Origin of the sequence: Stenotrophomonas sp. WHRI 8082 (assembly GCF_040223995.2) — a bacterium.
Taxonomy (GTDB): domain Bacteria; phylum Pseudomonadota; class Gammaproteobacteria; order Xanthomonadales; family Xanthomonadaceae; genus Stenotrophomonas.
Genome location: NZ_CP167826.1, coordinates 3,886,859 through 3,944,529, shown reverse-complemented (window position 1 = coordinate 3,944,529; position 57,671 = coordinate 3,886,859). Strand labels below are relative to the sequence as shown.

Here is a 57,671-nt window from a genome sequence, read left to right as displayed (position 1 = left end):
TCCAGGCCTTCTCCGCCGTCGGCGTCAGCAGCTTTTCGCGCGGGAAGCCCTGCTCGATCGCGAACTGCCGGGCGCCCTGCCCGACCAGCATCACATGCGGCGTATGCTCCATCACCCGCCGGGCCACCGACACCGGATGCAGGATGTCCACCAGCGCGGCCACCGAACCGCAGCGGCCATCGCCGTCCATGATGCTCGCATCCAGGCTGAGGTTGCCATCGCGATCCGGATTGCCGCAGCGTCCCACGGTGGGGTTGCACAGCTCGCTTTCCGCCCAGCGTGCCCCCTGCTCCACCGCGTCGAGTGCGCTGCCGCCGGCGGCGAGCGTCTTCCACGCCACCTGGTTGGCACCGACGCCAAAGTCCCAGGTGGACACCACCCTGGCGCCGGCAGCGGGTGCGGATCCGCGTGCGCCACGGGGCAACCCCAGTGCACCGATGGCCAGCGCGCCGGCCTGCAGGAAAGTTCTACGGTCGCTCATGCGGTGTCGCTCCAGATCGCCCATGCCATGCCCGGCCACCGGCCGGGCAGCATCACATCGTATCGCCCTTCCAGGCTGCGGCACCGAGTACGCCCAGCTCGCCGTGCTCGACGCGCCATACCGGCACCTGCTGCAGGACGCTGCCCAGCACGCCCTTGTTGAGGAAGCGCGCCACGAACGGGCTGTCAGCGATGAACGGGGCGATATGCGCGGACACGCCGCCGGCCAGGTAGACCGAGCGCGCGCCGAAGGCAATCGCCAGATCACCGACGAAGCTGCCCAGCCAGCCGCAGAACACCTGCACGGTCTCGCTCGCAAGCGGATCATCGCCGGCCTTCGCCGCCGCGAGCAGCGAGGCGGTGTCCCGCCAGCGCGGCGACACCGTGCGCAGCACGCACAGGCACTCATAGAGATTGATCATGCCGGTGCCCGACAGCACGCGCTCGTTGTCGACATGCGGCCAGCGCTGCAGCAGCAGGCGCAGTACGTCCAGCTCCAGCGGCGTACCGGCGGCCAGCGCCGAATGCCCGACCTCGCTGGCAAGCACCGGTCGCTCACCGTCGGCGAACCGCAGTGCCGCACCCAGCCCAGTGCCCGGGCCAAGGACCAGCGCAGGCCATGCAGATGCAGCGCCGTCACCGTCATGCAGCGGCACAAGCGCGTCGGCATGCACGTGCGGGATGGCCAGCGCCACCGCTTCGAAGTCGTTGATCAACTGCAGGTGATGCAACCCTGCGTCACGCCGCGTGGCCTCGCGCGCCACCGGCCACGGCAGGTTGGCGTTGACCAGCGTGTCACCCTGCAGCAGGCCGGCGATGGCGACCACCGCACGCAGGCCGGCAGGCGGCGCGCTTCCGGCAAACTCGGACAGGATCGCGGCCAGGCTGGGATAGTGCGCGCACTGGTAACGGCGGAACCCGTCTATGTGCGGCGCGGTGCCGTCATCGTTAGCCCACGCCAGGCGGGCATACGTACCGCCGACATCGGCCACGATCAGGGGCGCGGAAGATCCGGCAACGGGAGGCGTCACGGGGGATGGGCCCGACTGTGGGGCCCGGGAAGATGCCGCAACGTTCACTCGCACGCCTTTGCTGGTTCAACTCAATCCTGAGGATTCTCAGCCATTGCCCGCGCTTTGCATAGCGCAGGCAGCGGTCGGGTTCAGGCGGTGCCGGCTGCGGCGTGCGGCGCCACCATGCGCGTCGGGCGGCTGGGGAATGCGTGGCGCAGGATGCGCCACACCACCTGTCCGAACTGGCTCGGCAGTGACCCGGTGTTGTAGTGCTGGCCGTAGCGACGGCAGATGTCCTTCACTTCCACGGCGATGCGCGAATAGCGGTTCGCGGGCAGGTCCGGGTAGAAGTGGTGCTCGATCTGGTGGCTGAGGTTGCCCGACAGGACGTTGATCACCCACCCGCCTTTCAGGTTGGACGAACCACGCAGCTGGCGCAGGTACCAGTGGCCACGGGATTCGTTGCGCAGGCAGTCCTTCGAGAACGTTTCCGCATCGGCGGTGAAGTGGCCGCAGAAGATGATCACGTAGGTCCAGATGTTGCGCATGCCGTTGGCGACCAGGTTGCCCAGCATCACCGGCAGGAAGAACGGGCCGGCCATCAGCGGGAACAGGACGTAATCCTTGCCCAGCTGGCGCCCCATCTTCGCGGCGACCGGACGCGTCTCTTTCCACAGCTGGTGGGCGGTCATGCGGCCCTTCAGCCAGCGACCGATGCGCAGGTCCTGGATGGCCACACCCCACTGGAACATCAGCGCGAAGATCGGCGCGATGATCGGCTGCAGCAGATAGAACGGACGCCAGCGCTGCTCGGGGAAGATGCGCAGCAGGCCGTAGCCGATGTCATCGTCCATGCCGCGTACGTTGGTATACGTGTGGTGCTTGAAATTATGGGTCTTCCGCCAGTTGTCACTGGTGGCGACGATGTCCCATTCGTAGCTGTTGCCATCCAGCTTCGGATCGCCGGTCCAGTCGTACTGGCCGTGCATCACGTTGTGCCCGAGCTCCATGTTTTCCAGGATCTTCGACAACGCCAGCAACAACGTGCCGGCAATGCAGGCCGGCCACAGCAGACCGGCCATGAACAGCGGCGAGAACGCGCCCACGAACAACAGGGCGCGGCCCAGCAGGCCGGACCAGCGCACCGCCGCGGCAACGCGGCGGATGTAGCGGGTATCACGGGCACCCAGCTCGCCGATCACGCGGTCGCGGATCGCATCGAGTTCGGCACCGAAGGCATTCAGTTCGGCAGGGGTAAGGGCACGATCAGGGCGGCTCATTGCATGTGTTCCTCAGAGATCCAGGACCAGGTCGGTGGTCGGCGCGCTGACGCAGATACGCACCGGCATCGCCGGTTCGTCCTGTGCCTCGCCGGTGCGCAGATGTCGCGTGGCGCCGCTGGCGCGGACGCAGGTGCAGCTGTTGCAGATGCCCATGCGGCAACCGTGCTTGGGCTTGAGGCCGTGCGCTTCCAGGCTGTCCAGCAGCGCCTTGCCGCGCGGCACCGTCAGCGTGCGGCCACTGCGCGCCAGGGTCAGCTGCACCTCGCCGACGGCGGTGGTATCGGTCGCGGGCGGCGTGAACGCTTCGGACTGGAAGCCCGCAACGTGGTGCAGCAGCCGCGCCCGTGCCGCACTGACGAAGCCGTCCGGGCCACACGCCAGCACCTGGCGCTGCGCCAGCGGCACATCACCCAGCGCATCGAACGCGATGGTGTCGATGCGTGCGGCGGGCGTGGTGCCCTCGCGGGTCGCCAGCAGGTGCACGTGCAGTTGCGGATCTGCTGCGGCCAGCGCCTGCAGCTCTTCGCGGAAATTGATGGCGGCGTGGCTGCGCTCCCAGTAATACAGGTCCACCGGAGCAGCCAGCGGGCGCGCCGACAACCCGCGCAGCAGGCTGCGCATCGGCGTGATGCCACTGCCTGCGGCGAGAAGCAGCAGCGGAGCGGCGGTTGGCGCGACGAACTCACCGAACGCAGTGCCGATCGGGAACACCGTGCCGGGCGTGGCCTGGTGCACCAGATACTGGCTCACCCGCCCGCCGTCGACGGCCTTCACGGTGATCGACAGCTCGCGCGGGCCCAGCCGGGTCGGGCTGTAGCTGCGCTGCAGCAGCCGACCGTCCATCTCTACGCTTAACGCGACGTGCTGGCCCGGCTGCATGCCGCGCCAGTGGCGGTTGGTCTGCAGCACCAGCGTGCACGCGCCCTCGCCCGCCGGCTCGCGCCGGACCAGGCGGGCCAGCGGTTGGCGCAGGGTCCACAAGGGGTTGAGCTTGCCTGCCCAGAAATCGAACAAGGCAGGCGGCATCCAGCGTTGCGGGGACATCCGCGACGGGCGGGTAACCGGGACAGGACGGATGGCAGCGTTCATGGAGTGAACTATACGTCCGCGCACACAGCTGTGTATACAGGTGTATACCAACCCGGATCAGGTATGATTCACGCTACGTCCACCCGGTTGCCCCATGCCCCCCATCGTCACGCCTCCGCCTGAAGACACCACGCCGGTCCGCCGTACGGTGACACGCGAGGATCTGATCATCGCGGCGCTGGCGTTGATCGGACCGCACCGCAGCCTGTCCACCCTAAGCCTGCGTGAGGTCGCGCGCGAGGCCGGCATCGCCCCGAACAGCTTCTACCGGCAGTTTCGCGACATGGACGAGTTGTCCATTGCGTTGATCGACCTGGCGGGCCGCTCGCTGCGCACCATCATCGGCCAAGCCCGCCGCCGCGCCACGACCTCGGCGAGCAGCGTGGTCGGGGTGTCGGTGGAAACCTTCATGGAGCAGCTCCGCGCGGACGACAAGCTGCTGCACGTGCTGTTGCGCGAAGGCGCGGTCGGCTCCGATGACTTCAAGCACGCCGTCGAACGCGAGCTGCAGTATTTCGAAGACGAACTGCAGGTAGACCTGGTCCGGCTGGCGGCCATGGACGGAGTGCGCCTGCACGCACCGCAGCTGGCGTCCAAGGCAATCACCCGGCTGGTATTCGCCATGGGCGCAAGCGCGATGGACATGCCACCGGAGAAAGACGCCGAGCTGATCGAAGATATCTCCACGATGGTCCGCATGATCATCGTCGGCGCACGCACACCGGCCGCCTTCCGCCGCAAGCGCTGAACCGCGGTAGTGACGGCCGCTGGCCGTCCGCCTGCATTGACGGCCAGCGGCCGTCACTACCCGAGAAGTCGGGCGATCGCCGCCTCGATCTGGGCCGGGGTCTGGTAGCCCGCCAACCGCGCCACTTCGCCACCGTCACGGAAGAGCATCAGGGTAGGTGTCTGCCGCAGCGCCAGCGCCTTGAAGAACGGCTCGCCCAGCACCTCCAGCTGTGCGCGCAGCAGCACCACCCCCTGCCCGACGGCCGTGCCTGCCACCCGTTGCAGGGAAAGCGCCAACATGCGGCAACCGGGGCACTGGCCTTTATGGAAGTCCACCAGCAGCCGGGGGTGCGTGGCCACCACCTGATGGAAGTGGTCTGTCGTGCCGGCCTCAATGATCTGCATGGCGCGCGCTCTCCAGGCCGCCCAGGACGGTGTCCATCCACTGCGCCACCCGCGTGGCATCGTGCGTGCGCTGTGGCATCTGTTCCATGGTCAGCGCCGGGTGCGGGCTGTCGAAGTAACGGATGAGCCGATGGACCGCCCCGCAGTAGTAGTCCACCCCCCACTGCGTCTCGCCGGTGCCGAACACAGCGACCTGGCGAGGTCGCTTTCCGCTCTCCACCATGCGCGCGATCCATGCCTTCATCTCGGCCGGCGTCCTGCCCGCGTTGTCCGTCCAGCAGCCCAGCACCAGCAGATCCGCTTCGTCGACCTGCAGCGGCGGCAAGGCGGCCCCCTGCTCCGCCTCCTGCCAGTACACCGCATGGCCTGCCTGCCGGCCGCGGCAGGCGATCATGCGGGCCAACTCGCGGGTGTTGCCGCTGAGCGAGGCGACCACCAGCAGCAGCCGCAACGGGCGCGTCCGCTCACAGGTCGTCGAATCCATTGTCGAGGTTGGTCTTCTTGTAACTGGCATTGCGCATCTCGAAGAAGTCGGTCTTGGTCTCGGTGAAGTTGTCCGCATACGCCTTGATCCACGGCATCACGTTGTCGCTGGCATCGCTGTACAAGCGCTCGATGCCGAGCATCCCGGCCATCTTGTTGGCGCGGTACTTCACGTAGCGCACCATCTCATCCACGTCGATGCCGTCGATGCCGTCCAGGACTTCGCCGCTCCACTGCGTTTCCAGCTCGATGGCGTGGGCGAAGGCGTCGTGTACGTAGGCAGTCAGCGCATCCCCCTGCAGACTCGGGTTCTCGCCGACGATCGCGCGGATCAGTTCGCTGATGAACTTGGTATGCGCCAGCTCATCGCGGTTGATGAAGCTGATGATCTTGCCGGTACCGTTCATGCGGTTCTGGCGGACCATGTTGTAGAAGAACGCGAACCCCGAATAGAAGTTGATGCCTTCCAGGATCGAGGACTGGATCAGCGCCTTCAACAGCGTCTCTGCGGACTTCTCGCGCAGGAAGTCGTCATACGATTCCATGATCGGCGCGTTGCGCTTGATGATGGTGGGATGCGTACGCGCGATCTCGAACACCCGGTTCTGGTTGGACAGGTCGGTGATCGATGCCAGCACGTAGCTGTAGCTCTCGTTATGGATCACTTCCTGCTGGCCGATGATCGCGGCGTTGGCATGCGCGGCAGGATCAGTGATGTACTCGGCCACGTTGTAGATGAAGCGCGTCTGCGGTGAGTCCAGCGTGGCCAGCAGGCCGATGATGCTGTCATACGCATTCTTTTCGCGACCGGACAGCTCAGCGTACTGGCGCGCGTCCTGCTTCATGTCCACTTCGTCGGGAATCCAGAAGTTGGTCGAAAGCTCCTTGTAGGCCCGGTAGAACGAGGGGTACGGGATATCGTTCCAGTTGAGGATGCCGCTCGTGCGACCGTTGATGATGCCGGTGCTGCGGTTGGGGTGGCGCGGTTCGAGGATGCGGATGCGGTCCAGCGGGGTTGCCATGGGGATTCCTGTTGTTCCGGTAGCGCCGGGCCCTGCCCGGCGGCGGTTGATCGGTTGCATCGGCCGTTCGCCGGGCGGCCAGCGCCTGTCACGATGATCAGCTGGAACACCACTCACATTCGCTGATGTCGATGTCATTGGAGCGCACGTAGTACGTGGTTTTGAGGCCCTGCCGCCACGCATCCAGGTGCAGCTCCAGCAACGTGCTGGCGCGGATGCTGCTGGGCACGTACAGGTTGAAGCTGATGCCCTGGTCCACGTGGCGCTGGCGCCGCGCGTTCTGCCGCACGCTGGCGAACTGGTCCACCTTGTAGGCGCCCTTTTCGTAGTAAGGCCAGGTGTCGAGGGACAGGCCGGGTGCCGCGACGGGTCGCCGGAAGTCCTTCTTTTCTTCGTAATAGAACGCGCTGTAGATCGGGTCGATGGACGCGGTCGACCCGGCGATCTGAGCGGTGCTCATGTTCGGCGCCACCGCCAGCAACCAGCCGTTGCGCAGCCCCTGCCGGGACACGTCGGCGGCGAGCGTCTGCCACGCATTACTGTCATAGCCGCGGTCACGGAAGTAGGCGCCGGTGTCCCAGTCGCTGCCACGGAACATCGGGTAGCTGCCCTTCTCTGCCGCCAGTTGTGTGCTGGCCTGGATGGTGAGGAAATTGATGCGTTCGTAGAGGGTGTCTGCCAACGTCTCGGCATCCGGGCTGTCCCACTGGATGGCCTGCTGCGCCAGCAGATGATGCCAACCGAACGTGCCCAGGCCGATCGCGCGATAGCGCCGGTTGGTGATGGTGGCCTGCGGCACCGGCAGCACGTTCAGATCGATCACGTTGTCCAGCATGCGGACCTGGATGGGGATCAGCCGCTCCAGCACGTCGCTTGCCAGCAGGTCGTCCGCCGCCCTGATGGCGCGGCCGAGGTTGATCGAGGAAAGATTGCAGACAACGAAGTCACCGGCACGCCGGGTGGTCACGATCTGGTCGCCGCTGACGATCTCCTGGATCATCCGCGTCGGGCTCATGTTCTGCAGGATCTCGGTGCACAGATTGCTGGAATACACCATGCCGCAGTGCTTGTTGGGGTTCCGCCGATTGACCTCGTCGCGGTAGAACAGGAACGGGTTGCCGGTTTCCAGCTGGCTGAGCATGATCCGCTTGAACAGATCGATCGCACGCACGGTGCGGCGACTGATGCGCTCGTCGGCGACCAGTTCCGCGTAGCGGTCACGGAAACTGCCTTGCCCGCGCGTTTCGTCGAAGAAATCCTGCAGGTACCAGCCTTTGGCCTGCTTTACTTCATGCGGATCGAACAGATACCAGTCCGCACGGCGCTCCACTGCCTCCATGAACAGGTCCGGGACGCACACCGCAGTGAACACATCGTGCGCGCGCAGGCGCTGGTCGCCGTTGTTCAGTCGCAGGTCGAGGAACGCCTCGATATCGCGGTGCCAGATATCCAGGTACACCGCCACGGCGCCCTTGCGTTGCCCCAGCTGATCGACCGACACCGCCGTGTTGTTGAGCTGCTTGATCCAGGGCACCACGCCACCGGAGGAGTTCGCCACCCCGCGGATCGGTGCGCCGCTGCTGCGCACATAGCCCATGTAAGCGCCTACGCCGCCGCCATGCTTGGAGACGCGCGCGATGTCGGTGTTGGAGTCATAGATGCCCTGCAGGCTGTCGTCGACGGTATCGATGAAGCAGCTCGAGAGCTGGCCGCCGGTCTTGCCGGCGTTGGCCAATGTAGGCGTGGCGACGGTCATGTACAGATGGGACAGGGCCCAGTACGCCTCGCCCACCAGTTGCATGCGGCGGCTGCGTCCGCCCTGCCCCGTTCCGCCCTCGTTCTGCATCAGGTACAGCGCGATGGTCAGCCAGCGCTCCTGCGGCAGTTCATACACCTCGCGCGAGGTGTCGGTGGCGAGGTAGCGCGTCGCCAGCAGGTACAGCCCGTTGTAGGCGAACAAGGCGTCGCGTTGCGGGTCGATCATCGCGCCCGCCTGCTGCAGCTCCTCCTTCGAATAGCAGCGCAGGATATCGTTGCTGTACACCCCGCGATCGGCCAGGCTTTCCTGCAACCCGACGTACGAGCCGTACTTGAGGCCGGCATCGTAGAAGCGGTTGCGTGCGGCGCGTTTGTACAACCGCGCCAGATAGAGGCGCGCGGCGAACTGCTCCCACTCAGGGGCCACCACGTCGACCCGCGATTCCGCTTCCCGGATCATCAGGTCGACCAGGTCATCCGCACTGATGCGGGGCTTGCGCTCGACGATGGAATGCACGCTGCGGCGGAAGCCGGCAACGTCCAGCATCGGCAGATCATGCTGGATCCGGTCGATGCTGCGGTCCAGGCGCAGCGGATCGAAGGGCAGCTTGCGATTTCCTGCTTCCTTGGTGATCCACGTGGTGATGGACTCGCCAGTGGCGTGCACGGCGTCGCTGGCGCTGGCCGGGGCGGCCGCGCGGTAGGGGTGTCTGTCATGGTCCAGCTCTCCTGGCACACCGCGGGACCCGGGTGTGGCCATGGAACCCCGCACGCGATACCGGCGCACGAGGAAGTCGGGTGTGATGCCATCGCGCGGGAACGGAGATCGTCGGCTGTTGCCTGCGCCTGCGGCCGGTATCCGGACCGTGGGGGCGACCTGCGTCCGCATGGTGGCGGCCGCGTCGACACGGAAAGCTTCAGGGGAGGCTGGCCGCGGGACGTAGAGGTTGCGTCCGGCGGCGGCGGCTGACCGGGAGTGACAGCCACAACATAGTGGGCTTGGCCAATGCCGTCAACACAAGATGAGCGATTTTCCGGCGTTGCGACGATAGGTCGCAGCCTGCGTTGACCTGCTGTTGCAGGGACGGGTGGCACGCTGTCCCTCTGTTTCTACGTACCAAGGACTCACCATGCGCGCTGCCCTCCACGCCAGTTTCGGCGACCCGACATCCGTCCTGTCCGCCGCCGATCATGACCTGCCCGAGCCCGGCCCGGGCGAAGTCCGCATCCGCACCGTGCTCGCGCCCATCCACAACCACGATCTGTGGACGGTCCGCGGCAAGTACGGCTACAAGCCCACCCTGCCGGCCATTGGCGGCAGCGAGGGCCTGGGCACCATCGATGCGCTGGGCCAGGGCGTCGAAGGTTTGAAGATCGGCCAGCGCGTCGCCGCTGCATCGGTGCACGGCACCTGGGCCGAGGCGTTCATCGCGCCGGAACGGATGGTCATCCCGATGCCGGACAGCATCAGCGACGAAGTCGCCGCACAGCTGATCGCGATGCCGCTGAGCGCGCTGATGCTGCTGGAGTTCCTCAAGGTGGAGCGCGGCCAGTGGATCGTGCAGAACACCGCCAACGGTGCAGTGGGCAAGAGCCTGGCCATGCTGGCCAAGGCGCGCGGCGTGAACGTCGTCAACCTGGTCCGCCGCGACGACGGCGTCGCGGAGCTGGAGGCCATGGGCATCCCGCATGTCGTGTCCACGGCGTCGGACGGTTGGCAGGACGCGGTGCGTGGCCTGCTCGGCGAGGCATTGGCCGCGGCGGCCGTGGATTCGATTGGTGGCACGGCCAGCGGCGAGCTGCTGGGCCTGCTCGGCGAGGGCGGCACGTTGGTGTCGTTTGGTTCGATGACCGGCGAACCGATGCAGATCCCGTCGGGCGATGTGATCTTCAAGCAGGCCACCGTCAAAGGCTTCTGGGGCAGCAAGGTCAGCCAGGCGATGGCCGTGGACGACAAGAAGCGGCTGGTGGGCGAACTGCTGAAGCGCGCGGCGGCGGGCGAGCTGCAGTTGCCTGTGCAGGCGGTGTTCTCGTTGGATGACATTGCCGACGCGGCGGCGGCCAGTCTGGCGTCCGGGCGCACCGGCAAGGTGCTGCTGCGCCCCTAATCGCGTCTGTCTCGCCGAGCATGGCGCGGCGCTACCACAGGTACCTGAGACGGTAGCGCCGAGCCATGCTCGGCGAGCGCACCGCGCGGCGCATCCTGCGCTACGCCCGCTGGCCGTCAGCCCGGAAACCTCACGCCGGTTCGGCGACTACACGCCTGGGCACGTTCGCCGTGCCAGCGGTACCGCGCAGGCGGAAGATCGCCACCGCCTGTTGCAGTTCGTGCGACTGCTCTTCCAGCGAACGCGCGGCCGCGTTCGCCTCTTCCACCAGGGCCGCATTCTGCTGGGTAGCTTCGTCCATCTGCACCACGGTCTGGCTGACCTGTTCGATGCCCGCGCTCTGTTCCTGCGAGGCGGCGGAGATCTCGGCCATGATGTCGGTCACCCGGTGCACCGAGCTTACGATTTCCTGCATCGTGCTGCCTGCTTGGCGTACCAGCGTGGCGCCCTGCTCCACCTGCTCCACGGAGTCATCGATCAGGCCTTTGATCTCGCGCGCGGCCGTGGCCGAACGCTGCGCCAATGCACGCACCTCGGTTGCGACGACGGCAAACCCCCGCCCCTGCTCGCCCGCCCGTGCCGCTTCCACGGCCGCGTTGAGCGCCAGGATGTTGGTCTGGAAGGCGATGCCATCGATCACCGAAATGATCTCGGCGATGCGCCGCGACGACACTTCGATGCCGCTCATCGTCTGCACCACCTGCGCCACCACCTCGCCGCCCTGTGACGCTACCCCGGCCGTGCCCTGCACCAGCTGGTTGGCCTGGCGCGCATGGTCGGCGTTCTGGCGCACGGTGGAGGTCAGTTCTTCCATCGACGCCGCCGTTTCTTCCAGACTGGCGGCTTGCTGTTCGGTGCGCTGCGACAGGTCATCATTGCCCGCCGCGATCTCGCCGGCCGCCGTGTTGATCATCGCGCTGGCCTGCTGGATGCCGCCGACGATGCGCGTCAGCTGTTCCACCGTGGTATCTGCATCACGGCGCATCTGCGCGAAGACGCCGTGGAAATCACCCTCCATCCGCGCCGTCAGGTCACCGCGGGCGATCGCCTGCAGCAGCCGCGAGAGCTCCGCCAGGTTGGCGTCAGTGGTCTGCATGAGGGTGTTGAGCCCTTCCACCATGCCGCGGAAGTCATGCGAGAAGCGCGACGCATCGCCACGCTGGGTGAAGTCACCCGCCGCCGCGGCGTGCGCCAACTGCAGGATCTGTGTGTTGATGGCCTGCAGGTTGGCCTTGGTATCGCGCATGGCAGCGCTGATCAGTGCTTTCTCGCCCGGCAGGTCTTCCATGTCCGCACTCATGTCGCCCACGGCGTAGCAGGCCATCACCTGCACCAGGCGCTGCTGCACCGCCACGTGGCCGGCCACCAACGCGTTCGTACCGGCGATCATGCGACCGTACTCACCGGGGAATGCCGCCGCGTCCAGCCGGTAGCTGATCTGTCCCTCATCATGCCGCTCGGCCAGTTCCGACTGGGCAGTGATGACGGCGCGCAGCTGGTCCTGCATGCTGCCCATCGCGCCCAGCAGGCGCCCCACTTCATCATCGCGCACCACGCTGATGCGGCTGTCCAGCTTGCCTTCGGCAACGGCCGCCGAGACATGCTCCGCCTCCGCCAGCGGCTTCAGGACCAGCCGCTGCAGCAGCAGATACAGCGCGGCGCTCAGCAGCAACGCCGACAACAGGCCCACGGCCACGATCACCCACAGCAGTTCCCGGGCCTGCGCCATCACGTGCGAGGCAGGCACCGAAATACCAAGTGCGAAGACCTGCGGCGCAGAGCCCACGCGCAGCGGCACGAACACCTGCAGCTCTTTTTCACCATTGAAGTCGACCTCACCGCTCACCGTTTCCCCCTTGGCCACGGCGGCCAGCATCGCGCGGGTGGCGGCATCGTCGCGGACCTTGCCGACATCCGCTGGGTTGCGGCTGGCCATCACCGAACCGGCCGGCGACAGCAGCGTGGCATGCCCCACGTCCATCGGGCGCATCGCGGCGATGCGCGCCTGCAGCGCGGCCAGGGTGAAGTCCACGGTCACCACGCCCAGGTAGCGGTCGCCCTCGAGGATCGGCGTCGCCACCGTGGTCATCAGCGTGTCCTTGCCGGCCACGGGGTAGTAATACGGCTCCACCACGGCCTGCGCGCGGGTCTCGCGCGGCTTGAGGTTCCAGTCGCCATCACCGGGCTTCTCGTAGTCCCTCAACGGTTCGCGCACCAGGGCGCCGCTCTGCCAGGCCCACCACGTCATGAAACGGCCGCTGTCATCGTGGCCCTCGCTGCCGACGAAGTCCGCATCCTTGCCATCGAACGCGTCCGGCTCCCACAGCGTGCCCATGCCGAGCCATTGCGGATGCGCCTCGAGCTGGGCCCGGATCACCGCGTCGGCGGCCGTCCGGTCCAGGCTGCCCAGGGTGCGCTGCACGCGGAAGCTGTTGGCCAGTGACGTGCCGGTGTCGGCAGCCACCGCGATCTCGGCCGCGATGCGCTGCGCTTCCTGGCCGGACAGGTCCTTCAACCGTGCCTGGGCGCTTTCCAGCAGCGCATCACTGCTGCGCCAGTAGCTGATGACGGCGGTGAAGCCGAAGCAGGCCAGGGCCAGCAGGCCGGTGCCCAGCATCAGGCGGCGGGCCACGCTGGGTCGGCGGGGGGAGCGGGGTGAGGGGGAGACGGCGCGCATCGTGAGGCTCGGAAGGGGGCGGACAGCCTCTCTATCGACCTGCGTGACACTTTCTTGACCATCTTCAGCGTCGCCGGCATCCCGCCGAGCGTGGCTCGGCGCTACAACGGCATCCCGCTTCGGCGCTGCCGGCATCCCGCCGAGCGTGGCTCGGCGCTACAACGGCCATGCCGCAGAATCGTGGCGCGAACCGCGCGCCGGGGACGGTAGCGCCGAGCCATGCTCGGCGAGCGCGCCGCGCGGCGCTCCCGGCGGCACGCTGCCCTGCCCTGCCCGCACCCCGTGGCGCGTCAGCGGCTCAGGTGCAGGAACTGCACGTGCCGCTCGTACTGGCTGATGATGTCGTTGATGATCTGCTCGCGGCTGTAGTCCACCAGGTCGTAGTCCTGGCTGCCTTCGTACAGGTGCACCTCGGCGCGGTAGTAGCGACTGTTGCGTGCCTGGTGCGAGGCGAAGGACGGTACCCGGTAGCCGGTCAGGATGACCCGGTACTGGAAATCCTGCTGCTCACCGTGGTCCACCGCCAGCTCCATGTCACCCGAGTCGAAGCGGGTCGAGACGTCCCAGCCCTGCCCGCGCAGCTGCTCGGCTACATCCTCCATCGCCGGCTTCACATCGTCATCCATGAAGCGGTAGACCTGGTCGCGCACCGGGAAGTTGACCGCCTGCCCCAGCCGCTGGCGCCAGCCCTGATGGTGCCTGCTGGCTCCGACCAGCGGCGAGGCACGGTACTGCAGCGCCCGCTTGCGATGGCCCTCATCGGCGAATGACCGCATCAGCCCCCACATCATCAGCAGCAGCACGGCGGAGAACGGCAGCGAAGCCAGCACCACCGCTGACTTCAGGGCGTCCATGTTGCCGGCCAGCAGCAGGCCCGCGGTGACCACGGCGGTCACTGCGCCCCAGAACACGCGCAGCCAGCGTGGGCCATCGTCTTCCGGCGCACCCCCGTGCGAGGACAGGGTCGACAGCACCACCGCACCGGAGTCGGCCGAGGTGACGAAGAAGATGAAGCTCACGAACACCGTCACCGCGATCACCACCCGGCTCCACGGATACGTGTCCAGCAGGGCGTACAGCACGGTCGGCGGGTCATCGATGGCCAGCTGTGCCAACTGCGATTGTCCGTGATGCAGGACCTGGTCCAGTGCGCTGTTGCCGAAGATGGACAGCCACGCCAGCGTGAAGCCCAGCGGAATCAGCAGCACCCCGAACACGAACTGGCGGATGGTGCGGCCACGCGAGATACGCGCGATGAACAGGCCCACGAACGGCGACCAGCCGATCCACCACGCCCAGTAGAACACCGTCCAGTTGCCCATCCAGCCGGGTCGTCCGCCGTAGGCGTAGACATCGAAACTCTTGCCGACCACGCTGCCGAGATAGTCACCGACGTTCTGCATCAACGTGCCGAGCAGGTACTGGGTCGGCCCGGCAAACAGCATGAACAGCACCAGCGCGATCGCCAGCAGCATGTTGACGTTGGACATCAGGCGGACGCCCTTCTCCACGCCGGTCACGGCCACCGCGACCGCGGCACCCATCATCACCACGACCAGGGTGATCTGCACCCAATGCGCATGCGGGACATCGAACAGGTGCGACAGGCCGGCATTGAGGTGCAGCACGCCGAACCCCATGTCCGCGCCCAAGCCGAACACCGTGGCCACGATCCCCAGGGCATCCACGGTATAGCCGATCGGCCCGTTGATGCGGTTGCCGATCAGCGGATACAGCGCCGAGCGCAGGGCCAGCGGAAGGTTGTGCCGGTAGGCGAAGTAGGCCATCGCCATCGCCGCCAGGGCGAACACGCCCCAGCCGTGCAGGCCCCAGTGCAGGAACAGCACCGACATGGCCTGGCGTGCACCGGCCTCTCCGGCCGGCCCGCCGCCCTGCGGTGGCTGCATGAAGTGGGTCAGCGGCTCGGACACGCAGAAGAAGAACAGGGTGATGCTGATGCCGGCGGCGAACAGCATGCCGGCCCAGGACAGATAGCTGAACTCCGGCTCGTCATGGTCAGCGCCCAGCTTGATATTGCCGTACGGCGACAGCGCAGCGACGACGACGAACACCAGGTACAGCGTCATCGCCAGCAGGTAGTACCAGCCTACGTTCGACGAGGCCCAGTCCTGCGCCTGCAGCAGCATGCGCCCAGCGCCGAGCGGGTACACGCTGACGAAGACGGCGAACGCCACGACGATGATCGACGCGATGGCGAAGACGGGCCGCAGGGTCCGCACCGGGGTATGTTGTGGCTCCAGTGCTTCCATGAAAGCGACCTGCTCCGAATCAGTGGGATATCCGTACCATGATGGCGGAGCTGCCATGGATTCTGCATGAAGAATGGCAAAAACCGCGCTTTAGGCGCGGTTTCGGCTGGTTACGTCAGTTAATTGCGTCATATTGCCGTACGTCACCCACCGGCGACCTGGCCGAGCGCGTGGTCCAACGCCGCCGTGACCGCCGCCACCTGGGCGTCATTGCACTGTTGTGGGGACGCCCGCGGACTGTCCGGATACACCTCGGTGGTGGTGGTGAAACGCGCCCCGGTGATGCCCGCACAAAGGCCCAGCGCCACCAGCGGATACTCGATTACCCCGTGCAACACTACCTTTGAGCCGATGATCTCGCCCTGGGCGTCGGCCGGCGCGATGTGGGTGACCTGCTCCACCGCGCGGATCACCGCCTGCTGGAACGCCGGCTGCGGGTTTTCGGTGTCATCCACCAGATAGAAGCCATCGGGGATCAGGCCCGACTCGAAAGGCTTGCCATCGCGTGCAGCGACCGCGGGGCGGAACTCGCTTTCGTCGCTGTCCGTGGTCTCATGCAGGTCGATGTGCAGCACGAACTGTGACTTCAGCGGTGCCACCAGCTCGACCACCGCCGTCGATTCGCGTGCAGGGCCATCCGCGCGGAAATTGCGGTTCGGGTCGATCGCATCGAAGTTCCACCGGTTGATGCGCTCATAGCCCCACGGATTGACGCAGGGAATCACCAGCAGATTGATGCGGCCGGCGTAGTCGGCGGCGCGCTGCTCAAGGAACTCCAGCGCCCCCATCACGCCACTGGTTTCATAGCCGTGCACGCCACCAGTCACCAGCGCCGCCGGCAGGGCCGGATCCCACGGCTGGCTGCGCAGCGCGAGCAGCGGATAGCGGTCCCCGGCGTAGTCCAACGCACCGTACTGCACGCGTTCGAAGCGCGACGACAGGGCATCGATGCGCGGCAGCACGTCGTCGTCGAATCGCCGCAGCCGCTGCTGGCGTGCACGCCACTGCGCACGTTCGGCTTCGCCCCAGGGCTGACCCGGTGTACCCACGGGATAGAACGCTTCAGGCGACATGATGGTCTCGCGGCAGCAGGAATCAGGCGTGATTTTAACACCGCACGCTGTGCCCCTGTCGGCCACCGTGCTGGGCCCGTGTGTCGCCCGCCCTACCCCATGGCCTCGCCGGCATCGGCCAGGCGGCCTTCAATCTGCGCATACCAGTCCTGCAATACCTCGATCAGCAGGGCCATCTCGGCCTCGGCCCGCTGGGTGCGTCCGCTGCGCAGTGACACCTGTGCCTCCTGCAACTGCGCGATGAACCCCGCCACGGTATCGGACTGCACGATCAACCCGGGGTGGCGGCGACCGGGCAGACGCACGACCGCATGATTGCCGAGCTGCCCGTACAGGCTGATCGTGGTCTGGGTCTTCATGGCCAGTTGTGCGTTCATGGATTTCCTGCTGGAAGAAAGAACTGGCTCACCGGCACGCGCGGGCTGGAGGGGGGAGACGCTGCCGCGCGTGCCGGAGAACCAGGGGGACACGGGAAGTGAGCGTGCCGACAGCACGTCACGGAAAGAGATCGGTCAGTCCATCCGCGCACGGCCGGATATCTGCACCCGTCGGTTGGGCGCCAGGCACGCGATCAGCTGCGCGTGGCTTCGCTGCGCGCACTGGACCAGGGGCTCGGCATCGCCGCGCCCGTCGGCCCGGATGGCCGTGGGGTCCACACCGCCTTCCACCAAGGCACTGCGCACCGCATCGGCGCGGCGCCGCGACAGGTCCAGGTTGTAGGCAGTCGTTCCGATACGATCGGAATAGCCCACCACGTCGATGTGCTGGACCCGGCTGGCGCGTTGCACCTGGCCCACCACCCCGTCCACCGCCTGCCGACCTGCCGCGCTGAGCGCTGCACTGTCAAACGCGAACAGCGCGTCGGCCGAAAGGCGCAGGGGTTCACGCGGCAACGCGGCGGGCTGGGCTGCTGCAGCCGGCACCGTCGGCGGCTCGACCAGCGCCGCGCACGACTGTGGCTTCCAGTAGCCGCCCTGGGCGACGCCCTTGTCATCGAAGCGCACCTGGAACTGGCACGTGAAGTATTCGCCACCCTGTGGCATGCGGAAATTGAACAGGTAGTTCCACTCGCGTACGCCCCACATGCCTTCGTTGAAATGCGGCGTGCCCAGAAGGGCGTACAGCTGCCGCTTGCTCATGCCGGGCGAGAAGCGCCGCAGGTCGGCCGGATCGGCGAAGACGCCCTCTTTCAACGACGCCTTGGCGGGCGGCGGAAAGGCCATGCTGTCGGCACCCGCCGTCGCATGGCTGCGGCAGCCGGTGAGGGCAGCAAGGCCCAGGGCCACTGCCGCGAGCATGCAGCGCACGGCGTGGGCGTGATGGAGTGATCTGTTCATCTGGTTCCCCCTGTATGAAGCGATACCGGTGCCGGCCGACGCAGGGTCGGCCGCCCCGGTGCAGTTACCACTGGATGCCGGCACCCATGGCGACACCGCCGTCGCCGCGGGTGTTGGTCGACCCGCTGAACTTGTAGATCCAGCGCCCGCCATCGGAGACGCCGGAAATGCCCAGTGCCATGCCCGACTCGCCGTTGAAGCTGCCCGCCGCGAAGGAGGCCATGCTGCGGCCGGCCTCACTGGGCTGCGGCAATGCAGCCACCGCCATGGCCGATGCGATGCCGGCCGACGCACGGTCGTCGGTGCGCTTCAGGTTGCGGTCGAAGCTGTCGATGCGTTCGTCTGTGTAGGCCTTCGACCAGTCCAGCGTCTGCGACATGCCGCTGCGGAGCTGATCCACGTTGACCGCATCCGTGCCCGATGAGCCGGCCGCCACGTTGCGGACCTGGGTCGGGCCACTGCCCGCCTGGCCCAGGGTGACGCTGCTGAAATCGGTGGCGCCGCTGGTGGTGCTGTCGTAGCGGATCGTGCCCTGTTGCGAGGCCTGCAGTTGGCGGACGTTCACCGCATCGGTGGCCTGGCTGCCGTCGGCCACGTTGGCGATCTGCCGCTCCGCCCCCGCGCTGCCCACCGACACCGTGTTGGCGCGGTTCGCGACCGACCCCGCACCCAGCGCAACCGTGTTGTCTGCCTGTGCCTGCGCGCCGTTGCCCAATGCCGTGGCATTCGCCCCGGCGGCGTTGGCGCCTGCGCCACCGGCGGCAGCGTTGCTGCCGCTCGCCGACGGATTGGCCAGCGCCTGCGAGTTGTTCACCTGGAACATCCCGGCGCTGCCGTTGTTGATGTTGGTGATCTGCTGGTCGGTGTAGCTCCTGGACTCGTCGATAGCGTACTGCACACCGTTCTGCAGCTGGCCGACGTTCACCGCGTCGTAGCGCGCCGATCCATCGGCCACATGGGTGAGCTGCCGCTCGCTGCCGGTGCTGCCAAGCGACACTTCACCCGCCGAGCTGCTGCTGCCTGCGGCACCGAACGCCCCGGTGTAGCCGGCTTGCGCTCCCGTCGCGGCGACCGATCCTGCACCGAGGGCCACACTGTTGCCGGCCGCCGCGCTGGCGCCATCGCCGATCGCCACGCTGGCCGTCCCGGCCGCACTGGCCTGCGGCCCTACGGCTACCGCGTCGGTGCCTGCGGCCGTGGCGCCGGACTTGCTCGAGTTGACCGCGAGGAACGCGCTTCCGCCGCCGCCGATGGTGTCGATGCGCTGGTTGATGTTCTGCAGCGACGAGTCCACGGCAGAGAACGCGACGGTGACATTGCCGTAGTCACTGCCAACCACCGACCCATCGGTGGCGATGGACGAGATGCGGAACGTCGGTGCGGTCCAGGTATTGGTTGCGCCGTCATACACGGTCGTACCTCCGAAGTAGTTGGCGACGGTCTGGTGGGTGGCGAACAACTGGTTGCCGGTCACCGCCTGCCGGCTGCCCGCGCCGATGCTGCCGTCGGCCAGGTTGCCCAGCTGCACCGCGCCACCGCTGCCGTCACCGGCCAGGGTGATGGCGTTGCTCGCGTTGCCGGAGGCATCGGCGTCGTACTTCACGGCCAGCCGGTCCACGGTGTCGGTCTTGTCGGCGACATTGGCGAGTGAGGTACTCACCGCGTCGAAGGCGCTGCCCACATCGTTGTAGTCGCCGCTGCTGACGGAACCGTCAACCGCCACGCTGTTGAGCGTATAGGTCGGGGCCGTGATGCCACCCGTCGCATCCACGCCGGCGCCCCCGCCCAGATGCGTTGCGGCGGACTGGCTGGCCGCGAACAACTGGGCCCCGTTGATCGCCTCGCTGCTGGTGGCCGCCACCTCGCCCGCCGCCAGGTTGCTCAGCGTGGTCGCGGTGCCGTTGCCCAGGGTGGCCGTGCGGTAGTCGATGCTGCCATCGGCCGCGATGTCGTAGCGCAGCGCGCCCTGTTCAGAAGCCTGCAGCTGCCCCAGATTGACCGCATCGTTGGTTTCGGTGGCATCGGCCACGTTGGTCAGCTGGCGCGCGGCACCCAGCGCGCCGATGGACACGCTGTCGGCGCGATCCGCCACGCTGCCCGCACCGAGTGCCACGGCATTGCCCGCCATTGCGCTGGCGCCGCCCCCGATGGCGACCGACTCCGTGCCCGGCGCCGCCGCATCCACGCCAATTGAATTGACTTTGAAGAAGCGCGACGCCTCCCCATTGCGGATGTCGCTGATCTGCGTATTGAGGTTGACCAGCGATCCGCCGACCGCGTCGAACGCGTCGTTGGCATTGTCGTACACGCCTGCTGCCTGCCCGCCGTCCGCTGCCACCGAGGTGATGGCGAACTGCGGCGCAGTGAACAGCGCGGTAGCGGGGTCATAGGACGTGGTGCCGCCGAAGAACGCCGACAGCGCCTCATTGGTAGTGGAGAGCTGCGCGCCGGTGACCGCTTCGGTGCTGGCCGCAGCGACCATGCCGTCGGCCAGGTTGCTCAGCCGGGTCGTGCCGCTGCCGTTGCCCAGCGTGGCACTGCGGTAGTCCACGCTGCCATCGGCGGCTACGTCATAGCGCACCGCGCCCTGCTCCATGGCCTCCAGCTGGCTGACATTCACCGCATCGTTGGCGTCCATGCCGTCGGCGATGTTGGCCAAGGTGGTCGTGCCCGTTCCCCCGCCCAGCGTGGCACGGCGGAAGTTGGGCAGACCGGTGCCATCGTCGTCGTACGTGACGGCCATGACGCCTGCTGCGTTGATCAGTTCCACCGCGCCCTGCAGCTGTGCCACGTTGACTGCATCGCTGGCGAGGCTGCCCGCCGCGACATGGGTGATCTGCCGCTCGCCACCGGCGAAGCCGACCGACACTTCGCCACTGGACACCTGTGCGGTATCCAGCCCATAGGCGTTGTAGCTGGCCTGCGCACCGCGCAACGCACTGGAGCGGTAACCCAGCGCGACACTGTTGGCTTCGCTGGACGTCGCCTCCGCGCCCAGCAACACCTGGCCGTTGGCGGTGCCGCTGGCGCTGTCACCGACGATCACCGAGTGGCCCATGCGTGCGGCGTAATCCGCCGTCGGCACACCTGTGGGATTGCCTGGATCATTGATGCCGTTGCCGGGGAAGGCGACGTTGGCATCCTGCTGCGGCAGTCGGTGGCTGGCATTGGCGCCGATCACCACTTCGCGCGACCCGTTGGCATAGGCGCCATCGCCCATCAGCACCTGGAAGTCCTGCGCCGGATTGACGGCCCAGCAGTCCACCGAGACGACACCCAGCACGTTCAGGCACGATGCCGCCCACTCCGGCGCCTGGCCCGGAAGCAGCAGGCCAAGCAGCCCGTTCGGGTCGCCGTTGTTGATGTTGTAGATATAGCTGTCCGAGGTGACGCCGCCGATCAGCGTCAGGTGCGAGCTGCCACCGGTGGTGGCGCCACCCAGTCCGTCAAGCAACGTGCCGACCGGGGTCAGGTTGACCACCGGCAGGCCCAACACATTGGTGACCGAGTAGGTCTGCTGCACGTTGGCGCTGCTGACCGACAACCCGCCATTACGGACGAAGCCATCGCCGCCCAGCACACTCTGCAACGTCGGCCCGACCAGCGTGGACAGCGTACCGACAACGCCACCGCTGCCGATGACCAGGCCCGCGTTGGGCGCGGCCGGTCGCGGTGCCTTCGGGCTTCCCGGCGGAATGGCCGAAGGTGCGCTCAGGCCAAGCCCGTCGGTGACCCCGCCGACCAGTCCGCCCACGCCGGCGCCGATGCCGCCCACCACCGTTCCCAAGTCACCCTGCACCAGCCCGCCCACTGCGCTGCCGACGCCGCCCAGCAGCGAGCCGACACCGCCCACCACGCTGCCCAGGTTCAAGCCACTGGCCTGCGCGCTGGCAGATGCCTGGAGGACCCGCTTCGGGTTGCGATCGGCGGCACCGAGCACATGGGCGTCGGCGGCAACGGATACACCGCCGGCAGGACCCGCATCCAGGGCGGCGTTGACCACCACGTCGGTCGCAATTGGATCTTCTTCCTTCGCGGCGAGGCGCACGGCCGGTTCTGCCGCGACGTGGGCGTTGCTGCTACCGGTAGCGGTTCTGCCATCCGACAGCGCGGCAGCGACGACGGCCTGCACGCCACTCGCCGGCTGATCGGCTGCACCACCGGCCTGCACGGCTGCGTTCACTGCCATCGCAGGTACGGCGCGGCGCGGATCGGTGACGGAAGCGACGGCATCCGACGCGATGACCGGCTTCGCCGCCGATGCCTCTGCCCGCACCGCCGCTGCGACCTGCATCTTCGCGGGCAGCACGTGGCGGACAATCGGCAGGTCGGCCGCAAGTCGCAGGTTGACACTCGCATCGACGTCGACAAGCGGTCGTACCGCCTGTTGGCCAGCAAGGACGGCCAACGCGGCATCGGCATCGATCTTCACCGGTGCCTGCTGCGTGTACTTCGCGGCCAGGGCGTGCAGATCACGCATGGTCTGGTTGTCCTCCGCAGCGGCAGCCGAGCCGGCGCACAGCGCCAATACCATGGCAATGGCGAGCGCGGCCGGGGCGGGCAGCCCAGGGCGCTGATCGATGAGCGAAGAGGCGCCGCCGTGGGCGCCGGTGGCCAGTTCAGAGGCCACGACCATGGCGCGCAGCTGCTTGCTCCACACCAGTCGGAAAATGCGATTCATGAGTTCAGTCCCCCGTGGACGACGCGTCGTGAGTCATTCGGTCTGCCTGTTGGCAGGTGACTGCTATTTCAGCGCGTGCACTTCATGCGGGGCACTTCATTCCGGCAGGCAAACGACGCATTCCGGCAAGGTGTCGAAGAGATTCGGCAGCGCGATGCACGATTCCGGCAATCGCGTTTGCTGCCTCAGGTGGACTGGCCCGTCGCGCCCGGCGCACGCATCAACGTATCGCGTGGCAGCTCACCGAACACCTTGCGGTAGTTGTCGGCAAACCGGGACAGATCCCACAGGCCGCAACTCAATGCGATGGCCTTCACCGAGCGACGTCCGCCGTCCGCCATCGACAGCCCGCGGCAGGCAGCAGACAGGCGCAGCATCGACAGGTAGCGGTTCGGCGAGAGGCCGAACAGATCTTCGAACGCGTAACGCAGTCCGCGCTCGCTCACGCCCGCCGCATCGCAGATCTCATTCATGTAGATGTTGTGGCGCAGGTTCAAGCGCATGAAGTTCTCGGCGCGCTGCACGATGAGGTAGTGCGTCCGTCGCGCCCGGGTGTTCATCACCTGTTCGCCCGGTCCCGCGGCAAGCAGTGCCTGCACATGTTCGTGCAACAGGCCGTCGCTTGCCTGCACAGCCAGGCCCGCACTGTTGCCAGCGGTCAACACTGCCTGCAGTTCCCGGTAGTGATCCGCAAGGGCCGCGTCGTCGGCGATGCCGAACAGATTCAGCGCCTGCCCTGACGGCGGCGTGGATCGCAGGCTGAGCTCGGTCAATTTGCGCTGCAACCGCGCGGCAGCGACAAGCACCAGCGTGATGCGTGTTCCGGCGCCCAATGCGAATTCACTGATGCCCTCGGGCAGCACGGTCAGCACCGTGCCGGCCGCCAGCGGTACACCGTGGCACCAGCTGCGATCCGGATCAGCGGCATGGACATACCCCACCATCGCCCAGTCGGGCGGCAGCATGAAGCGACCACGCACCTGGAACCCGGTCGCCACATGGCAGAACAGCGCCTCGTCGTGCACGCGTGCGTCGATGGCCGCGCGCGGGCCGTTGCCATCAAGCAGCACCAGCTCCACATCGCACACGCGCAGCACATTGCCGAGCGTCGCCAGGTCCATCGGCCGCAATCCGTCTTCGCCAACGCTTCCAACACCATCTGCCATGACAGTGACATCCCCCTTCGGCACCACACTTCGACTTTCACCAACCATCCGGCGTGCGCACGCGCACCCTGGTTCGTTCGTGTTGATGAACGGAGTATGCCTGATTATCTGCGCGCGTAAACTTGAAATCCTGGACGCGCCGTGGACACGCCGATTATTAAGTGAACGCGTCAATTTCCCGACACACCCGCGGAGCGCCTCTGCTTTAACTCGATCCAAATGTGATGTAGTCCGCACTCCGCCACATCTCAATCGCATTCGTCACGTTTGTGCCGAATTTGCATAGCGATTGATGTTGTCATCAGGTGAAATTGAGGCACAGTAAGCACGCGGTGGCAGTTCAGGGAACCGTTGACTGGCGGAATACAAGCCAGCACACGGCCTTTGCAAGGCGGGGTCGGCAGTGGATGTCGTGCCGGTCGCCTATTAAGTCCGCGCCCTGTGCCGGTCGCCACAATATGCAGGTTCCCGCGCGGGAACCGCTGCCTGCACAGGGAATCGTGCGGGAAACTAAATGGTCATGGCGGAGCCGCATCGACCATCCGGGCAATATCCTTGGAATAACTGACAGGTAAAGGGAGTCAACCGTCATGAATGCATCCATCCGCAAGTTCCTGAAAGAAGAAGACGGCGTTACCGCGCTGGAATACGGCCTGCTGGCCGCGCTCATCGCCGGCGTACTCGTCACCGTCGCCGGAGAGAAGATCCAGCCTTTCTTCGAAGCACTGTTCGACAAGCTGGCAACGGCGGCGGACGTCACCGTTCCTGCTGGCGGCGGCAGCGCCCAGAACTGAGCCGGCAGGTGGCGCATGGACGCGCCTGGCAACTGAAGTCCGCGTCTCCAGGACGTGCGCTCACCGGAGGAGCCCAACGATGACCGCCTTGAGCTTGTTGGCCATGGTGCTGTGCCTGCGGATCGTGATCAGCGATCTCTACGCACGTCGTGTTCCCAATCTCTGGCTGCTGGCGGCGGCGGGCGCCGGGGTCGTGATCATCACGACCTCGGCGCTGACATCGCCCGACAGCGATCCGATGCGCCACGTCCTCGGCCTGTTGATCGGCTTTGCCGCCTTGATTCCGTTCTACGCCATCCGCTGGATGGGCGCGGGCGACGTCAAGTTCTTCGCCGTGGTGGGGCTGCTGCTCGGCTGGCAGGCGCTGCTGCCCGTCTGGATCGTAGCCAGCCTGCTGGCGGGCGTGCATGCCGTCGCTGTGTACGCCTGGCGTGCGCTGCAGGGCCTGCTGCCGGTCCGGATGGTGCTCGCGCGACAGCAGTGGGAAAGCCAGCTGCACGAACGTCCGGCGATACAGCGCATGCACAGTGCCCGGCAAGGGCGTGCGGGGATTCCGTATGCCGCCTACCTGGGTGCGGCTGCCATGGCCTGGGTGCTCTGGACTGTTGCCGGGGGCGTCCGATGAACGTCCGCTTCCCTGCCCGCTCTGCCCGCCCTTCCCGCCAGCGCGGCGTGGTCACCCTCGAATTCGCCTTCATGCTGATGCTCGGCGTGTTGCCGTTGCTGTTCCTGACCTACACCGGCGTGATGATGATGGCCGTGCAGCAGACCTTGGCCACGGCCTCGGCAGAAGGGGCGCGCGCATCGCTTCGTTTCGGCACCGCACAGCAGCGCCGCATCGGCGCCTGCCAGGCCGCACAGCGTTCCATGCAGTGGCTGCTCGCCTATGCCGGACAGACCCCGGACTGCAGCAACGGCGGCAGCGCCCCCATCCTCGTTTCCCAGCCCACGCCCTGCGTCGGCATGGCGGACGCCCACTGCATCCAGGTGTCGGTGAGCTACGACTACGGTGCGCACCCCTTCCTTCCCGGAACCGGGCGGCTGTACGGCTGGGCCATGGACCGTCCGATCCGCAGCATCGCCGTCGCCCAACTCGACCTGGGCAGTAACTGAAAGGTGTCAGGAGACGCTCCATGCTCAAGTTCACCCGCATCGCCGCCATTGTCCTGCTCGCCCTTGCGGTGCTGCTCGCCCTCATCGCGCTCGTCGTCGGCCGCCGCGCTGCGGAGGCCCGCGCGCCGGCCATTCCGCCGACCCACAGCGCCGCCGAGGTACCGCAGGAACGGGTTGTCGAGGCCAGTGGGCGGCTGATGGCCGGCAGCCCCATCGAGCTGTCGCAGGTCCGCATCAGCGTGCGTCCGCACTCCCCTGCCGGCGCGTACCGCGACACGGCGCACGTGGTCGGCCTGGTGCCTGCCCAGGACATCGCCGAAGGCACCGTGCTGCAACAGGAATTCCTCGCGCAGGGGTTCTCCTTCCAGGTCCGTCCAGGTGAGCGCGCGCTTGCCGTGCCGGTCGATGAGCTGGCGGCTGCGGGCAACCGGATCCTGCCGGGCGATTTCGTCGACGTGTTCCTCAACCTCAAAGGCAGCCAGGCCTACGGCGAGCCGGAGCAGGCGCAGACCCGTCTGCTGCTGTCCCGGCTGCGCGTGCTGAGTTACGGCGCACACGATCTGCACGTGCCACGGACGCAAGCTACGGGCACGGACGAGCCGCTGCAGGAAGCTGACAGCGACCCGCGCGCGGCGGACATCCGCGGGTCTGCCAGCGCGGACAATAGCAGCCGTCCGCCTGAGCAACCGGCGCGCAGTGCGGTGCTGGCGGTGCCGGTAGCCGAGGCCAATCGCCTGCTGCTCGGCGCACAGCAGGGCAAGTTGTTCCTTGCCCTGCGCAATCCCGCCGACACGGCCGTCGCCGACCCCAGCCTGTTCCCGGTGCCGCGCACGGTGCTGGCCGCTGCGCGCGGACTGCAGGACGAACGCGCTGCCGCGGTCTCGAACCCGGAGAACGACGCGTTCGCCGGTCTTGATTTCGACGCGCTGGCAGGGCGCAGCGGGCCGCGTCCCGCCGCAGCGGCAGCCGCCAGCGCGGTCGCCACAACCCGGCGTCCAGTGCCACGACAGGCACCGGCCGGCATCGAAATCATCCGCGGCAGCAGCACCCCTTGAACTCGACGAGACCCTCCATGATTCCTCGCTGCACGCCTCGTCTGTTGCGCTGCCCGCTGCGGGTGGTGATCCTGTTCGTCGCGCTCGTGTCCTCGCCCGCGCTGCTGGCCAACGTGTCGGCGGACATCGTCCTGCAGACGCGCGAACAGCGTCCCTGGGCACTGCCTGCCGATCTGGAGCGGGTGGCCATCGCGGATCCTTCGGTCGCCGATGTGGTGATGCTGCGCGGCAACCGCGACGCCCTGCTGGTCGGCAAGGCCCCCGGCACCACCACCCTGCTGCTGTGGCAGAAAGGTCAGCGCGATCCGCAACGCCTGCAGATCGATGTGCGCAGCGCGGTACAGGGCGGGCTCTCGCTTGCAGAGGGAGGCGGCGCCGCGGTCACCGTCCAGGGCAGCGACGCGCTGGTCAGCGGTATCAGCGCGTCCCTGCTCGACCATGCCCAGGCACGCAAGGCGGCCGATGCCGCGGTCGGCAAGGACGGTCAGGTCAGCGACATCTCCACGGTCGGCATCGGCGGAGTGGTGCAGGTCGAGGTCAAGGTGGTCGAGTTCAACCGCACGGTGCTGAAGCAGATCGGCATCAACTTCCAGAACCAGAACGGTGGCTTCTCGTACGGCATCGCACGGCCCGGTGGCGTCCCGGGGGGCGGCGATGGCGATGGCGGCAGTACCCCGCTGCAATCTGCATTCAAGCTGGTGTTCGGCTCCAGCAAGGATCTGTGGACCGCGGACCTGGACCTGCTGCAGAGCAATGGCATGGCCCGTGTGCTGGCCGAACCCACGCTGGTTGCCCTGTCAGGACAGAGTGCAAGCTTCCTTGCCGGTGGCGAGCTGCCGCTGCTGGAACCCCAAGGGCTGGGCACCACCACCATCACCTTCAAACCGTTCGGCATCGGCCTGACGGTGTCGCCCACGGTGTTGTCGGCGGACCGGATCGCGCTGAAGGTAGCGCCCGAAGCCAGCGACCTGGACTACAGCAATGCGCTGACCCTCAACGGCGTGCAGGTGCCATCGATCAGCACCCGCCGCGCCGACACCACCGTTGAACTCGGTGATGGCGAAAGCTTCGTCATTGGCGGGCTGGTCAGCAGCACGGTGGCCTCCACCGTGAACAAGCTGCCGCTGCTGGGTGACCTGCCCATCATCGGTTCGTTCTTCCGCAACCTGGATTACAAGCGCCAGGACAAGGAGCTGGTCATCATCGTCACGCCGCGGCTGGTCAAGCCGCTGGCGCGCAACACCGAGCTGCCACTCCCCGGCGAGCGCGAGTCACGCGCCAACCTGCCGGTGTGGGGGTCCTGGCTGATCGGGCCGGCCGGCCCCGACGCCGTGCCCGGTTTCTCTCGCTGATCCATGGCCGGAGCCCACAGCCCATGCCACTCGCCACCGCCTTCAGCCTGCCGGCCCTGGGACCGCCGATGAACCTCGTCGTGCTTGCCAGTGACCGCGACCTGCTGCCCAGGCTGGCGGCGAAGCTGCCGCCGAACTGGACGCTGGGCCACCACGATGCCGGCTTCCCGGGCGCGGTCCAGCAGCTGCGCGTGGGGGCGCAGGCGCTGGTGCTGCTCGACTTCCATGCAGCACGGGCTGCCGCGTCGGCAGAACTGGTGCGCCAGCTGCGGCAGATCCGCCCCGACCTGTCGATGGTCGCCGTGGGGGCGACCAGCCTGGGCCAGATCGAGGGGGTGGTCAGCGCGTTGCGCGCGGGACTGCGCGACTTCGTTGATCTGGATGCCGATGCCGAAGAGATTCTTGCCGTCCTCACGCGGGCGGCCATCGCGCCGGCGCCCCCCACACCGGAGGTTGCACGGAAGGCGCCGCTGACCCTGTTGCTGGGCGTGCGCGCCGGGATGGGCAGCAGCACCTTGGCCGCCCATCTCAGCGTGCTCGCGCAGCAGATGCGAGCCGCTGGGAACCACCAGGATGTGCTGCTGCTGGACATGAGCCAGCCCGCCGGCGACCTCGCGCTCTACCTCAACATCGACAGCCGGTTCCATTACGACGAAGCCCTGCGCAGTGCCGCACGCATCGATGCCACCCTCGCCCGCACCGCCATGGCCCGGCATCCCGGCGGCCTGGTACTGCTGGATCGCGCTGCCGGCAGCGAAGCGCTGCCGCCAAGTGACCCCGGCCTGCTGCTGCAGCGCCTGCGCAGCCTGTTCTCCAGCGTGCTGTGCGATCTTGGCGGCACGCCGCTGCGGCAGGTACCGGGCACGCTGCTCGACAACGCCGACGAGATCTGGCTGGTCACCGACAGCGCGATCGCCAGCCTGGTATCGCTCGACCAGCTGCTGCACCAGTTGCCTGCGGGCCTGCGCGGCAGCGATCGGCTGAAACTGATCGTCAACCGCGATGGAGAACACAACGGCCTGACCGCCGCGCAGATCGCCACGCGTTTTGCGCTGCCGTTGCTGGCCACCCTGCCCGACCGCCCGCGGCTGCGCGCCAGTGCCAGCCAAGGCCACCTGTTGCTTGACGATGCGCCGCGTGATCCCTACGTGCGTGCCCTCGCCCCGCTGCTGGCCCGCTTCGACCCGACCACCAGCCCACCCGAAGCGCAGGGCCTGCGCGTCAGGTTCGCCCACGCCCTGAGTAGCCTGCCATGGAAGACAAAGTGATGCCGTTCCCGAACGCACCCTTCCGCGAGGTACCGCCTGATCCCGCGCCGCTGCCGTTCGCGCAGACAGAGCAGTACCAGAAGGTGCTGTCCGCCGCGCACGAACACCTGCTCAACCGGGTGGAAGACGAACGCATCGACATCGATGCGTGGGCACCGGACACCGTGCGGCGCTGGGTGGAGGGTGAGACAGCCGGGTTCGTGCAGGAATGGCGCATCCCGATCAACGAACAGGAGATGCAGATCGTTGCCGAGGGCCTGGTCAAGGAGCTCACCGGATTTGGTCCACTCGATGACCTGCTGCGTGACCCGGACATCGAAGATATCCTGATCAATGGCTACAAGGACGTGCACGTCTCGCAGGGCGGGCGGCTGCAGCGCGCCCCACAGCGTTTCACCGACGACACCCACCTGCTGCGCATCCTGCGCCGGATCATCGCGCCGTTGGGGCGGAGGCTGGATGACTCCAACCCGATGGTCGATGCCCGGCTGCCCAATGGCGGACGCCTGAACGCCATCATCTCGCCGCTGGCCGTGGACGGGCCGATGGTCTCCATCCGCAAGTTCCGCAAGGACCCGTTCACCCCGGACGAGCTGCTGGCGATGGGCACCTTCGACAAGCCGATGCAGACGTTGCTGCAGGCGATGGTGCTCGGTCGCTGCAACATTCTGGTGTCGGGCGGCACCAGCTCCGGCAAGACATCCCTGTTGAACGCGCTGGCCAACTACATCCCGGAGAACGAGCGCGTGCTGACGGTGGAGGACACCGCCGAGCTGTCACTCAACCATCCCCACGTGGTGCGCCTGGAAAGCCGCATCGGCGGTACCGATGGACACGGTGCGGTGAGCATCCGCGACCTGGTGCGCAACAGCCTGCGCATGCGTCCGGACCGTATCGTGGTAGGCGAGGTCCGCGGCGCGGAGGTTCTGGAAATGTTGCAGGCGATGAACACCGGCCATGACGGATCAATGGCCACCATCCATGCGAATTCCCCGCGCGACTGCCTCTACCGCATCGAGATGCTGGCCGGGTTCGCCGGTTTCCAGGGCAGCGAGGACAGCCTGCGCAGGCAGATCGCCAGCGCGATCGATTTCATCGTGCAGATCTCCCGGCTGGGCAGCGGCCGTCGCGTGCTGGTGTCGATCACGGAAATCACCGGGGTCAGCGACAGCATGATCTCGACCCAGGAGATGTTCCGTCACGAAGTCGAGCTGGATGCGGAGGGTCGCGAGCGTGACCGCTGGATCGGGCTGGGCTTCCACCCGCATTCGCACAAACTGGAGCCGTTCCGCCAGGCACTGCGCGAATCCTTCAACGCAGGGGCCTGGTAAGCATGGCCACGGTGCTGCTGTTGCTGTGCATCGCCGCCGTGCTGGGTGCCTGCGCCCTGCTGCTGCTCGGCAGTGCGCAGCGCCGGGCACGCGCACAGGCGTCGATGGGACACGCAGAGCAGCGCCTGCAGCGCAGCGCAGCACCCGCGTCGGCCACGCAGCTCGACTCCGCTGCATCCGGTGCCGCCGCGATCGCACCCCTGCCCGCTACACCGGGGGCGACCGCAGGCAACGCCAGCGCGCTGCCGTGGGATGCCAACCTGCTGCGCGCCGGCATGCGTCCGGGCTGGCGTGCGGCCGTGCTGGCCCTGCTGGCAGGAATCGGGTTTTCTTCGTTTGCCGTGGTGCGCCTGGGCACCGGCTGGGCATTTCCGGTCACGCTGGGCCTGTACGCACTCGTCTGTGGGCTCGTCCTGCAGCGACGCATCGGCAAGCTGCAGCAGAAGCTGGTCCGCCAACTGCCTGACTTCCTCGACAACCTGGTCCGCCTGACCGGGTTGGGCAACAGTCTGCAGATGTCCTTCCAGACCGCAGCGATCCAGACCGTCGCGCCCTTGCGCGACCTGCTGGATGTCACGTTGCGCAATGCGCGTACCGGCATGGATCTCGACCGGGCGTTGTCGCAGGCGTCGGCTCCATGGCGGGTGGAGGCACTGGAGGTGCTCGCGGTGGTGATGGGTGTCTGCGTCCGCATCGGCGGCCGCTCCGATCAGGTGCTGCAGCGGCTCAGCGACTTCATGCGCGACCTGGACCAGGCGCAGCAGGAATTGAAGGCCACCACCTCGGAAACCCGGATGTCGGCGTGGGTACTCGGCCTGCTGCCTCCCATCAGCGCCCTGCTGATGGCCCTGGTGAGCCCCGGCTTCTTCGAGCCGATGCTGCGCCAGCCACAGGGACACACCCTGCTATTGGCAGCGCTGGGGTTGGAACTGGTGGGCGGCTTCCTGTTGTACCGGCTGGCGAAATCGCTATGAAGCACCGGCACGCCGCACCGGGAGCAGACCCATGAGCCCGACCGGTTGGTGGACCCTGTCGCTGCTGCTGTTCGCCGCCAGCGTGGCGCTGTTCGGTGCGCTGTACTGGATCCAGGCGGTTCGACAGCAACGCAGTGATGCGACGCTGCAGTCCGCACTGCAGCCCCGCGCGTCAACCGTGCCGACCCCGGCAGCACCGCGCAGCGCATTGGCTTGGCTGGAAGCCATCGGCCAGCGCTTCAGCGGCGGGCGCATCGAACGTGCGTTGCTGGCCAGCGAGGACCGCATGCTGCTCGACCTCGGCGGCTGGAACACGCGCCGGGGCACGGCCATCTATATCGCCCTGCGCTTGCTGCTCGCCGTGGCGATCGTCCTGCCGGCACTCGCCCTCGTGGACGCCGAGGGCGCCGGACGGGTGTTCACCGTGATCGCCGCGCTGGCCGCCGGCCTGCTGCTGCCGAAGATCGTGCTCGGCATCTGGGCCGGTCGTCGGCGCAAGCGCGTCAACGACGAACTGCCGATGCTGATCGACCTTCTGCGGCTGCTGCAGGGAGTGGGTTACAGCATGGACCAGAGCCTGCAGACACTGGGCGAGAAACTGCGCCCCGCGCTGCCCGTGCTGGGTCGTGAGATCCACGACGCCAACATCGCCTATGCGCATGGCCGCAGTCGATCGCAGTCACTGCGCCGGCTGGGCGAAGCATACGACGATGACGACCTGCGCAGTCTGGTGCAGCTGATCCTGCAGGTGCATGCCCACGGCGGGGCGGTGCAGGAGCCGCTCAAGCAGTTCAGCCTGCGGCTGCGCGAACAACGGCGGCACACCCTGAAGGAAAAGGTGGGAAAGCTGTCGGTGAAGATGACCGTGGTGATGATGCTGACCCTGCTGCCGGCGTTGATGCTGGTGCTTTCCGGCCCTGCGCTGCTCGCGCTGGCTTCTACCCTCACCCGGATATGACGACGATGCGGCGACACCTGATACTGACCTTGAGCTGCTGCCTGCTGGCCACCGCGTGTTCGCAGACCGTCGGCGGCTATCGCCAGGTCGCCCCCAGCCTGGTCGAGCCCGGCGCGGACGCGGTCAACACGCGCGGCACCTACCTTGACCTGATCCAGCGCATGCAGAAGCAAGGCGCCTACTACGCGTCGCTGGCCCACATCGATGCGTTCAGGCAGCGCCATGGCGATACACCCGCCGTACGACTGCTGCAGGCCGACGCCCTGCGCCAGACCGGCCAACTGGACCCGGCCGATGCCCTGTACGTCACCCTGACGCGCGGTGACCAAGCGGCGGCGGCCTGGCACGGCATCGGCCTGATCGCGGCGCAGCGCGACCAGGATGACAAGGCGGAAGCTGCCCTCGCACGCGCGGCTCACCTGATGCCGCTGGATACCGCCGTGCTGGGTGACCTCGGCTACGCACGCCTGCGTGCAGGCAAACTCGAACAGGCGCAGGCTCCGCTCGCGCAGGCACTGGAGCTCGTACCGGGCGACCCGCGTGCCGTTGCGAACCTGGCAGTGTGGGCGCTGCTGCGCAACGACCCGGACACGGCCGAACGCCTGCTGCAACGAGGCAATGCCTCCGCGTTCACGCGCAGCGAAGTGCAGCGACAGGCCGTCGCACTGCGCCAGCGCGCCAGCAGGACGCAGGCGGCGTCCGCCACTTCATCACCCGGCATCGCGTCCGCAGATGACCGGCGCCGCGGCGCGCCGCAGCCTGCTGCTGCAGACCGCCGGACCGTCCCTGTCCGCGCCACCCCCGTACGTCCCGACAGCGCGCTTCCCGCCAACATGCTGGAGCGCTTTGGCCACATCGCCACTGCCACGGAGAGCACCCCATGACCTCACCTACCCTGCTCGGCTGCAGCCTTGCACTCGCCCTGCTGTCAGCGGCCGCCGCCGCCGCGCAGCAGGCACCGGTCACCGGGCGCATGCTCGGTGACCCGGTGGTGCCGTCGCGCACCGAGGCGCAGGCGCCTGCACCGCCTGCCGCCGACGCTGCACGAGCGTCTACACCAGGCCCCGTGCCGCCCCCTGCCTACCGCGCCGCGTCCGTCGCCACGCTGTCCGGCGAACCGGGCCAGGCCACCCGCGACCTGATCCGTCTGCAGGCATCGGGCACGCAGGCCGGACCCGGCCTGCCCGTACTGGGCGACCAGGCGCGCGCCAGCTACGCGCGCTACCTGAAGAGCTTCGAGCACGAACTGCCCGAGTACTTTGAAAACACCGTCGGGACTTCAACCAAAGCAGGGAGCAACTGACCATGGCCCGCCGCTGCGCGATACCCTGCCGCGCACGGCAACGCGGTGCCATGTCGGTGACCATGCTGCTGCTGATGGTCGGCCTGGTGACCATGCTGGGCCTGGTGGAAGTCGGCTATCTGTACTGGGCAAAGCGTGACGCGCAGAAGACGGCTGACCTGTCGGCCATCGCCGGCGCCCAGCGGCTGGATCTGTGCAGTGCCGGCCTGGGCGACAATACGGCGGCACGCCGCAACGCGCTGGTGGAAAACCGGTTCGGCGGCCAGGTCGATATCCAGTGTGGCAGCTGGAAGCCTATCCATCCGGCGGCCGACCACTTCCTGTCCGGTGCCAGCACGCAGCACGTGCTGAACGCGGTCAAGGTCACGGCACGACGCAGCGTGGTGCCGTTCTTCGGCCACAACAGCGCGATGCCGACCGTCAGCGCACAGGCCGTTGCCAAACGGAGCGCACCCAGCGCCGCCTTCAGCGTGGGTGCCCAACTGCTGCGGGTGAATGGCAGAACGCCTCTCGGCAACACCCTGAAGCTGGTCGGCGTCGACCTGGACCAGACCACCCTGCTCGGCTACGACGGACTGGCGCAGGCACGCATCACGCCGGGGGGCCTGCTGCAGGCGCTCGGCATCCCCGTGGATGCGAACATCAGCGTCGGTGACTTCAACGCTCTGCTTGCCGCACACCGCGTGTCACTGGGCCGACTGCTGGATGCAACGGCAATCGTGCTGGCGCAGTCCGGCGTGGCGGCTGTCGATCTGAGCGCACTGCGCAGCGCGCTGGCCACCCGACTCGACCTCGACCAGCTCGCCATCAAGCTGGGCAGCGATACCGCAGGGGGCGGCCTGTTCGCGCAGGTAGTGGCACCGGAGGGCACGGCAGCCAGCGCATTGGAGACGCAACTGAACGCCCTGGACCTGATAACCACCAGCATCAGCATCGCCAACGGCGGACGCGGCGTCGCGGTCAACAACCTGACCCTGCTGGGCCTCGTCCAGGCGCAGGCCGCCGTGATCGAACCGCCGTCGATCGGCATCGGCGGCGCGCATCAAGGAGGGGTCGGCATCACCCACAACGGCGCGCGCGCCTACAACGCCCAGGTCCGTGTCTTCGTCGATATCGACACCAACAACCTGCCGCTGGCGGGCGGCCTGCTGTCGTTGCTGGGCACCCGGCTGAAGGTGCCGCTGCATGTCGACGTGTCCAACGCGTATGCCGACCTGAAATCGCTGCAGTGTGGTGCCCGTCCGCGCACCGCCACCTTCGATGTCACCTCGTCGGTGCTGCGCACGTGCATCGGCAAGGTGGCCGATGCGGATCGTTTCACCCGGCGCGATGTCTGTGACGCCAGCCTGGGCAAGGAACAGCTGCTCACCCTGTTGGGCGCACCGCTGATCAACGACAAGCTGCAGTTGGCCGCGCTGTCGGGAACCCAGCGCGTGACCGTGCCCGAGAACGAAACCCGCTCCACCGACCCCAACGCGTTGCTGATCGGCACCTCGTTGATGACCCTCACCAATGAGCTCATGAAGCTGCTCGCCAACATGATCAATCCCGGCATCGCCGGCGCCAGGACCGACGATACTGCGCTGCAGTTCGCCGGTCAGTTCCTGGATGCGACGCGGCAGGCCAGCGGCCGTTACGATGTCGATCAGGCCGTCAAGGTGCTGCGCGGTGATGTCCGCGTCGCCAACTTGAATCCAATTGGTGACTGGTCACTGAAAGACCAGCCATCGGCCTTGAATGTCTTCGCCGATGTCACCCAGGGGCGCAATGGCGGACTGCTTGGCGGACTGCTGTCGCTGCTGCTGGGTGACCTGACCGCAAAAAGCTGCAGCGGCCTGCTGACCCAGCTCGTCGACTACAACGGCTGCGTCAAGCGCAATCTGGCCTCGTTCCTGCAGACCCGGCCCGGCGGCATCGGCGACCCGAACGCCGGCAGCGTCGTGGCCACGCCGGGTGCCACGTTGAACTGCTCCGGGGTGCTCTGTGCCGTATTGAAAGTGGCACTGGAGCCGTTAAAAGGGCTGTTGAACGAGGTCGGCAGGCTGCTCTCGATCACGCTGGCGAACGTGCTTGGCCTGGAACTCGGACGTACCGACGTGCACGTGCAGTCGATCAGCTGCAGCGGCGCACAACTGGTTTATTGACGCCATGCACGCGGCATCGGCGACAGTTTCACGCATGCTAGACTGCGCGCGGGGAACTCCACTTCAACAACAATCCACTCGTGGGTGGTCTATACATGCGACATGACTCTGGGGATGCAGCGACCAACCGACGGATCACCGTCGCGTCGATGGCGCTGTTGATGATCCTTTCCGCACCGTCGGCGTTCGCCGCACGCACCGAACGCACGCCGCGACCGGATCTCGCTCCGACCGCGCCCGTCGCCCGCACGTCGGTGGACGAGCTCCGCCAGTTGATGGATTCGCAACAGCTGACGGAACTGCGCACGACCTACAACGGCGCGTACGGCGCCAGCCTGCTGTTCAATCCGAGCACGCTGAATTACTACGTCGCGCTGTTCCAGGAAAAGAACTTCTGGCGCGTCATCAAGACCGATTCGGTGGAGAACGCCGAGCATGCGTACCGCACGTTCGTGCAGCAGACCGAGCAGCTCGCACAGGTGAGCCTCGACACCATCCGCCTGGATGCCGGCAAGCGCTACACCGAGCGCCTGGTCAGCTTCAACGAGGAGCGCCTGCGCACCCTGCAGGCGCAGGTCGAGCAGGAACGCGCGCAGTCGCTGCAGGTCAGCACCGCGCTGCAGCAGGCACAGCAGCAGGCCGTCAGCCTGAGCACCGACCTGCAGAGCAGCAACAGCCAGCTCGATACCCTGCAGCAGCGGATCCAGCAGTTGCAGTTGCAGCAGGGTAACCCGGAGACCACGCTGCCCGCGCCGACGACGACGCCGGCCGCACCGGTGGTCGGCGACTGAGACCCGGCACGGGTTTCCGTTCCACCGACATGATGCACGCCGACGGCGCCCAGGGGCGCCGTCATCGTCTAAGGTGCAGGCTCAACGGACGGCGTCGGGGTCCTCCATGACCGGCAGCGCCTCCGCCGTTTCGCGCCAGGCCTCGCGCATGCGCCTGCGCTGCTGCGGCGAGGTGTAGAGATAGATGTTCAGCGTGTCGAGGAACGTGGACTGCTCCAGCGTGGCCAGGTCAGCGAACTGTTCCAACAACAGCACGACGCTGACAGGAGGCAGGGGAAACACATCGACACCGGATGATCAAAGCGGAGCCCGTCAGGATACCCACCGCCGCTGCGCGGGCGCATCGGACCCAGCTGAATCCCGGGGGTCTACTCCGACTCCACTGCCTTGGCCCGCGCTTGTTGGGACGCGTTGACCAGCCCATGTGCGATGGCGTAGTGGAAGACGTCTGCGTCGGTGGTGAGGTTGAGCTTGCGCATGGCGGCAACCTTCTGCGTACTGACGGTCTTGCGGCTGCGACCGATGCGCTCGGCGATCTCGATCACCGAAAGCCCTTCGGCATACATGCGCAGCACTTCGTTCTCGCGCTTGGACAACACCGCGCCGTGATCGGCCATTTCAGGTTCGACGGCCAACCGGGACTCGACCTCGGGCGACTGATACGCGCCGTCCGCCGCTGCCATGCGCACGGCCGGCAACAGGTGGTCCAGCGGATCGCTCTTGCTGACGATGCAGCGGACGCCCGCCGCCAGAATGTTCCTCAGCACCAGGGGACTTTCCATGCCGGTCAGCACGACCAGCCGGGTCTTCGGGAAACGTCGCTGCAGGAAACGCAGCATGGCAATGCCGTCACCGTAGCGGCCATGCGGCATCGAAAAATCCGACACCACCACGTCCACGCTGCTGCTGCTGACCAGATCGACCAGCGCCGTGGAATCCTTGACCATGCCCACCAGTTCCAGCCCGGGCTGGAACTGCAACAGGTGGGCGATGCCTGCCAGCAGCACGGGATGATCATCGGCAATCACGATTCGGAGTTTCACGTCTGCAGCCCGTCCATAATGGGGTACGGCGGTCACTATATGCCACCTCGGCACGTAGCTGGCATATAGTTGCGCCGCTGCCCGTCTGCAGGCTGCCCCCCCGATGAGAGCTGGAGTCCAGAATGGTCGATAACTCGATCCGTGTAGCCATAGCCGACGACCACCCCCTGATCCGGATGGCCATCGAAGCGGCACTTGATACCGTACCGGCGATCGTCCATGTCGGTTCTGCCGCCAACTCCACAGAGCTCATCGCCCTGCTCGATGCGCACCCGTGCGATGTCGTGGTCACCGATTTCGCGATGCCCCAGGGCGCGCACGGCGATGGTCTGCAGCTGCTGCAGCTGCTGCGTTCGCGCTATCCCGAGCTGCAGATCGCCGTGTTCACCGGACTGGACCAGACCGCTGTCGTCCAGGCGCTGTACGACGCCGGCGTCAACCACATCCTCAGCAAGGGGGACGATGTCTCGCACGTGGCGGCCGCCATCATGGCCGCGCATGTCGGCAGACGCTATCTCTCTCCCAGCGTGGCCCCGCTGTTGCCAGCGCGCAGCAGCCAGCGCAGTACCGTGCCACTTTCGCCACGGGAGCGCGAAGTGCTGCGCCTGTTCGTGGGGGGTATGAGCATCAACGCCATTGCCGAGCACCTGGACAGGCGCAAGCAGACCATCAGCACGCAGAAGGTCAATGGCATGGCCAAGCTGGGTGTGGAGCGTGATGCCGACCTGTTCAAATATGCGATTGAGCTTGGCCTGGACGCTCCCGCTGCAGGCTGAGCCGACCGCCGGACCGGTCCGCTCCATCAACTGTCCTGCGCGGTCGGCGGAAGCTGCGCGGCATGTTGGTCCACCAGTGCAAGCAGATCGGACAGCGCTGCATCGAGTGCGACGCCATCGACGGCTACGCCCTCACGCAACTGCCCTTCCATGACGCCGAAGCGGGTCCCCAGCGCGCGATGGCCCAGCATCATCAGCACGCCTTTCACGGCATGCAGGCGATCGAGCAGGCCGTCGTGGTCCTCCGCGAGACGCGCTTGCGCGATCCGCTGCAGGTCATCAAGCGTGCTGGTCACGAAGGTGCGGCGCAATGCATCCGGCAGGACCATCGGCGGCGGGTCCGCATCGCCCGCCTGCGCCGCGATCCGCCCCCCCTCACGCGGGCCTGCAGGCGCACCTGCCGCGAGGTAGGGTTCCAGCGCGCGCGCCAGCGTGTCCAGGTTCATCGGCTTCAGCAGCAGGTCAGTGATGCCCGCCGCCCGACAGCGCTCGCGCTCGCTGGCAAGCGCCGTCGCGGTGATTGCCAGGATCGGCACGGCACTGTCGCGCGCGCGCAGCGCGCGGGCCAACGCGTAACCGTCCATCACCGGCATGTTGATGTCGGTGAGGACAGCCAGGTGTACATCGGGGCGCCAGGCAAGCAGGCCGTCACTGCCGTTCTCCGCAGTGTCCACGCTCAGGCCCAGTGTCTCCAGCTGCTGCTGGATCAGCTCGCGGTTCACCGCATTGTCTTCAACCAGCAACACGCGCCCCTGCGCTGCCTGCATCGCGCTGACCGGCGCTGCGGCGACGACGCCGGGCGCCCCCTCGACGATGTCATTCAACGCCCGCAGCAACGCGTCGGCGGCGTAGCTGCTGACATGTACGCCATCGTCCATCGGCTGTGGCGACAAGGGCCCATTCGGAGACGCGCGGACGACATCATGATGCAGCGCCGCCAGCGCATTTTCCTCGTCTGCCGTCCAGGCGCGTCGCTCGCCGAACAGCAGCAGCGTGGTATCGGCGTGCGGCAACAGCTGCAAGGGGGGCTGCTCCAGCACCGTCACCTCCGCACCCCAGCGCTGCAGAAGACCCGCGATTTCATGGCGCCACTCCGCTGCCGCCGACAGCAGCGTGATGCGACGGCCGCGCAGCGGCTGTGCGCTGCTGACCGGAGCCCCCTCCGGCTGCACGGGCACCTCGAAGGTGAAGACGCTGCCGACGCCCAGGGTGCTCTCTGCGCGGATGCTGCCCCCCAGCAGCCGCGCCAGCTGCTGGCACAGCGCCAGCCCAAGGCCGCTGCCGCCATAGCGCCGAGAGATGCTCGCATCCGCCTGCTGGAAGGGCTGGAACAACTGCGCCAACGCCTCCTCGCCCAGGCCGATGCCAGAGTCGACCACCTGCAGGCGCAGCATCGGTGCAGCACCTGGCGGACGCTCCAGCAACTGCGCGCGTACCACGATACGGCCCGACTCGGTGAACTTGACCGCATTGCCAAGCAGGTTGTTCAGCACCTGACGGATGCGGTGCATGTCCGCCTGGAACGTGCGCTCGAGCTCTGGGGCGATGGCGTAGAACAATTTGACGCCCTTACGCTGGGCTTCCGGCGCAAACAGCAACGCCGCCTGCTCGATCAGCGGCCGCGGCGTGAATGCGACCGCATCGATGTCCAGCTGCTCGGCCTCGATCTTGGAAAAGTCCAGCACGTCGCTGATGATGCCGAGCAGCGCATCGGCCGAAAGACGGATACGCTCCACCCGTTCGCGCTGCGCCTGCTGCATCGGCGAACGCGCCAGCAGCTCCAGGTGCCCCAGCACGCCGTTGAGCGGGGTGCGGATTTCGTGGCTCATCGTGGCGACGAACGCCGACTTGGCCCGCGATGCCGATTCGGCGGCAGCGCGTGCACGTTCCGCATCGTGTCGCGCACTCCGCAGCGTCTGCTCCAGCTCCGCTTGGGCGGTCACATCGCGCAACGCGCACACCCACACGGCACGGTCGCGGTACGCAGCCAATGCCATGGCCACCTGGAGTCTCAGCGCAGGCTCTCCCGGCGCGGCGACCGGCGCGCTCCAGAGGAATTCCCGCACCGGCTGTCCGCTTGCCGCATCGGCCTGCACTTTATCCGCCAGCGCCGCATGCAAGGTCTGCCCGTCCACCGTCGCTGCCGCATCCGCCATCTGCCGGGCAAGCTCGTTCTGCACCAGCGGCTCACCATTTTCCGGATCGATCAGGACCAGGCCGACCGGCGAGGTATCGATGATGACGCGACTCAGCGCTTCACTTTCGTACACCCGCCACGCATCTGCCAGCGCAGGCATGAAGACGCGCCGATCCAGCCGCAGCAACACCCACCACAACGCGGCGAGGATCAGCGTCGCCGCCAGCAGCTGGGCCAACAGCCGGTGACCTTTGTCGTGCCACAGGTCGCCCCAGCCATAGGTATGCAGGATGCGCCAGTCCACTGCCGCCACCGGACCGGCCACCACGAACTGGCCATCCTGGTAGAACCGGACATCGGCCTTTCCTGCCTCGTCGTTCACGCGCCTGGCCAACGCGGGCGCGATGGCGGCAGCCGCACCGGCACTGCGCAGCACCGTGCGGCCGTCGTCGGTGATAACCGTATAGGCGCCCGACTCCCGCGCGTCCAGCCTTGCCTTGATGGTGTCCACCGGCTCGAACGCCACCCGACGCAGGATCGGTTCCCGGCCCTGCTGCAGCAACTGCAGCGCAACCAGCGAAGGCTGGCCGGTGATGGGATTGGCGTCGAAGGTCGACAGCATGCGGCCTCCGCCGGCTGCGCTCTGCACCGGGCCGACGGCGGGACGCATGCGCAGCGCCCGTGCTTCGGTCGCCAGCAAGCGGGTAAACGCTTCTTCGCGGCTGCTGACCCGCAGGGCACGCAGCAGCTGTGCCTCGTCGGTGACGCCGGACACGGCCAGCAACCGGCGCTTCGGTTCGTAGAAATACATCGTGACCGGCCCCACCGACCGCAGCGCGGCCACCGATGCTGCCGTGTACACCGAGTACTCATGCATGATGCCCATGTAGGCATCCAGCAGCGGCCGCGGCACCGCATTGTCCTTCGCCCCCAGCACCAGCCACGGCACCGCCGTGCGCCCTTCGGCGCGTACCAGCAGCTGCCCGCCGTTGGCCAGAAAACGGTCAGCCAATGGCGCGCCCAGCGCCTTCAGCCTTGGCTGCTGGGTATTCCACATCATCTCGCTGCCATTGATGTTGCTGGCGTAGGCGCGATCCCGCTGGAACAGGAAATAGTCGACCGCCGAGCGCGCATCGACGAAGCGCTGGCGTTCTTCGGCGTGGAACGTATCGACGTCCGAAAACACCGCCATCAGCAGCGTCGCCACGATCAGCAGGCTGACCAGCCCCCCACCGCCGAACAGCAGGCGACGCTGGTGGCGGCGCAGTGAAGCGAGCGACGGGCGTGCCTGCACGGTCGTTCCCAAGGTGGATGACAGCGGGTCCAAGGCAGTTCCTCGTGCGCGTCTGCGCGCGTCGAATCTAGCTCATCGTCGCAGGGGTTTCCATGTCGCCGCCCGGATCCGCTGTGCCGCCGATGCCTTCATCCGCAGTGTCAGCCTGCAGCGCCTCCAGCAGCGCGGCGGCCGAGTACGCCGACACCCGCAGGTCGCCGGGTGGGCCAGCGGCGCGCAGCGGCCCATCGCCGCGCACCCGCACGATCCGTCCACGGAATCCGTCCACCGTTCCTCGCGCCGCACGCTGGTTCCGCTCGAAGATCACCAACGGCAGTGCGCGGCATGACGCCACGGCCTCGATCTGCTGCAGCGACTCCAGCACCACCACCTTGGCGCCCCAGGCACGCAGACGACGGGCAAGCTCTTCGCGCCACGTCACGGTGGCGGAGTACAACAGCACGCCGCGCCCCTGCAACGGAAGCGCAGCGTCAACGGTTGTTTCCACGGCCTGTGCCTGGATATCGAAACCGAACACGCTACCCACCCCCGGCGTGCTGTGTACATCGATCTCACCGCCCATCAGATGACAGAGCTGGCGGGACAGCGACAGCCCCAGGCCGGAGCCGCCGAAACGGCCGGCAATGGAGGCATCTGCCTGAGCGAACGGCTCGAACAGCCTGCGCTGTTGCACCTCGCTCAGGCCGACCCCGGAGTCGGCGACTTCCAGCCGCAGGCAATGGGGATGCCGTGAGGAAACGGCACGGATCTCGATCCGACCAGACGCGGTGAACTTGACGGCGTTGCTGACGAGGTTGCGCAGCACCTGCTCCACCCGGTCCGCGGCACCGCGGTACCGTGGCGCCAACGACCCATCGACCAGCAGGTCCAGGTCCACGCCCTTGCCCTGCGACAACGGCGCGTACAGCAGCGCCACCCGCTCCAGCAGCAGGGTCGGCTCGAACACGGCGCTGTCCAGCTCCAGTCGGCCGGATGCGGCACGCTCCAGGTCCAGTACATCGTTGATGATCAGCAGGAGCGAATCGGCGGACTGGGTGATGCGGCCCAGGCGCGCACGCTGCTCGATATCCAGCGACGAGCGCGCGAAGAGCTCCAGATGGCCCAGGATGCCGTGCAGGGGGGTGCGTATCTCATGGCTCATGGCTGCCAGGAACCGGGACCGGGCGCGGTGCGCCGCCTCGGCTTCATCGCGCAGCTGGTCTTTCTGCACCTGCAGTTCCACCCTCGCGGTCAGGTCCTGCAGGGTGCACAGCAGCACCCTGCCTGCACTGCGGAAGAGCGGCGTGGCATTGACGAGCAGGTGCGTCGCCACCGCGCCGCGGCCGCCTGGGTAGAAGACCTGGAACTCTCGGATGTCCAGGTTCTCGTCACGACGCGAAAGCGCCTCGGCGTATCCGTCGACCAGCGCATCGTACAGCGCGACCCCGGAGCGTTCGGCGGCACCGGCATAGCGGCGCGCCAGCTCGTTCTGCACCTGCGGCACGCGCTGCTCGATGTCCACCAGGCAGAGTCCTGCCGGCGTCATCTGGATCAACGAACGGAACAGGGCTTCGTTCGCGTACACCTGCATGGCGCGCGCAGCAGCGGGTGCCAGCACTTGCCGGTCCACCCACGCCAGCAGCCCCCACAGGCCTGCCATCAAGCCCGCCCACAGGGCCAGTGCCAGGTACAACATGGGCGTTCCGTCAGCCAGCATGTCCCGCCAGCCAACGGTGGTCACCAGGGCCCAGTCCGTTCCCGTCACCAATGAAGCGATCACCCTGCGGCCGTTCCGACGGTACTTGACGATGCCGTCGTCCGGATGCCACCAGATCCCGGCATCGTGCAGGGTGCCGACCACGCCATCGGAGGCTGCGCTTCGCGATCCCAGGATGACTTCTCCGTTGGGCGCCATCACCTGCAGGTTGCTGTCGCTGGCCTCGCGCAGAACCTGCGCCAGCCCCCCGGTCGGCTCGAACGCCACGAAGACACCCAGTCCGCGTCGGCCGTCGTGCGCGGGAAATACGGTGACCAGCGACGCCCGCCCGGTCACCGGGTGTGCGGCAAAGCCGATGCGCGCCTCCCCCCGGCCGTGGCTGGCACGCAGCGCGGGGACCGTATCGGCCGCCGAGGCCGGCGGTAGCAGGTGGGCATAGGCCCGTAGCTGGCCGAACGTGCCTTGGCGATCACGCTCGGCGCTCGCGATGCCGGTGCCGCTGTCGTCCAGCCCTTCGTTGATCACGACCAGATGCCCGGTGGGGTCCAGAAAGTAGGCAGCGCCCGCGGCTTCCGCATCGGGTCCGTTGAACGCCATCCGCGTGATGACCGACATGGTACGTGCCAGCGCCAGGTAGCGATGCAGCCGTTCTGCGGGCCAGTGATCGGTCCCCAGCCCCAGCACGAGCTGCGCGGTATCCTGCGCACCCTGCTGCAACCGCAGCGTCTGGCCGTCGGCCAGGTAGCGCCGGGTCTCTGCTTCCAGTACCGCCGGGTCGCTGTCCATCCGGTGCCGCCACGCGTACTCGGTCATGTTGACCAGACGCGCGTAGCTCGCGTCATGCCGGGTCAGCTGCGCATCCAGCGCGGTCCGGGCACGGATGAACGCCTGAAGCCGATTTTCCTCGTAGCTGCGCGCATGCAGCCACACCGCCGTCGCCAGCGCAGCCAGCAGCAGGACGCTCAGCAACGCGCCGGCGATCAGCAGCAGCCGCCGCGGATGGCTGCGCAGCGCGCGCAGGTCCTCGTCGTCGGCGCACGTGTCCTGCAGGGGCTGAAGACGCGCCATGATGGATCGCAGCAAGGGGCTCATGACGGAAGGGCGGGGCTGCGGTCGCGCGCGGGAGCAGCGAGGCCGACGCAGCGCAGCGGGCGTTGGGAAAGGACCATCCACGATATTCAGACCTGACGTGGGCCCCTATAGGACCCGCCTGAATCGCGGAAGCCGCGGCATCCTCAGCGACAGGCCTCGCGCACGCGATCGTCCCAGCCGCGCTGCATGAGGTAGTCCGGTCGCCGCAGTGCGCGACGCAAGGCCTCCTCGCGCAGGCGCTGCATCCGCCTGCAGGCATCGGGATCACGCTGGAGGGTGATCAGCGCCGCCTGGCCGCCCGATTGCACGCGTGCACCGCGCTTGCGGGTAACGGCGGCGCGGCGCGGCGCGCTGGGCGTTGCTCCCGCCTGAAGGGTCGCAGCGCCTCCAGCGTGCGGCCGCCATTGCCCGCCGGCCTCATCGACCGCGCAGGGCCGGTCCTGATAGCGCACGGCGCCCGCGGCGACGCAGCGATGGATGTCCCCCCCGTCCCGTGCCTGCACGCTTGTTGCCACAGCCGATAGAAGCGTCAGCACCCAGACCAGCGTCCTCAGGATCACCGTGCGCATGAAAAGCCTCCATGGAAGGCCCACCGTCGTCCATCGGGTGGCCGTCTGCCAAGCGCGGTGCGCGGCAGGGCCCACCTTTCGTGATTGCTGTATTCCGCTGTCTGCGGCCAGCGACGAAGCTGCTTGGCGTGGATGACCTGCACCGCCACTCCCTCCCCACCGGCGAAGACGAATGATCGCCCTGCTTGCCCGCCTGCGCGACACGGCGCGATGCCATGCCGAACACCGCGCACGGGTCCGCCGCATCGAAGCGGGCGTGCTGGTGCTCATCGTACTCAGCGTGCTGGTGCTGATGGCCGACAGCGTGCCCGAGGTCCATCGTCGTCATGGGCCCCTTCTCAGCGTTCTGGAGTGGACCTTCACCGCGCTTTTCACGATGGAATACCTGCTACGCCTCTGGCTGCTCCGACGTCCGTGGCGCTATGCGCGCAGTTTCTTCGGTGTGGTCGACCTGCTGTCGATCCTGCCGGTGTTCCTGGCCTTGCTGATGCCCGGCCTGCACGTGCTGGCCGACGTCCGCCTGCTGCGGCTGCTGCGGCTGTTCCGGATCCTGCAGCTGCCGTTCTATCTGGAAGAAACCCGCCACCTGCGCCAGGCACTGGTGCGTGCACGGCGCAGCATCCTGGTGTTCATCGGCGTCATGGTCCTGCTGCTGGTGCTGCTGGGCACGGTGATGTTCCTGGTCGAAGGGCCGCGCAACGGGTTCAACAGCATCCCCACGGGCGTGTACTGGGCGGCCGTCACCATGAGTACGACCGGCTACGGCGACCTGACCCCACAGACCGCGCTGGGACGTTTCATCACCGGCTGCGCGATCCTGCTCGGCTACGGCATCATCGCCTTTCCGACCGGCCTGCTGGGCGCGGAGATATTCGCCGGTGTGCTGCAGGATCGCGACGCGACGGCGACGGGCTGCCGTTGCAGCTGCCACCGGCGCCCGCCCGCTGCACCGCCCGATCCGTAAGCCTCAGGGCGCGGCCTTCGCCGCCTCTGCGTTCCACTGTTGCACCTGGCCACGGACCTGCTGCAACAACGCATCCAGGGCAGCGCGGTCCAGTACGGTGCCGCGCACGATCACCGTATTGATCCGTTCGGTCGCCCGGATGTCCTGCAACGGGTTCGCGTCGAGCAGCACCAGGTCAGCGGCCTTGCCCGCTTCGACCGCGCCATAGCGATCCAGGGTGCCGAACCAGGCAGGTCCCGCACGGGTGGCGGCGGCGAGCGCCTGCGGCGCGGTCAGGCCTTCGCGGACGAACAACTGCATTTCCTGGTGCAGGCCGATGCCGGGAAAGTTGAACGAATTGAGGAAGCCCGCATCGGTACCGGCAATGATCGTCACCCCCGCTTGCTGCAGCATCGGCAGCACCGCGGCCACGTCGTGGTAATGCTGGTGGCGGGCGGCGATCTGCGCCGGCGTTGCCTTCGCCGCGCGCTCCACACGCCAGGCGTAGGTCGCGCGCAGGCCGGGCCCGATATACGCCAGGTAGGGGTCGGCGTGATGGTCGTCCTGGTCGAGGAAGTCGAGGATCCGCCCGCCATTGAGCGTCGGTGTCACGAATACGCCGCGACGGGCGAAATCACGGTAGGCAGTCATCGCCGTCGGCCGGTCGAAGCTGGTATCGATACGCTGGTTCGCCTGTGCCCGGTCGATCCTGCCGGCTGCGAAGTCCGCGGCGATGGCGGCTTCGTCGCGACTGCCCGCCTTGAAGGCGTAGTCCAGGTGCTCGATGGACGCCAAGCCCGCATCGACGGCCTGCTCCACCGTCAAGGCCATCGGTATGTGCCCGGAGGCCTTCAGTCCCACCTTGCGCGCCGCACGGGCCGCATACAGGAACAACGGCGGCTTCAGCGTACTGTCGGTGATCTTGACGAAATCCACCCGGTCACGCTGCAACTGCGCGATGGCAGCATCCACGTCGGCCTCGCTGCCCACCTCCAGGGTGCCTTTCCAGACCGGCTTGATGCCCTCGATCTTGGCGCCGGAGGTCAACAGGCGCGGGCCGAACAAGGTGCCCGCTGCGATATCGCTACGCCATTCAAGCACCTGCTGCGGCAGGTCGCCCGACGCATCGCGCACCGTGGTGATGCCGTGCGCGATGTACAGCGGCAGCAGGGCCTTGTTCTCTTCCACCAGCGCCGGCCCGCCACCGAAATGCACGTGCATGTCCCACAGCCCGGGGATCAGGTAGCGGCCGGCAGCTTCCACCTGCCGCGCTGCGGTCCACTGCGCCTGCATGGCGGCATCGGGCCCCACCGCGACAATCGCTTCGCCCCGGATCGCCACGCTTTGCCCGGGAATGGCGCGCGCGTGTTCGACGTCGATGACCACCGCATGCCGGATCAGGACGTCCGCTGTCTGCGGTGCCGCCTGCGCGATCGCAGGCAGGGCGAGGGCGAGACTCAACAAGGTTCGGGAAAACATGGCAGGCATCCGGCGAAGCGGCGCGTCGGCCGCGGGTGAGGCGGAACCGCGCGCTGGCCTGTCCCGTCAGCGCATGGTAGAACTCGCAAACCGCATGCGGAAACAAAATAAGTGAATGCCAGTCATGACGCAGTCGAATAGATTGCTGTTCGAGCTTGACCTGCTGCGCGCGCTCGTCGCCGTCGCGGACTTTAGTAGTTTCACCGCCGCCGCCAGTCGCTTGCACTCAACGCAGTCCACCATCAGCCAGAAGATCCGTCGGCTGGAAACACTGGCCGGCCATCGCCTGCTCGAGCGCGGCCATCGTGACGTGCAGCCCACCGACGCCGGCCATACCGTGCTGGGCCATGCGCGGCGGATGTTGGGCGTGAACGATGAACTGCTGCAGGCATTGGCCGGCGAGACGGTGGCCACCACGCTGCGCCTGGGCGTGCCCGAGGACTTCGTCAACGCGCGCACGACCGGCATGCTGGCCACGTTCAGCCGCCGCCACCCCCAGGTCAGGCTCGAGATCAGCAGCGGCCTGAGCCGTGACCTCGCCCACGGCTTCGACCATGGCGAACTTGATCTGGTGCTGGTGAAACAACGACGCAACAGTCGCCCCAGCGTGTACTGCTGGCCCGAGCCCCTGCACTGGATCGACAGCGCCCGTGCGCCCTGCGCCGCCGCAGACGTGCTGCCATTGGTGACGTTCCCGCCGCGCGGCCTGTACCGGGATGAGATGCTGCACGTCGTGGAAACGCTGGGCAGGCGGTGGCGCATCGCATTCACCAGTTCCTCGCTCAGCGGTATCCAGGGCGCGGTCGCCGATGGGATCGGCATCAGTCTGCTGCCGCGCCGCGCGGTCCGCGCCGATCACCGCATCATCGACGGTGAGCACGGGCTGCCCCTCATCGACAATTACGAGATCGGCATCCTGTTCCGCGACACGGCCGACGAGGGCGTGCACGCACTGGCACGCGAGCTCAAGCACCAGGTGGACGAGGAGTCGACCTGATCGGTGCGCGTCACGCCGGCGGCGGCACCACCCAGCGGCCTTGGCGCATCGACAGCCGTGCCGCCGGCGTGCCCGCCACGGCCGCCGCCGCATTGTCCGCGCGCACCGCGAAGAACGTGGCCGGCTTGCCCTCGCCCAGCCCGTGCTCCTGCAGGCCGAGCACCGCGGCCGCGTGCGTGGTCACCATGTCCAGCGCCAGTTGCAGCTCGGCATCGGTATTGAAGCCTGAGCGGTAGCCGATCAGCATCGCCCGCTGCAACAGGTCGCCGTTGCCGTACGGCCACCAGCTGTCACGGATGTTGTCGTTGCCGGCGAACAGGCGAACCCCCAACGCGTGCAGGGCCGCTACCGGTGGGAAGGGATGGTCGCCCGGCGCGTTGGTCATGATCGCAACATCGGCACGTGCCAACTGCTCCCCTACCTGCAGTGCCCGTGCCAATGGCACTTCGCCCAGGGCATAGGCATGGCTCACCGCCACCCTCCCCTGCAGTCCCCCGGCAGCCGTGCGCTCGCAGATGCGCTGCAATTGCCGCAGCCCCTGCTCGCCGGTTTCGTGCAGATGGATGTCGATGCGCGCGCCATGGCGTTGCGCCAGATCGAACAACAGGTCCAGCTGACCTTGGGCATCGCCGTCCAGCAGATCCGGATCGATGCCGCCGATCACCTGCACACCCGATTCCAGCGCCTGCTGCAACACCTGCGCGGTACCCGCACAAGACATCACCCCGGCCTGCGGGAAGGCGACGTACTGGATGTCGAGCAGGTCCGCGCATCGCGCGTGGGCGTCCTGCACGGCATGTAGGTTGCGCAGCCCGGTGGTGGCGTCCATGTCGATATGGCAGCGCACCGCACTGGTTCCCCAGCCGATGATCTGCCGGATCAGTGCTTCGGCCCGGTCGGCCATCGGCGCCGCAGTGGCCAAGGCGTCTTTCTCCTGCGCCAGGCGTTCACGCAGGCTGGCGACCGACTGATGGGGATGCCAGCGGTCGCCGACAAAGCTTTTGTCCAGATGAATGTGGCCGTCCACCAGCGCGGGCAGCACGGTATAGCCGGTGAGGTCGGTCGCGTCCATCGGCGGCGATCCCGGCGGCAGCGTGCCGAAATGGCTGAAACGGCCGCTATCGACGGTGAACGCCAGCGGCTGGCCGGCGGAATCCACGGCACCGTGGAAATGCTGGGCGCGCATCTGCGCCTCCTTCAGGGGGATGAATGCTGCGGACCTTACGCGCCGCGCGTCTGGCCCTGCAAATGAAATCCCTGCATCGCAGGCATGCACGTCGGCGATGGCCCGCGCTGGGCCGCCCACCGTGCGTGCACGGCAGCGGGTAAACTAGGCACCAGAATCAAGCGTGGACTCCCATGGGCCCGTTCAACCGCCCCGACCGACTTCGCTGGCAGGCCGCTTCCGTGCTGGCTGCCGCGCCGATTGCCGCGCTTGCGGCAGGCGACGTGCCCGCGCCGCCCCTGGACGCACCCGTGCACGCCAGCCCTGCCGCCCTGGTGGCGGATCTGCATCGCCGCCTGCTCGCGGGCCAGAGCGCGACGGCCACCCTTGAAGCCTGGTGTGCCGAGCATGGGCTTGCCGACACCCCGCGCGTGCGTGCTGTGCGCGTGCGCGGCGTGCAGCGTGACGCCCCGGTGGAGGTGCGCAGCGCCCTCGCGATAAATGACGCCACGCCGCTACGCTACCGTCGGGTCCAGCTGACCTGCGGCCAGCGCGTGCTGTCCGAAGCCGATAACTGGTATGTCCCGTCCCTGCTGACGGCTGCGATGAACCACGCGCTGGACAGCAGCGATGAACCGTTCGGCCGTGTCGTGGCGCCGCTCGACTTCAAACGGCAGACACTGCACGACCGGGAATTCTGGCCGCCACGCGTGGACGGTGCACGTGCCACGGTGCTGGAAGTGCGCGCCCTGCTGCGCGATGGCCAGCGTCGTCCCTTCAGCTACGTGGTGGAGAATTATCAGCAGGAGATCCTGCCGCGGCAGACGCCAGCGCCAGGTGGGACGGCACCCCACCGCTAGCGGGGTGGCACAGCCAGCGGAGCGATCCGCACCAGCGCATCCGGGCCGATATCCGCAATACACCGTGCACCGGTGAGCGTCATCGCCACGCGCATTTCCCTGGCGATCAGATCCAGCAGGTTGCCCACGCCGACCTCGCCGTGCGTCGCGAGTGCATACACGAACGCACGCCCAAGCAGTACGGTATCCGCACCCAGGGCGAGCATGCGCACCACGTCCAGGCCGGTGCGGATGCCCGAGTCGACGAGGATCTTCAGGTCGCCCTGCACCGCATCGGCGATCGGCGGCAAGGCCCGCGCCGTGGACAGCACGCCGTCCAGCTGGCGGCCGCCATGGTTGGACACCACGATGCCATCCGCACCGAAGCGCACCGCCTCGCGCGCATCGTCCGGATCCAGGATCCCCTTGATCACCATCGGCCCCTTCCAGAACTCGCGGATCCACTGCAGGTCCTTCCAACTGATGGACGGGTCGAAGTTGCTGCCCAGCCAGCCGATGTAATCGGCCAAGCCAGTGGATTCACCGCGATACACCGAAATGTTGCCGAGATCATGCGGCCGCCCGTTCACGCCAACGTCCCACGCCCACCGGGGGTGCGTAAGCACCTGTAGTGCGCGTCGCAACGCCGCATGCGGGCCACTCATGCCGGAATGCGCATCGCGGTAGCGCGCACCGGGTACCGGCATGTCCACGGTGAACACCAGCGTCGAGACGCCTGCTGCCTGCGCGCGCTCCAGTGCATTGCGCATGAAGCCGCGGTCACGCAGTACATAAAGCTGGAACCACATCGGCCGCTGTATCGCCGGGGCGACTTCTTCAAGCGCACAGACCGACACCGTGGACAGCGTGAAGGGGATGCCATGCCGGTCCGCCGCACGCGCTGCCTGCACTTCGCCCCGTCGGGCGAACATGCCGGTCAGTCCCACCGGCGCCAGCGCAACGGGCATCGACATCGCTTCGCCGAACAGCTCGGTCTCCAGGCTGAGCTCGGCCATGTCACGCAGGACGCGTTGGCGCAGCGCGATGTCGGCAAGGTCGGACACGTTGCGCTGCAACGTCTGCTCGGCGTACGCACCGCCATCGAGATAGTGGAACAGGAACGGCGGCAGCCTGCGCTTCGCGGCGGCACGGTAATCGGAGGAAGCGGAGATGATCATCGGTCAGCCAGGGTCGAGGAGCAGCGGTACGCCCGCCGGGTACAGGGATGCAGTGAACCGCCCTGCCGCCATCGAGCCCATTAGACCATGGGCTACCCTGGCCGCTGGGCCCCTCCTCCGATACCGATCAGTCGCGCTTCTCGATGCGTTTTTCAACGCGCTGCATCACGGCCAGCACGATCACACACATCAACGTGACCCCGGTGGCGATGACATACGCCCCGATGCCCACGGCAATCCCCACGGCAGCCGACATGATCAGTGAGCTGGCCGTGGTCAATCCGCTGACCTCACCGTCGCGCGATCCCCGCAGGATCGTGCCGGCCGCCACGAAGCCCACGCAGGCAATCACCGCTTCGATCAATCGGATGGGGTCGACCTGCAGCAGGTCGCGATACTGCTCCTGGCGGAAATGCTCGGCGACCGAATCCCCCAGGCCGACGATCAGGGCGGCCGCACCGGCGATGAGCATGTGCGTACGCAGGCCGGCCGCATGCTTGCCGAGCTCCCGCTCGAAGCCGATGACGCCGCCGAAGACCATGGCCGCCGCCACACGTAGCAAGATCGAGACATCCTGGCTGAGATCCATCGCACAACTCCGGTCGAATGATCCGGCACGTTGGCGAGGGTCACGTGCGGATGACGTGAAGCGGCAATGCCCCGCGCACACCGCACCGGCGCCGCAGCTCACACGGCCAGGTACCCGCCATCGATGGCGTAATACGTGCCGGTCGCGAACGATGCGGCGTCGCTGGACAACCACGCGACCAACGCGGCCACCTCCTCCGGCGTACCCAGCCGCTTCATCGCATGGCGCCCTTCCAGGGTCGCGCGCACCTTGGGTTCCATCGTCTCCAGCAACGGCGTGCTGATGAATCCCGGACCCACGGCATTGATGCGGATCTTGTCGGCGGCGTGCTCCCACGCGGCGGTCTGGGTCAGGCCCACAACCCCGTGCTTGGCCGCCGCGTAGGCGGACGATCCGGCGTAACCCACCTGGCCGAGGATCGAGGCCATGTTGATGATGCTTCCGCCTTTGCCCGCTGCACGCATGGCCTGGATCTGCGCACGCTGGCACAGGAAGACACTGGTCAGGTTCACATCGATCACCCGGCGCCAGCCGTCGATGGGGTAGTCACCGCTGCTCGCGGCCGGGCCGGAGATGCCGGCATTGTTGACCGCGATATCCACCCCGCCGAATGCGTCCACGGTGCGCTTCACGGCAGCCTCGACGGCAGCCTCATCGGTAACGTCCAACGCGATCCCGATGGCCTCGGCACCCTTGGCCTTCAGATCGCTGACCGTGGCATCCACTGCCTCCTGCTTGAGGTCCCATACGGCAATCCGGGCACCGGACGCGGCGAGCATTTCAGCAACGGCCAGGCCGATGCCGGACACGCCGCCAGTGACGATCGCGGTCTTGCCCTGCAGCTGGTAATCAATCATGTGCGTACTCCTCGTTTGGACAGGCGTGGTGCAGGCACCACCTGCGTCCGACCCTACGCCGCAGCGCGTTATGCCCCCGCCTTCTCTGTCCACGCCTCGTGCAACAGGCCTTCCCATGATTGCAACACCGCATCGCCTATGTTCGCTGCGATGCTGCAGATCCCCCTTCCCCACCACGAGGTTTCCATGTCAAACGATGACACCGTGTTGTTCTCCCCCACCCGCTTGGGCGACATCGACATCGCCAACCGGATCGTGATGGCCCCGCTGACGCGCAACCGCGCGCAGGCAGATCGCGTGCCCACGCCACTGGCGGCGACGTACTACGGACAGCGCGCAAGTGCCGGCCTGATCATTGCCGAAGCTACACAGATCAACCCGCTCGGCCAGGGGTACCTGGACACACCCGGCATCTACAGCGACGCGCAGATCACCGGGTGGAAAGCGATCACCGACGAAGTGCACGCTCGCGGCGGACGCATCGTCCTGCAGCTGTGGCATGTCGGCCGGATCTCGCATACCAGCCTGCTGCCGGACGGTGAGGTCCCGGTGGCGCCCAGCGCCCTGCGTGCGGATACGAAGACGTTCACGGCGAACGGATTCGAGGAGGTCTCCACGCCGCGCGCATTGGCACTGGATGAGCTGCCGGGCCTCGTCGAGGACTACCGTATCGCCGCACGCAATGCGATCACCGCAGGCTTCGACGGCGTGGAGGTCCACGCCGCCAACGGCTACCTGATCGACCAGTTCCTGCGCGATGGCAGCAACCACCGCGACGATGCGTACGGCGGCAGCATCGAAAACCGTACCCGCCTGTTGTTTGAAATCGTCAGTGCCGTCGCCGACACCATCGGTGCCGCACGCACCGGTGTGCGCCTGTCGCCGACCACGCCGGCCAACGACGCCCACGACAGCAACCCGCAGCCCTTGTTCGAGCGCGCGGTGGAGCGTCTGGAAGGTATCGGCGGACTGGCCTTTGTCCACGTCATCGAAGGCGCCACCGGTGGCGACCGTGACAACATCGACTTTGATTACGCTGCGTTGCGCTCACGCTTCACCGGGCCGTGGATCGTCAACAACGGGTACGACAAGCAGCACGCAGTCGACGTGCTCACGGCCGGGCAGGCCGACGCGGTCGCGTTTGGGCGGCCCTTCATTGCCAATCCGGACCTGGTGGAACGCCTGCGCCGGAATGCACCGCTTGCACAGCCGGACCAGGACACGCTGTACGGCGGCGGCGAACACGGATACACCGACTACCCCGCACTGGGCAGTTGAGCCAGCGGACACGACGCCACAACGTAAGAGAGCCCGCCTGCTTACGCGGGCGGGCTCTGTTCGTCGCCTGGATCAGCGGACCGCTGTTTCCTGCAGCGTGATGTCCACGACCTGCAGGGGCTCAGCGGCCGTACGACCCAGCTGCACCTGGTAGGTGCCCGCCGCGATCGTCCACTGGCGCGTCGCCGGATCAAAATCGGCCAGCGTTTTCGGCTCGGCATCGATGCGGATGCGGCGCTGTTCGCCCGGCTGCAGCGTCACCTTGTCGAAGCCCACCAGGCGGATCGGCGTGGTGTGTCCCTGCGGCAGCTTGAGGTACAGCTGGGCCACGTCCGCACCGGCGCGTGCACCGGTGTTGCGTACATCCACGCTGGCCACCAGACGCTGGCCCTCCACGCTGACGCTCAGGTTCTCGTACGCGAACTGCGTGTACGACAGGCCGTGGCCAAACGCGAACGTCGGTACCAGGCCCTTCGCCGCTGCCCACTTGTAGCCCACGTTGGCGCCTTCGATATCGAAGTCGAAGATATCCACCGGCGGCTGCTTCGGGTTGAAGCCCAGGCCCGGGATCTGCGGCCGCGGCAGCTGCGATTCGTCAACCACCCAGGTCACCGGCAGGCGGCCGGACGGGTTGGCCTTGCCGGTCAGCAACGCCGCGATGCCTTCACCGCCGCGGATGCCCGGGTACCACGCCTGCATCAGCGCCGGCACCTGCTGCAGCCACGGGGTGCGCACCGGGCCGTTGGTTTCCAGCACGACCACGGTCTTCGGATTAGCCTTGGCCACGGCGGCGATCAAGCCGTCCTGCTTGTCCGGCAACTGCATGTCCGGCAGATCCACCGACTCTGCCGCCCACTGCGTGGCAAACACGATGGCCACGTCGGCCTGGGCCGCAGCGCGTGCCGCAGCGGCGGTGTTGCGGCCGTCCACGTACTGGATGTCGGCGTCCGGACGTTCGGCACGCAGCGCTTCCAGTGGCGAGGACGGGTGGAACATCACCGGGCCCGGCCACGTCGTCGGCAGCACGCCCGGTACCGCGTTGGTGCCCTTGGCAGTGATGCCGACCATCGACGAACCGCCGCCGCCGATCACGCCCTTGTCCGCGTGACCGCCAATGATCACGATGCGCTTGACACTCTCGGCCAGCGGCAACAGGTTGCCCTCGTTGCGCAGCAGGACGCTGCCCTCTTCGACCGTGCGCTGGGCCGCGGCGAAGCCGGCTTCGACATCGATCTTGAGGTGCTGCGGCGGATTGTCGAAGTTGCCGTGCAGGAACATCGTGCGCAGGATGCGCGACACCATGTCATCCAGGCGGGCCTGCGGCACCACACCGCCGGCCACGGCCATGCGCAGTGGTGCATCGAAGAACGTGGTGGCATCGAAGACTTCGCCGGCCGACTGCTGGTCCAGCCCGGCCAGGGCGGCCTTTGAACCGCTGTGCACGCCGCCCCAATCCGACATCACGAAACCGGGGAACTTCCACTCCTGCTTCAGCACCTGGTTCATCAGGTAGGGATGTTCGCAACCGTAGATGCCATTGATCTTGTTGTACGAACACATGGCCGAACCGGGCTTGCCCAGCTCGATGGCGATCTCGAACGCCAGCAGGTCCGACTCGTGCATGGCCTGGTCGCCGATCTGCACGCTGTGGAAATTGCGCCGTGTCTCCATGTCGTTCAGCGCGTAATGCTTCATCGTGGAGATGACGTGCTGGCTCTGGATGCCACGGATCGACTCACCGACGATCACGCCGGCCAGCAACGGATCCTCACCGGCGTACTCGAAGTTGCGGCCGTTGCGCGGGTCGCGCTGCAGGTTGACGCTGCCACCCAGCAGGATGTTGAAGCGCTGCTGCCAGGCCTCGCGGCCCATCGTGGCACCGCCGGTATAGGCCACTTCCGGGTTCCAGCTGGAGGCAGTGGACGGGCCCGACGGCATGGCGGTGGCGAAATCACCCGGGCGGATGCCGCCCGGATTGGTGACGCCCACGCCCGCATCGGCAGACTGCTGCGCCGGGATGCCCAGTCGCTCCACGCCCGGTACGAAACCGGCCGAACCGACCGCGCCTTCCGGCAGCGGACCGCCATCCTTGCCCAGGCCGAAATAGCTGCGCAGCATCTGGAATTTTTCGTCCTGGGTCATTTCACCCAGCAGCAGCCGCGTGCGCTCATCCGCACTCAGGGCCGCATCCATCCACGGCTTCGCACCGCCCGCCGCTTCGGCGTAGTCCAGCACCAGCAGGCGCGCGGCCAGCGACTTGCCGGCCGCATCACGCAGCGCCACCTTCTGCACATCCGCGTCGGCGAAGCCCGCGCTTGCGGCGCTGTCCAGCCCGGTCGCGGTGAATCCATCAATGCGTGCCTTGCCACCCAGCACCACCGCCGGTGCGCCAAGACGCGAGGCACTCAACAGCGAGGCCATGCCGTTGGCATCCTGGTCCGCATCGGTATACAGCGCTACCACGTTGCGGCCGTCGGCCACGCGCAGGTAGCTGCGGCCCGGATGGTCCGGGCCGGATTCGGCCTGCACCGGCAGGCGGCTCAGCACCACCTGGCCGCGCGCATTGCCCTGCGCATCGACATCGGCCTGCACGAAGCGATAGGCGTAACCCAGTTTGTCAGCCAGGGTCTGCAGCGGGTCGATCGCCCCCGCTGCGCGCTGGACCTCGTGCACGGCCACGATATCGGCCTGCAGGCCAGGCAACTGGCTGGCAAGCGCCGCGACATCGGCACTGGCCGGGGCTTTTTCCAGCGCAAGCACGCTGAAGCCGGGCGCGGTGTCGGCCGCGAAGGCCGGTGCGGAGAGCGCGACGGCAATGGCCGCGGAGAGGGAAAGCTGCTGTGTAAACGTTTTCATCGACGGACGTTTGAATACCGATGCCTGCGCAGTCGGTCCTGGAAAGGGTGCCGCCGAAGGGAGCAGCGCTAGCCATGCGCAGGCATCACCAAAGCGATGCTGCGCGGGCCGGGGTGCAGCAGGCCTGCGCACGGACCCCTCCGTCCGGCGTGACAACCTGCTGCGGGTCGCAGAGCAACCCAACAGGTGAAGAGTCGTTTACCGGGTTATTTGCTGTCAACCTCTG

46 protein-coding genes (1 of these 46 cut by a window edge) are annotated in these 57,671 nt (G+C 67.3%); 20 read left to right on the top strand and 26 right to left on the bottom strand.

Annotation, left to right across the window (positions count from 1 at the left end; translation table 11 throughout):
* From ABRP17_RS17365 to ABRP17_RS17350, 4 genes are all read right to left on the bottom strand, one after another.
* On the bottom strand, positions 1 to 481 hold the 5' portion of the coding sequence (locus tag ABRP17_RS17365) for a N(4)-(beta-N-acetylglucosaminyl)-L-asparaginase (protein ID WP_349984340.1). It extends 524 nt beyond the left edge of the window; the window shows 481 of its 1,005 coding nt (coding positions 1–481); it begins with the start codon at positions 479 to 481; its stop codon lies beyond the left edge, outside the window.
* Between the two features lie 52 nt (positions 482 to 533).
* Positions 534 to 1,511, bottom strand: coding sequence for a glucokinase (locus ABRP17_RS17360; RefSeq protein WP_349984342.1), 978 nt, complete (start codon positions 1,509 to 1,511; stop codon positions 534 to 536).
* A gap of 131 nt (positions 1,512 to 1,642) precedes the next feature.
* On the bottom strand, positions 1,643 to 2,773 hold the full coding sequence (locus tag ABRP17_RS17355; RefSeq protein WP_188327096.1) for an acyl-CoA desaturase: 1,131 nt from the start codon (positions 2,771 to 2,773) through the stop codon (positions 1,643 to 1,645).
* Between the two features lie 12 nt (positions 2,774 to 2,785).
* Positions 2,786 to 3,865: a ferredoxin reductase gene (locus tag ABRP17_RS17350; RefSeq protein WP_188327095.1), complete on the bottom strand. Its 1,080-nt coding sequence runs from the start codon at positions 3,863 to 3,865 to the stop codon at positions 2,786 to 2,788.
* Between the two features lie 94 nt (positions 3,866 to 3,959).
* Between ABRP17_RS17350 and fabR the strand changes: the two genes are divergently transcribed.
* Positions 3,960 to 4,613: an HTH-type transcriptional repressor FabR gene (gene fabR, locus ABRP17_RS17345; RefSeq protein ID WP_349984343.1), complete on the top strand. Its 654-nt coding sequence runs from the start codon at positions 3,960 to 3,962 to the stop codon at positions 4,611 to 4,613.
* A gap of 56 nt (positions 4,614 to 4,669) precedes the next feature.
* Here fabR and ABRP17_RS17340 read toward each other — a convergent pair whose 3' ends face one another.
* The 4 genes from ABRP17_RS17340 to ABRP17_RS17325 all read right to left on the bottom strand — a co-directional run bounded on the left by ABRP17_RS17340 (position 4,670) and on the right by ABRP17_RS17325 (position 9,022).
* Positions 4,670 to 4,999, bottom strand: coding sequence for a thioredoxin family protein (locus ABRP17_RS17340; protein ID WP_349984345.1), 330 nt, complete (start codon positions 4,997 to 4,999; stop codon positions 4,670 to 4,672).
* Positions 4,986 to 5,483 (bottom strand): flavodoxin, encoded by a 498-nt coding sequence (locus ABRP17_RS17335; protein WP_349984346.1) that lies wholly within the window; start codon positions 5,481 to 5,483, stop codon positions 4,986 to 4,988. The genes ABRP17_RS17340 and ABRP17_RS17335 overlap by 14 nt, the downstream gene beginning before the upstream one ends.
* Complete coding sequence (locus tag ABRP17_RS17330) at positions 5,464 to 6,504, bottom strand: ribonucleotide-diphosphate reductase subunit beta (protein WP_188327092.1); 1,041 nt, start codon at positions 6,502 to 6,504, stop codon at positions 5,464 to 5,466. Before ABRP17_RS17330 ends, ABRP17_RS17335 begins: the two co-directional genes overlap by 20 nt.
* A gap of 97 nt (positions 6,505 to 6,601) precedes the next feature.
* Positions 6,602 to 9,022, bottom strand: a complete 2,421-nt coding sequence (locus ABRP17_RS17325) for a ribonucleoside-diphosphate reductase subunit alpha (protein WP_372486832.1) — start codon at positions 9,020 to 9,022, stop codon at positions 6,602 to 6,604.
* Between the two features lie 370 nt (positions 9,023 to 9,392).
* Between ABRP17_RS17325 and ABRP17_RS17320 the strand changes: the two genes are divergently transcribed.
* Complete coding sequence (locus tag ABRP17_RS17320; protein ID WP_349984347.1) at positions 9,393 to 10,370, top strand: zinc-binding dehydrogenase; 978 nt, start codon at positions 9,393 to 9,395, stop codon at positions 10,368 to 10,370.
* 130 nt (positions 10,371 to 10,500) lie between these two features.
* Here ABRP17_RS17320 and ABRP17_RS17315 read toward each other — a convergent pair whose 3' ends face one another.
* The 7 genes from ABRP17_RS17315 to ABRP17_RS17285 form a co-directional block, all read right to left on the bottom strand.
* Positions 10,501 to 13,047, bottom strand: coding sequence for a methyl-accepting chemotaxis protein (locus ABRP17_RS17315; RefSeq protein ID WP_349984348.1), 2,547 nt, complete (start codon positions 13,045 to 13,047; stop codon positions 10,501 to 10,503).
* A 290-nt stretch (positions 13,048 to 13,337) separates the two neighbouring features.
* Positions 13,338 to 15,317 carry a choline BCCT transporter BetT gene (gene betT / locus ABRP17_RS17310; protein WP_188327089.1) on the bottom strand — a complete coding sequence of 660 codons (1,980 nt, stop codon included), beginning with the start codon at positions 15,315 to 15,317 and terminating at the stop codon, positions 13,338 to 13,340.
* Between the two features lie 143 nt (positions 15,318 to 15,460).
* A complete protein-coding gene (locus ABRP17_RS17305) occupies positions 15,461 to 16,390 on the bottom strand; it encodes a M14 family metallocarboxypeptidase (RefSeq protein ID WP_349984349.1) in 930 nt (309 codons plus the stop codon).
* 92 nt (positions 16,391 to 16,482) lie between these two features.
* The gene (locus tag ABRP17_RS17300; protein ID WP_188327087.1) at positions 16,483 to 16,767 is read right to left on the bottom strand and encodes a hypothetical protein; all 285 of its coding nucleotides are present in this window, start codon (positions 16,765 to 16,767) and stop codon (positions 16,483 to 16,485) included.
* Between the two features lie 135 nt (positions 16,768 to 16,902).
* The gene (locus tag ABRP17_RS17295) at positions 16,903 to 17,727 is read right to left on the bottom strand and encodes an OmpA family protein (protein WP_188327086.1); all 825 of its coding nucleotides are present in this window, start codon (positions 17,725 to 17,727) and stop codon (positions 16,903 to 16,905) included.
* 64 nt (positions 17,728 to 17,791) lie between these two features.
* Complete coding sequence (locus ABRP17_RS17290; RefSeq protein ID WP_349984350.1) at positions 17,792 to 22,408, bottom strand: YadA-like family protein; 4,617 nt, start codon at positions 22,406 to 22,408, stop codon at positions 17,792 to 17,794.
* A 185-nt stretch (positions 22,409 to 22,593) separates the two neighbouring features.
* Positions 22,594 to 23,574 carry a helix-turn-helix domain-containing protein gene (locus ABRP17_RS17285; RefSeq protein WP_349984351.1) on the bottom strand — a complete coding sequence of 327 codons (981 nt, stop codon included), beginning with the start codon at positions 23,572 to 23,574 and terminating at the stop codon, positions 22,594 to 22,596.
* 590 nt (positions 23,575 to 24,164) lie between these two features.
* On the opposite strand from ABRP17_RS17285, the gene ABRP17_RS17280 reads away from it, so the two are divergent.
* From ABRP17_RS17280 to ABRP17_RS17220, 13 genes are all read left to right on the top strand, one after another.
* Positions 24,165 to 24,368 carry a Flp family type IVb pilin gene (locus tag ABRP17_RS17280; RefSeq protein ID WP_349984352.1) on the top strand — a complete coding sequence of 68 codons (204 nt, stop codon included), beginning with the start codon at positions 24,165 to 24,167 and terminating at the stop codon, positions 24,366 to 24,368.
* Positions 24,369 to 24,447: 79 nt separating this feature from the next.
* Complete coding sequence (locus tag ABRP17_RS17275; RefSeq protein ID WP_349984353.1) at positions 24,448 to 24,993, top strand: A24 family peptidase; 546 nt, start codon at positions 24,448 to 24,450, stop codon at positions 24,991 to 24,993.
* Entirely contained in the window at positions 24,990 to 25,481 is a 492-nt protein-coding gene (locus tag ABRP17_RS17270; protein ID WP_349984354.1) for a TadE family protein, read from the top strand. The genes ABRP17_RS17275 and ABRP17_RS17270 overlap by 4 nt, the downstream gene beginning before the upstream one ends.
* 20 nt (positions 25,482 to 25,501) lie before the next feature.
* Positions 25,502 to 26,536: a Flp pilus assembly protein CpaB gene (gene cpaB, locus ABRP17_RS17265; RefSeq protein WP_349984355.1), complete on the top strand. Its 1,035-nt coding sequence runs from the start codon at positions 25,502 to 25,504 to the stop codon at positions 26,534 to 26,536.
* A gap of 17 nt (positions 26,537 to 26,553) precedes the next feature.
* Positions 26,554 to 27,888 carry a type II and III secretion system protein family protein gene (locus ABRP17_RS17260; RefSeq protein ID WP_349984357.1) on the top strand — a complete coding sequence of 445 codons (1,335 nt, stop codon included), beginning with the start codon at positions 26,554 to 26,556 and terminating at the stop codon, positions 27,886 to 27,888.
* Positions 27,889 to 27,911: 23 nt separating this feature from the next.
* Positions 27,912 to 29,156 carry a fimbrial protein gene (locus ABRP17_RS17255; RefSeq protein WP_349984358.1) on the top strand — a complete coding sequence of 415 codons (1,245 nt, stop codon included), beginning with the start codon at positions 27,912 to 27,914 and terminating at the stop codon, positions 29,154 to 29,156.
* Positions 29,141 to 30,487, top strand: coding sequence for a CpaF family protein (locus tag ABRP17_RS17250; protein ID WP_349984359.1), 1,347 nt, complete (start codon positions 29,141 to 29,143; stop codon positions 30,485 to 30,487). The genes ABRP17_RS17255 and ABRP17_RS17250 overlap by 16 nt, the downstream gene beginning before the upstream one ends.
* A 2-nt stretch (positions 30,488 to 30,489) precedes the next feature.
* On the top strand, positions 30,490 to 31,461 hold the full coding sequence (locus ABRP17_RS17245; protein ID WP_349984360.1) for a type II secretion system F family protein: 972 nt from the start codon (positions 30,490 to 30,492) through the stop codon (positions 31,459 to 31,461).
* Between the two features lie 31 nt (positions 31,462 to 31,492).
* The gene (locus ABRP17_RS17240; protein WP_349984361.1) at positions 31,493 to 32,419 is read left to right on the top strand and encodes a type II secretion system F family protein; all 927 of its coding nucleotides are present in this window, start codon (positions 31,493 to 31,495) and stop codon (positions 32,417 to 32,419) included.
* A gap of 5 nt (positions 32,420 to 32,424) precedes the next feature.
* Positions 32,425 to 33,303, top strand: a complete 879-nt coding sequence (locus tag ABRP17_RS17235) for a tetratricopeptide repeat protein (protein WP_349984362.1) — start codon at positions 32,425 to 32,427, stop codon at positions 33,301 to 33,303.
* Positions 33,300 to 33,722 (top strand): DUF3613 domain-containing protein, encoded by a 423-nt coding sequence (locus ABRP17_RS17230; protein ID WP_349984364.1) that lies wholly within the window; start codon positions 33,300 to 33,302, stop codon positions 33,720 to 33,722. The genes ABRP17_RS17235 and ABRP17_RS17230 overlap by 4 nt, the downstream gene beginning before the upstream one ends.
* A 2-nt stretch (positions 33,723 to 33,724) precedes the next feature.
* Positions 33,725 to 35,866 carry a TadG family pilus assembly protein gene (locus ABRP17_RS17225; RefSeq protein ID WP_349984365.1) on the top strand — a complete coding sequence of 714 codons (2,142 nt, stop codon included), beginning with the start codon at positions 33,725 to 33,727 and terminating at the stop codon, positions 35,864 to 35,866.
* 95 nt (positions 35,867 to 35,961) lie between these two features.
* A complete protein-coding gene (locus ABRP17_RS17220; protein WP_188327071.1) occupies positions 35,962 to 36,657 on the top strand; it encodes a DUF2968 domain-containing protein in 696 nt (231 codons plus the stop codon).
* 81 nt (positions 36,658 to 36,738) lie between these two features.
* Here ABRP17_RS17220 and ABRP17_RS17215 read toward each other — a convergent pair whose 3' ends face one another.
* Together ABRP17_RS17215 and ABRP17_RS17210 are read right to left on the bottom strand one after the other, a co-directional pair.
* Positions 36,739 to 36,939 carry a hypothetical protein gene (locus tag ABRP17_RS17215; protein WP_349984366.1) on the bottom strand — a complete coding sequence of 67 codons (201 nt, stop codon included), beginning with the start codon at positions 36,937 to 36,939 and terminating at the stop codon, positions 36,739 to 36,741.
* A gap of 86 nt (positions 36,940 to 37,025) precedes the next feature.
* Entirely contained in the window at positions 37,026 to 37,700 is a 675-nt protein-coding gene (locus tag ABRP17_RS17210; RefSeq protein ID WP_349984367.1) for a response regulator transcription factor, read from the bottom strand.
* 122 nt (positions 37,701 to 37,822) lie between these two features.
* On the opposite strand from ABRP17_RS17210, the gene ABRP17_RS17205 reads away from it, so the two are divergent.
* Positions 37,823 to 38,476, top strand: a complete 654-nt coding sequence (locus tag ABRP17_RS17205) for a response regulator transcription factor (protein ID WP_349984368.1) — start codon at positions 37,823 to 37,825, stop codon at positions 38,474 to 38,476.
* Positions 38,477 to 38,502: 26 nt separating this feature from the next.
* Here the strand turns inward: ABRP17_RS17205 and ABRP17_RS17200 are convergent, their stop codons facing one another.
* From ABRP17_RS17200 to ABRP17_RS17190, 3 genes are all read right to left on the bottom strand, one after another.
* On the bottom strand, positions 38,503 to 41,940 hold the full coding sequence (locus ABRP17_RS17200) for an ATP-binding protein (protein ID WP_349984369.1): 3,438 nt from the start codon (positions 41,938 to 41,940) through the stop codon (positions 38,503 to 38,505).
* Positions 41,941 to 41,974: 34 nt separating this feature from the next.
* Complete coding sequence (locus ABRP17_RS17195) at positions 41,975 to 44,671, bottom strand: ATP-binding protein (RefSeq protein ID WP_349984370.1); 2,697 nt, start codon at positions 44,669 to 44,671, stop codon at positions 41,975 to 41,977.
* 167 nt (positions 44,672 to 44,838) lie between these two features.
* Positions 44,839 to 45,264 (bottom strand): hypothetical protein, encoded by a 426-nt coding sequence (locus ABRP17_RS17190; protein WP_349984371.1) that lies wholly within the window; start codon positions 45,262 to 45,264, stop codon positions 44,839 to 44,841.
* A gap of 172 nt (positions 45,265 to 45,436) precedes the next feature.
* Here ABRP17_RS17190 and ABRP17_RS17185 point away from each other — a divergent pair, with 172 nt between their 5' ends.
* On the top strand, positions 45,437 to 46,228 hold the full coding sequence (locus ABRP17_RS17185) for an ion transporter (protein WP_349984372.1): 792 nt from the start codon (positions 45,437 to 45,439) through the stop codon (positions 46,226 to 46,228).
* A gap of 3 nt (positions 46,229 to 46,231) precedes the next feature.
* Here ABRP17_RS17185 and ABRP17_RS17180 read toward each other — a convergent pair whose 3' ends face one another.
* Entirely contained in the window at positions 46,232 to 47,686 is a 1,455-nt protein-coding gene (locus ABRP17_RS17180; RefSeq protein ID WP_349984373.1) for an amidohydrolase family protein, read from the bottom strand.
* Positions 47,687 to 47,801: 115 nt separating this feature from the next.
* Here ABRP17_RS17180 and ABRP17_RS17175 point away from each other — a divergent pair, with 115 nt between their 5' ends.
* Positions 47,802 to 48,683: a LysR substrate-binding domain-containing protein gene (locus ABRP17_RS17175; RefSeq protein ID WP_349984374.1), complete on the top strand. Its 882-nt coding sequence runs from the start codon at positions 47,802 to 47,804 to the stop codon at positions 48,681 to 48,683.
* A gap of 10 nt (positions 48,684 to 48,693) precedes the next feature.
* Here ABRP17_RS17175 and ABRP17_RS17170 read toward each other — a convergent pair whose 3' ends face one another.
* Positions 48,694 to 49,869, bottom strand: a complete 1,176-nt coding sequence (locus tag ABRP17_RS17170) for an amidohydrolase family protein (protein WP_349984375.1) — start codon at positions 49,867 to 49,869, stop codon at positions 48,694 to 48,696.
* A gap of 173 nt (positions 49,870 to 50,042) precedes the next feature.
* Here ABRP17_RS17170 and ABRP17_RS17165 point away from each other — a divergent pair, with 173 nt between their 5' ends.
* On the top strand, positions 50,043 to 50,708 hold the full coding sequence (locus tag ABRP17_RS17165) for a hypothetical protein (RefSeq protein ID WP_349984376.1): 666 nt from the start codon (positions 50,043 to 50,045) through the stop codon (positions 50,706 to 50,708).
* Here the strand turns inward: ABRP17_RS17165 and lldD are convergent.
* The 3 genes from lldD to ABRP17_RS17150 all read right to left on the bottom strand — a co-directional run bounded on the left by lldD (position 50,705) and on the right by ABRP17_RS17150 (position 53,311).
* Entirely contained in the window at positions 50,705 to 51,865 is a 1,161-nt protein-coding gene (gene lldD / locus ABRP17_RS17160; protein WP_349984377.1) for an FMN-dependent L-lactate dehydrogenase LldD, read from the bottom strand. The genes ABRP17_RS17165 and lldD overlap by 4 nt on opposite strands.
* 127 nt (positions 51,866 to 51,992) lie before the next feature.
* Complete coding sequence (locus tag ABRP17_RS17155; RefSeq protein ID WP_349984378.1) at positions 51,993 to 52,454, bottom strand: MgtC/SapB family protein; 462 nt, start codon at positions 52,452 to 52,454, stop codon at positions 51,993 to 51,995.
* 98 nt (positions 52,455 to 52,552) lie between these two features.
* On the bottom strand, positions 52,553 to 53,311 hold the full coding sequence (locus ABRP17_RS17150) for an SDR family NAD(P)-dependent oxidoreductase (protein ID WP_349984379.1): 759 nt from the start codon (positions 53,309 to 53,311) through the stop codon (positions 52,553 to 52,555).
* 186 nt (positions 53,312 to 53,497) lie between these two features.
* Here ABRP17_RS17150 and ABRP17_RS17145 point away from each other — a divergent pair, with 186 nt between their 5' ends.
* Positions 53,498 to 54,589, top strand: coding sequence for an alkene reductase (locus ABRP17_RS17145; RefSeq protein ID WP_349984380.1), 1,092 nt, complete (start codon positions 53,498 to 53,500; stop codon positions 54,587 to 54,589).
* Positions 54,590 to 54,661: 72 nt separating this feature from the next.
* Here the strand turns inward: ABRP17_RS17145 and ABRP17_RS17140 are convergent, their stop codons facing one another.
* Positions 54,662 to 57,445 (bottom strand): glycoside hydrolase family 3 C-terminal domain-containing protein, encoded by a 2,784-nt coding sequence (locus ABRP17_RS17140; protein WP_349984381.1) that lies wholly within the window; start codon positions 57,443 to 57,445, stop codon positions 54,662 to 54,664.
* Between the last annotated feature and the right edge of the window lie 226 nt (positions 57,446 to 57,671).

What these genes read in the sequence shown, in the direction of transcription:
- ABRP17_RS17355 (WP_188327096.1), bottom strand. Translation starts at nt 2,773, where the DNA reads ATGAGCCGCCCTGATCGTGCCCTTACCCCTGCCGAACTGAATGCCTTC.
- ABRP17_RS17350 (WP_188327095.1), bottom strand. Translation starts at nt 3,865, where the DNA reads ATGAACGCTGCCATCCGTCCTGTCCCGGTTACCCGCCCGTCGCGGATG.
- fabR (WP_349984343.1), top strand. Translation starts at nt 3,960, where the DNA reads ATGCCCCCCATCGTCACGCCTCCGCCTGAAGACACCACGCCGGTCCGC.
- ABRP17_RS17340 (WP_349984345.1), bottom strand. Translation starts at nt 4,999, where the DNA reads ATGCAGATCATTGAGGCCGGCACGACAGACCACTTCCATCAGGTGGTG.
- ABRP17_RS17335 (WP_349984346.1), bottom strand. Translation starts at nt 5,483, where the DNA reads ATGGATTCGACGACCTGTGAGCGGACGCGCCCGTTGCGGCTGCTGCTG.
- ABRP17_RS17330 (WP_188327092.1), bottom strand. Translation starts at nt 6,504, where the DNA reads ATGGCAACCCCGCTGGACCGCATCCGCATCCTCGAACCGCGCCACCCC.
- ABRP17_RS17325 (WP_372486832.1), bottom strand. Translation starts at nt 9,022, where the DNA reads ATGGCCACACCCGGGTCCCGCGGTGTGCCAGGAGAGCTGGACCATGAC.
- ABRP17_RS17320 (WP_349984347.1), top strand. Translation starts at nt 9,393, where the DNA reads ATGCGCGCTGCCCTCCACGCCAGTTTCGGCGACCCGACATCCGTCCTG.
- ABRP17_RS17315 (WP_349984348.1), bottom strand. Translation starts at nt 13,047, where the DNA reads ATGCGCGCCGTCTCCCCCTCACCCCGCTCCCCCCGCCGACCCAGCGTG.
- betT (WP_188327089.1), bottom strand. Translation starts at nt 15,317, where the DNA reads ATGGAAGCACTGGAGCCACAACATACCCCGGTGCGGACCCTGCGGCCC.
- ABRP17_RS17305 (WP_349984349.1), bottom strand. Translation starts at nt 16,390, where the DNA reads ATGTCGCCTGAAGCGTTCTATCCCGTGGGTACACCGGGTCAGCCCTGG.
- ABRP17_RS17300 (WP_188327087.1), bottom strand. Translation starts at nt 16,767, where the DNA reads ATGAACGCACAACTGGCCATGAAGACCCAGACCACGATCAGCCTGTAC.
- ABRP17_RS17295 (WP_188327086.1), bottom strand. Translation starts at nt 17,727, where the DNA reads ATGAACAGATCACTCCATCACGCCCACGCCGTGCGCTGCATGCTCGCG.
- ABRP17_RS17290 (WP_349984350.1), bottom strand. Translation starts at nt 22,408, where the DNA reads ATGAATCGCATTTTCCGACTGGTGTGGAGCAAGCAGCTGCGCGCCATG.
- ABRP17_RS17285 (WP_349984351.1), bottom strand. Translation starts at nt 23,574, where the DNA reads ATGGCAGATGGTGTTGGAAGCGTTGGCGAAGACGGATTGCGGCCGATG.
- ABRP17_RS17280 (WP_349984352.1), top strand. Translation starts at nt 24,165, where the DNA reads ATGAATGCATCCATCCGCAAGTTCCTGAAAGAAGAAGACGGCGTTACC.
- ABRP17_RS17275 (WP_349984353.1), top strand. Translation starts at nt 24,448, where the DNA reads ATGACCGCCTTGAGCTTGTTGGCCATGGTGCTGTGCCTGCGGATCGTG.
- ABRP17_RS17270 (WP_349984354.1), top strand. Translation starts at nt 24,990, where the DNA reads ATGAACGTCCGCTTCCCTGCCCGCTCTGCCCGCCCTTCCCGCCAGCGC.
- cpaB (WP_349984355.1), top strand. Translation starts at nt 25,502, where the DNA reads ATGCTCAAGTTCACCCGCATCGCCGCCATTGTCCTGCTCGCCCTTGCG.
- ABRP17_RS17260 (WP_349984357.1), top strand. Translation starts at nt 26,554, where the DNA reads ATGATTCCTCGCTGCACGCCTCGTCTGTTGCGCTGCCCGCTGCGGGTG.
- ABRP17_RS17255 (WP_349984358.1), top strand. Translation starts at nt 27,912, where the DNA reads ATGCCACTCGCCACCGCCTTCAGCCTGCCGGCCCTGGGACCGCCGATG.
- ABRP17_RS17250 (WP_349984359.1), top strand. Translation starts at nt 29,141, where the DNA reads ATGGAAGACAAAGTGATGCCGTTCCCGAACGCACCCTTCCGCGAGGTA.
- ABRP17_RS17245 (WP_349984360.1), top strand. Translation starts at nt 30,490, where the DNA reads ATGGCCACGGTGCTGCTGTTGCTGTGCATCGCCGCCGTGCTGGGTGCC.
- ABRP17_RS17240 (WP_349984361.1), top strand. Translation starts at nt 31,493, where the DNA reads ATGAGCCCGACCGGTTGGTGGACCCTGTCGCTGCTGCTGTTCGCCGCC.
- ABRP17_RS17235 (WP_349984362.1), top strand. Translation starts at nt 32,425, where the DNA reads ATGCGGCGACACCTGATACTGACCTTGAGCTGCTGCCTGCTGGCCACC.
- ABRP17_RS17230 (WP_349984364.1), top strand. Translation starts at nt 33,300, where the DNA reads ATGACCTCACCTACCCTGCTCGGCTGCAGCCTTGCACTCGCCCTGCTG.
- ABRP17_RS17225 (WP_349984365.1), top strand. Translation starts at nt 33,725, where the DNA reads ATGGCCCGCCGCTGCGCGATACCCTGCCGCGCACGGCAACGCGGTGCC.
- ABRP17_RS17220 (WP_188327071.1), top strand. Translation starts at nt 35,962, where the DNA reads ATGCGACATGACTCTGGGGATGCAGCGACCAACCGACGGATCACCGTC.
- ABRP17_RS17205 (WP_349984368.1), top strand. Translation starts at nt 37,823, where the DNA reads ATGGTCGATAACTCGATCCGTGTAGCCATAGCCGACGACCACCCCCTG.
- ABRP17_RS17195 (WP_349984370.1), bottom strand. Translation starts at nt 44,671, where the DNA reads ATGGCGCGTCTTCAGCCCCTGCAGGACACGTGCGCCGACGACGAGGAC.
- ABRP17_RS17190 (WP_349984371.1), bottom strand. Translation starts at nt 45,264, where the DNA reads ATGCGCACGGTGATCCTGAGGACGCTGGTCTGGGTGCTGACGCTTCTA.
- ABRP17_RS17185 (WP_349984372.1), top strand. Translation starts at nt 45,437, where the DNA reads ATGATCGCCCTGCTTGCCCGCCTGCGCGACACGGCGCGATGCCATGCC.
- ABRP17_RS17180 (WP_349984373.1), bottom strand. Translation starts at nt 47,686, where the DNA reads ATGTTTTCCCGAACCTTGTTGAGTCTCGCCCTCGCCCTGCCTGCGATC.
- ABRP17_RS17175 (WP_349984374.1), top strand. Translation starts at nt 47,802, where the DNA reads ATGCCAGTCATGACGCAGTCGAATAGATTGCTGTTCGAGCTTGACCTG.
- ABRP17_RS17170 (WP_349984375.1), bottom strand. Translation starts at nt 49,869, where the DNA reads ATGCGCGCCCAGCATTTCCACGGTGCCGTGGATTCCGCCGGCCAGCCG.
- ABRP17_RS17165 (WP_349984376.1), top strand. Translation starts at nt 50,043, where the DNA reads ATGGGCCCGTTCAACCGCCCCGACCGACTTCGCTGGCAGGCCGCTTCC.
- lldD (WP_349984377.1), bottom strand. Translation starts at nt 51,865, where the DNA reads ATGATCATCTCCGCTTCCTCCGATTACCGTGCCGCCGCGAAGCGCAGG.
- ABRP17_RS17155 (WP_349984378.1), bottom strand. Translation starts at nt 52,454, where the DNA reads ATGGATCTCAGCCAGGATGTCTCGATCTTGCTACGTGTGGCGGCGGCC.
- ABRP17_RS17150 (WP_349984379.1), bottom strand. Translation starts at nt 53,311, where the DNA reads ATGATTGATTACCAGCTGCAGGGCAAGACCGCGATCGTCACTGGCGGC.
- ABRP17_RS17145 (WP_349984380.1), top strand. Translation starts at nt 53,498, where the DNA reads ATGTCAAACGATGACACCGTGTTGTTCTCCCCCACCCGCTTGGGCGAC.
- ABRP17_RS17140 (WP_349984381.1), bottom strand. Translation starts at nt 57,445, where the DNA reads ATGAAAACGTTTACACAGCAGCTTTCCCTCTCCGCGGCCATTGCCGTC.